Source organism: Pseudomonas sp. CFII68, assembly GCF_000416195.1.
GTDB classification, from domain to species: Bacteria; Pseudomonadota; Gammaproteobacteria; order Pseudomonadales; family Pseudomonadaceae; genus Aquipseudomonas; species Aquipseudomonas kilonensis.
Window position 1 is genome coordinate 1 of sequence record NZ_ATLN01000120.1, and the last position, 57,671, is coordinate 57,671.

Consider the following 57,671-nt stretch of genomic DNA (forward strand, 5'->3'; position numbering starts at 1 on the left):
GGCATTGACCGAGGCGAGGGTTTCGCTGAGGCTGGCCAACGGGCATTGTTTGATAGCGCTTTCAAGGGTGGCGCTATTGCGCGTGTAGGTTTGACATGCATACATTGTAAAATCGGTGGATCTGGAGCCCGCTTCGTTTCACAGAAAAACTAGGTCAGGTAGGTAATTGAGCATGCTATGTGGGACGGGGAAACTAGCGGCATGCCGGCAACAGGGAGCAGCCTTGATCTTCGTGCTATGGGCTGTCGCGGTTCTTGGTTTATTGATGGCCGGTGTGTTGTCGGGCGTTCGTATTGAGAATCGCCAGAGCCATAACGAGTTACAACGAAGCAAGGCCCTGATCGCCGCTGAAGGCGGCATAGCGTTAGCCGTAAAAAATTTGTTAAACGACCCTGCTGCTTTCATCGCCGATGGAAGAGAGCATCGATACGATCTTGATGGGATTCGCCTGACATTCTCGGCTCGCAGCGAACATGGCAAGCTGGATCTGAATTTCTGTCAACTGGAGCACTTTTCCAGCTTGCTTCGATTCATGGGGGCTACGCAGCACGAGGCGGTCTCATTCTCAGATCTGCTGTCTCAGCGCCGAATCGAAGGAAAGCCATTAGGCCATTTGGAAGAGCTTTTAGACGTCACATCGATGAATGTCGATCTGTACCAGCGAATTCTGCCACTCGTTACTTTGTGGAGCGGCAGAGGGGTACCGGACGCCGCATTTGCCGCCGAGCCATTGCTCCAAGCACTGCAAAACAAGATATCCCCAGGCGTGGTGAGCAATTCAGGCTCTGTTATCAGTATTGAGTCTTCTGCCGAACTGAGCAACGGCTTCAAGGCAGGCCTTTTTGCCACGATTGCGCTGGATCGTAGTGCAGACGGAAGCGCGCTTTATAGCGTGTATCGCTGGCAGGAGCGCTAGGTAGGTACTCACATTTGGAGTGGTAGTGAAGCTAGGGGCAAACTGATATCATTCGCGTCTTCTAACGTGCTTTCTCCTCGGGAAGCACCCATGTAATCCCTAGTTCAGTGGCGAAATGGATATCACCGCAAGCCTAGTAGAGCGTCTGCTCCAGCAAGGAAGCTTAAGTGCTGATGGGTTAGAGCACCTGGCTCGTTTGCGCAGTTCCCAGTCCGAAACCCCTGTTCCAGACCTGCTTAGTCGGCTCGGACTGGTATCAGAAGGGGACCTTGCTGCTGCATGGTCCAGCTCGCTAGGTTGGCCACTATACAGTGGGCAGCCTTTGACTGAAATTCCTGAAGATATCCCTGCGCTTCCACTGCGCTTTTTAAAACACTACGCCGTGGTCCCCGTTGGGTTCACCTCGGACAACGCGCTAGAAATTGTTAGCTCAAGGCCATTGAATGACTATCCATTCAAGGCCATTGAGTACGCGACGGGCTTTAGTGTTAGACCGCTGGTGGGCTTGCAAAGCGAGGTCGAGCATTTGATCGAGCACTTATATGGGCAGGGTCGAACGGCAATGGGGTCGTTGACTGATCAGTTTGATCATACGGCGCAACTTGACGACATCGACCATCTCAAAGATCTGGCCTCTGAGGCGCCGGTAATTAAGCTGGTGAACCTGATTCTCCAGCGAGCCGTCGAGATGTTCGCCTCTGACGTACATATCGAACCCTTCGAAAATCGTTTGAATGTCCGCTATCGCGTTGACGGTTTATTGCGAGAGTCCGAATCACCTCCGGTCAGTTCCGCAGCGGCGGTCATTTCCCGCATCAAAATTATGGCCAAGCTGGACATCGCCGAGCGGCGTTTACCACAGGACGGTCGAATCGCTTTCAGGGTTCAAGGACGACAACTCGATTTGCGTGTGTCGACTCTGCCAACCAGTTTTGGTGAGTCGGTGGTCATGCGTCTGTTGGACCGGCAAACCATAGCGTTCGAATTCACAAAATTGGGTTTTGATGGCGAGCGCCTTGACCGGTTTCTCGAGGTTCTGCAGCGTCCGCACGGCATCCTGTTGGTCACGGGCCCTACCGGGTCAGGCAAAACTACAACCCTTTATGCTGCGATTTCTCGACTCAATACGGCGGAACGCAAGATCATTACTGTTGAAGATCCCGTGGAGTATCAACTCGAGGGGATCAATCAAATGCAGGTTAAACCGGCAATAGGTTTGGATTTTGCCGGAGCGCTACGCTCCATCGTTCGTCAGGACCCTGATGTGATCATGATTGGCGAAATCCGCGATTTGGAAACTTGCCGTATCGCGATTCAGTCGGCGCTCACCGGGCACTTGGTTCTGTCGACCCTACATACCAACAGTGCCTGTGCCAGTCTGGCTAGGTTGCTGGATATGGGCGTAGAGAGTTACATGTTGGCCTCCACCATCAATGGAGTTTTGGCTCAACGCCTGGTGCGCAGGCTTGATCCGGCTCAGCTTGAGGCCTTTGACGCGCCTGCTGCAGTGATCGCTGAGCACAAACTTGATCAATACACCAACGAGCGCCCAGTCCGGCTATATCGGCCCAGGTCGGGTGCATCGAATGGTGGGTATCAAGGGCGTGTGGCTATTACTGAATTGCTGGTCATGTCCGACGAGATTCGTACACTGCTGATGGAGAAAGCCGACAGCACTACTATCGAGCAGGCTGCGCGCAGAGGCGGCCTGCGTACGCTTTATGACGACGGTCTGCGCCTTGCTTTGGCTGGTGTCACCAGTTTGGAAGAAGTCTTGCGAGTTACGCGGGACGACGGGGCGGTTGTGTCATGACCTTATTTCGCTACCGAGTGTTGGATCGTGACGGCCTGAGTACACGTGGTCAAGTGCAGGCCAAGACCATTGAGCAAGCAATCAGCAAATTGCAAGAATCAGGATTGCTGATCGTGGACATTCGTCCCGCAGTGACGACATTTTTGTCAGGTGGGCTCTTCCAAAAAAAACAGATTCCTGGTGTCGAAATTGTTCGATTCACGCAGCAACTCGCGACACTCCTTGATGCTGGACAGCCTTTAGAAAGTGCTCTGGCACTACTGGCACGCCAATCAGATAAACGACCCGTTGGCGAACTGATCAGTCGATTACGGGAACAGGTAAAAGGTGGGAGCCTGTTGTCGGCAGCGATGGAGGAAGAAAACGGTACGTTTTCGAATTTTTATCTTAGCCTGATCCGAGCGGGTGAAGCGGCTGGTATGTTGGCTCAAACGCTGGTGCAGTTGTCACATTACCTGGAAAGAACTCAAACCCGAAACCGTGAGTTGGTCAGTGCTTTAATTTATCCGGCTTTCTTAATAGTTGGTGTAGTGGGCTCACTGGCTCTTTTGATGGTGTACGTTGTTCCGCAGTTTGTGCCAATTTTTAGAGATCTAAACATTACACTTCCGCTGCTCACCGAGTTAATTCTTGTATCGGGTGACTTTCTCATGCAGTGGGGGCTCTATCTGATATTGCTGGCGGTGATCGGTGCGTGGTGGTTCAGCCGGCACTTGCGTGACCCAATTCGACGCTTACCTCTAGATGCACGTCTGCTGCGAATGAAGGTTTGGGGAACGTTACTGCAGGGCATTGAGACGGCACGCTTTGCGTTGACTCTGGGCACGCTTTTGGAAAGAAAAGTTTCGTTGCTCTCAGGGATGAGCATCACCCGGCAAGTCGTTAGCAATCTTGCTATTCAAGGTGCTTTGGAGCGAGCAACCCTTCTGACTAAAGAAGGTTGTTCATTGTCTACGGCCTTGGAGCAGACAAAAGTTTTCCCCGAGTTGGCCGTGCAGATGATTCGAGTGGGGGAACAGGCCGGGCAATTGAGCGAGATGTTGCTAAAGTTGGCTGATATTTATGATAAAGAAACGCAAAGTACTTTGAAGCGCTTTATGGCCGCGCTGGTTCCCGTTTTGACATTGATTATGACGCTCTTGGTTGCCATCGTCATGTTGGCGATCATGCTGCCGCTGATGAGTTTGACTAGCAATATCTAAGGAAAGAGAAAACAAAATGCGTCAGATCTATCGTATGAAAAGTTTTAGCAACCGTAATAAAGGTTTCACCCTACTGGAAATGCTCGCCGTCATCGTGCTGTTAGGTATTGTTGCGACTCTTGTCGTGCGCCAGATCGGTGGTGGCGTCGACAAGGGTAAATACGGGGCTGGCAAGGCGCAGTTGGCCAGCCTGAGTATGAAAATCGAAAATTACGCCATGGATGTAGGGAGCGCCCCGGCCAGGTTGGAGGATTTGGTAGTTAAACCCGCAAATGCTCAGTCCTGGCAAGGACCGTACGCAAAAAAAAGTGACCTACTTGATCCGTTCGGTCATGCATTCGATTACCTAAACCCGGGTGAGCATGGAAGCTTTGACTTGGTGTTCCGGGGGCGCGATGGGAAGCTTGGCGGAACGGGGCCGGATCTGGATTTGGGGAGCTGGGAATAATTGCGCCAGAGCGGTTTCACTCTCCTCGAGATGTTGGCGGTTCTAGTACTGATCAGTATTGCGTTCATGCTACTGGCGTCGGGGATTACACGTGGCCTGGCTCATGCGCGTGAACGCCAGAGCATCAATGAGTTGCTGCAGAGTTTAAGGCAAGCGCGAACGCAGGCGATAGTTGAAGGGCGTCCTATGTCCCTGCTATTCGACCTAGATAGCACCTGTTATCGCGTCGAGCAGTTTCCACCCCGTTGTTTGAATGCCGGTACACAATTACGAATAGAAACAGCTGAGGGTCTGGGCAAAGACGTTACGATGATTTTTTATCCGGACGGCAGCTCAAGCGGCGGCAACCTCAGCTTGAAAAATGAGTCCCGTGAAGCACGTATCGATGTGGGTTGGCTTACTGGCAACGTCAGCCTTGTCGAGCGTGTTCAATGAGACGTGCTTATAACCCCCAGTCCGGCTTCACCCTTATAGAAATATTGGCAGCGACAGCCCTATTGGCTGTGGCCCTTGGCATTTTCATGAGTAGCATGGGGCAGTCCATGCAGTTGTACACGAAGGACGAGTTAAAAACGCGGATGGGGTTATTGGCCCGATCTTTGATCGTAGACAGAGCCTCCGGCCGACTGGAACCTGGTGTCACCACTGGTCAACAAAGTGGGATTGACTGGCGGCTTGAGTGTACGGAAGGAGAGGTGCAATCGGGCGTTCAGTTGTTCCAGTTAAAACTGATTTTACGCCACGCGGACACTATTGAGAGCTTCAGTACCTTGCGTGTTCAGCCCTTGAATCAAGGGCGATATCCGTGAGGCGAATGAGCGGCTTCACCCTCCTCGAAGTGATGGTGGCGATCAGTCTTCTAGGCATTCTGTTGATGTTAGTGAGCGGAAGTCTTTTGGCCACCCATCGAACCGTCCAAGGTACCGAACGCTATGCCGTGAGGCTTGACGAGGAGAGAGCGGCTCAACGATTTTTACGTCAGGCATTGCAAGAAACAAGACCTATCGCCTTACCTGAAAAGCGTATTCCACAACATCTGTTTGAGGGGGATCCTCAGAAAGTACGTTTTTTTGCACCAGTACCGTTGGGTGTTGGTGGCAAGTTGAAAATTCACCAACTTGAATCGTTCAAAACGGAAACAGGTGATTTACAGCTGCGTATTACGTTTTTCGAATCTGATGGCGTGCAGCCTTGGGGAAGCCCTCAAGTGTTGATGGGTAAGTTGCGTAAGGTCCACTTCAGCTACCGCGGACTCGATGAAAAAAATTTCAGCACCGGATGGTTGGCGCAATGGCCGTGGCCAGAACGCTTACCACAATTTATCCGAGTCGAGCTTGACGCCGATGGACCAGTGCAATGGCCGTCGATGAGCGTGGCGGTGCGTACAAACCAGCAGTTGGGAGCGGCTCTGTGAAGAGGGGAAATGATGATGATTCCTTTATTTAGCTCACTTCGCTATCACCTGCATGAGCGTTGGGAAGGGTCGCCTATACCAGCATTCTTTAAGTGGTGGTTCAACGAGCTCTTGGCATGCGTGCCATCTACATGGCGCCATCGGTTGAGCGATCGGAATTTAACTCCGATCGTTCACTGGCCATTAAAAACCCCCTTGGATCATGAGACCGATAGAGCGGTTGTCTTGCTGCTGGCTGCCGATCAAGTTTTGTTGTGCCAACTGCAGTTGCCCCCTCAGAGTGCACGCAGTCTCAAATCAGTACTGACCTTCGAACTAGATAAATATACGCCTTTCAAGGCAGAGCAGATCTACTTTGATGCATGGTCCCATGCATCTGAAAACCAAGCTCTACTGCAGATATCTCTGGTGCTTATTGAGCGCAGCCGTCTAGATGTGGCGGTACAGTCGGTCGAAGCACAGGGATCGCGAGTGGTTAATGTGGATGTAATGGATGAGACGGGGCGCCCGTACGGGGTCGACCTGCTGCCAAGGCATCATCGCGACATTCGGGCTACGCGTTTACGGTATACCAAATATGCATTCAGTGCAGGCATTGGGTTTCTGGTCCTGCTACTTATGATGACTTGGGTTGGCAATCGCGAAAAAGAGCTCATTGAGATGCGAGAGCAGGTAGTTTCGCTTCGGACTCGAGCAATGGAAGTCGACAGGATGCGCAAGCAGTTGCAGGAACGCACAGAAATAGAAAAAGCCTTAGTTCTGCAAGATAAGCAAAAGCAAACAAGCGTTGCTTTTCTCAATGAGCTTACTAACTGTGTACCTACAGATACCTGGCTGGAGCAACTAGAGATGCACCTTGACGGAACTGTCACTCTCAGCGGGCTGAGCCGTCAGTCAAACTTGTTACCCGCTGAGCTTGTGCGTTGTGCAGGCCTTGAGAAAGCAACCTTTCAGGGCGGAATTCAACCCGATCGTGAAAGTGGCCTGGAGCGTTTCAATATTGTGGCTCATCGTCGGAAAGCGGGAGTGTAACGCGTGTACAGGACTCGACGCGCACAGCGATTCTACGCGATCACCCTGGTTGTCTTGATGGGTATTCTTTTGTATTGGGCACTTCTGCATTGGTGGTTCATCGCGCCGCTACAGCAGATGACCGAGGAAGAGGAAATTCTGCAGGCGTCGTATCAACGTTTTTCAACGCTGGAAGCACAACGTGGATTTATCCAGGCTCAACTTGAATCAGTAACCCGACGTCCTCTCTCTGACGAAGGGTTGTTAACGGCAGGAGAGCCTGAAGTCGCAACCGCTCAACTTATGCAATTGGTTTCGGAGCGGCTATCACTTGAGCCAGCAACAGGGATCGCTTGTACCGTACTGAGTCGTACCCCTCAAACAGCGACCCCGAATGGTCAGCTTCTACAGATCAAGGTCAACGTCGATATGGAATGCGGTATCGAGTCGTTGGCGGGTACCCTTCATAGGCTCGAGAGTGAACAGCCCTATTTAGTCGTGGACACGCTAAGCATTCAACGTGCACCCAATTCAACGGAGGCACAGGATCAGCAGGGTCGTCTAGCGGTGAAGATGCAGGTGAGTGGACTCCTGAGCGCTATGCAGGTTGCTGGACATGAATGAGCGCCAGTATATCTACAGAACGCTGCTGCCCCTGGCTGGCGTCGCAACCACATTACTGGTTCTCTGGATCGTAATGCTTAATGGTGCGGGGGCGACAGTAGAGTGGCGACCTCACGTTACCGTGCCTGCGAAGTTTTCACCGATGGCTGATCAGTCTGAAGTCACGACCTATCGATCCCAACCGACTCTACAGGAATATCTTCAGGTTTGGTCCGCACCACTGTTTAACTTCGAACGCCAACCCGACGCTACAAACGCTGCGCAACTGATTGAGGCGCCAGCGCCTGCACTGGATAACGTGATACTCACCGGTGTGGTGATTGCCCAAGAGTTGAAGGTTGCATTGCTCAGGATAAACAACGAAGCGCTTGCGCTGAGAGAAGGGCAACCTCTTTCCAATGGTTGGCTGGTCGAGCGTATTAGTGAACGACAGATCGAACTAGTGCATGGACAAACCCGGCAAAGCCTGGAGATCGAAAGCCCCAGGTTACCGATGACTCTCCCCTGAATTCATTATTACTCGTTTTTATCAAGGACAGAATTTCGTGGTCAATCGTTTGGCTCTTTCCTGCGTAGCAACAATGTTGCTGCAAGGCTGCATTAACCCTGCTGCTCAACAAGATGATCGCCTCCTTCGCGAAGGTCTCGCCGGAACCGAGGGTGACAATTCGTCGGTTAGACCGCTGGGTAAAGTTGCTCCAATCGACAATGCACAGGTTTCCCCACAGCCTCCAAGACAGCAAATTATTCGCGGAGGCCAGCACTTTGTCAGCAAAGTGGCGGCTCGCCCAGAGCGTAAGTCTGAAGAAGGCCAGAGCAAGGTAACGTTCAATTTTACCAATCAACCTATTGCTGCTGTGATCAACACCATCCTTGGGGATCTGCTAAATGAGGACTTCAGCATCTCCCAAGGTGTCAGCGGTGATGTTTCATTTTCGACAGCAAAGCCTGTAGACAAAGATCAAGCCTTATCGATCCTTGAAACACTGTTGTCTTGGACCAATAACGCGCTGGTACGACAAGGAAATCGTTACTTAGTGGTTCCCGCCAATCAGGCGGTGGCTGGGCAACTGACACCACAATACCGTATGCCAGCTCCAAGCATTGGGTTGAGTGCCAAGTTATTCACCCTTGACTACATCTCTGCCGTGGAAATGCAAAAGCTGCTCAAGCCATTCGCTCGGGAAAATTCATTTCTCCTGATGGATTCTGCTCGCAATATTTTAGTCATGGCCGGTACGGCCGATGAGCTGAATAATTACCAAGACACAATTGATACCTTCGACCTTAACTGGCTCAAAGGAATGTCCATTGGAGTCTACGGTTTGCAGCGCGCCAATGTCGCCGAGCTGATACCTGAGTTGAACCAACTTTTCGGCCCGCGCAGCGGCACGCCCTTGGCTGGGATGGTGCGTTTTCTGCCAATTGAGCGAACCAATGCGATCGTCGCTATTTCCTCCCAGCCGGAGTATCTGGATGAAGTCGGTCGCTGGATCGATACAATCGATCAGGGCGGGGGATATGAGCCCCAAATGTATGTGTACGACGTGCGTAATATGAAAGCCACGGACTTGGCTCACTATCTGCGGCAGATCTACGTCAGCAACGCGGTGGAACATAAAGAACGTGCTCAGATTGCGCCGGGGTTACGCACAATTACTCTGTCATCGAATAAAGATACGGGAGGCCTTGGTAGTCTGTCTTCTACACCTACGAATAGCGATGAACTAGAGCCGAGGGTAGACTCTTTGGAGTCTGAAGAGTTGCAAGAGCAACAGAGTGAGGAGACCCCTGAAGGTAATTCTGCGACCGTAGGTCAAACCGATAACCCCGTACGTATTACAGCTCAGAAAAGCAGTAATCAACTGTTAGTACGCTGTCGTCCGACACAGTGGCAGGAGATTCAGGCCGCGATTCGCAGATTGGATAATCCTCCTTTGCAAGTACAAATTGAGACTCGGATTCTTGAAGTCAGTCTTACAGATGGTATGAATCTCGGCGTGCAGTGGTATCTGGGCCGGTTAGCCGGTAAGTCAGGAACTCCTGGAATTCAGAATGCTTCAGGCAGTCAAGGAGCTCTGGGGGCAGGCGGCGCTGCACTTAAATCCACGGATACGCTTTTCTACTCTTTTGTCAGTGATAATCTGCAAGTTGCACTGCACGCTTTGGAGAGCAACGGTAATACCCGTGTGCTTTCGGCTCCATCTTTAGTGGTAATGAATAATCAGAATGCGCAGATCCAAGTTGGGGATAATATTCCAATCAACCAAACTACAATAAATTTGGATAATACGTCAGTTAGTACTAGCAGTGTTCAATACATACAGACAGGCGTCATTCTTGACGTCGTGCCTCGGATAAATCCTGGTGGCTTGGTATACATGGATATTCAACAGCAGGTTAGCGATGCTAGCAAGATCGTAGATAGTAACGGTAATCCAAGTATTTCCACTCGTTCCGTATCCACTCAGGTTGCTGTGCAGAGTGGGCAGACAGTTTTGCTTGGAGGGCTTATCAAGCAGGACGAATCTCGGCAAGACCGCCGTGTACCGTATCTTGGAGCCATACCGGGACTAGGCTGGTTGTTCAGCGATAAGCAGAGCAGCCATGGCCGAACTGAATTGATCGTATTAATTACTCCAAAGGTCATATCGGATGGTGACGCAGCAAGGGGAGTGACTACTGAATATAGGCAAAAAATGCAGCTAATTCAACCGCTCTAATCACGAAGCTAAATTTAAAAGGAGAGTTTGTGCAGTGATAAAATTGAAATTTTTCTAGTCTTGCAATGGCTGTCAGTTTTATTAAATGGGATTTGCGGGTCGAATTGAGGGTGCAAAGGAATGATTGATATATTTAGTGGTTTTGTTTTTATTAGGTCGTGGGTAGTGTTTGGTTTATGGGGTATGTTGTTTTTTTCGAATTTGGCACTGGCGATGGGAGTGACGGGGGGAGGAGGGAAAGGTGGGGTCGATTTCTTGCCAGAGTTCGCGGATGTTAATAATGGACCAGAGATTCCCGACTCAGTAGATCCCCGGAGCGGTAATTTATGGATTAAACACAAGGATATGATATTGCCAGGAAATGGAGGGTTGGATATTGTTTTGTGGCGGACTTATAGCATGGCGCGTGTTTCTGCTGCCTTGACTGCGACGTTATCAAACTCATATCGTTCGGCTCAATTAGGTCCGGGCTGGTCCATTGATGTAGCCCCTAAGCTCAGTGTGGAAAATGCATGGAATTATGGGTCGGCGTATAATACATTGTTAACTTTTTATAAGCGCAATCTATTGGTGGATCTATGTGCTACGACAACTTCGCATGCCCAGTTTTCGGCTTTGACTGATAAGCTGTCCAATCAAGGACCTTTGCCTGTTATCGAGTTTCCTGATGGGACTGTTGAAAATATATACAGTATAGGGAATCATGAGGCGCGTACAAAGAACAACTGGCGAATTCGCTGTGATAGTAATATAGTCAAAGTCACTTCTCCTGAGGGTGTGATCTACGATTACGGAAATATTTCTGAGCGGCGAATCGGTCAGCGATATTTAAACGATTTTGACTCTTATCCTGCAGATGAGGGATATACCTTCGTAGCGCCACGTACGCAAACCTATATGGTTGCAAAAACCGCTACTGATGCAAACGGTAACAAACTAACTTTTACATATAAAACGTTCGGAACTCATTTCTCTCTCTGGGCAATGCCCGCAATGGTTGACCTTCCCCCTCATCGGGGCGCGGGGCCTGATTCGAAAGGGGATATATCCTCCGTTGAGAAGCCTGCGACACTATTAACTAAGATCGTTGCTAGCGATGGGCGAATTGTCGATTTTTCTTATGATGATGCATCGGCAAAGTTGACTAAGGTCGCTAGCGGTTCTGGGTTTTCTGTGACTTATGGTTATTTAAAGCCTGATGCTCTTAATTCTCGTGTGCTTAACTCTGTAACATATAGCACTGGTGAAAGCTGGAAGTATAGTTATTATCCGGGTGCTTATAAGCAGTTAGATATCTATAAAAGAGATGTTCCGACGCTGAGCGCAAGAAAAATCAAGTCGATTACCTATCCTGCTGGGGGCGTAGCATCCTACGAGTATACTTATACTGCGCATCGCGTTCGGGCTACCCAAAAGTCGAGCTCTTGGATTTTGGAAAGTATGGGTGAGAAAGTTTTGAGTCGAACTTTGTCTTCGGGTGAGAAGTGGAGCTATAGCTACAAAAAAGGACGGAGCGGGGTGTATGATGTTACTGTGGAGGTTGGCCCAAAAGGCCAGACTACTTTTAAGTACATAGGTGCTTCGTATAAGGTGGCACTAAGCCCCTTGGGCACGGCTCCGGAAGAAACCGTTTGGATGATCGGCAATCTTATGGAAAAGACCGATCCTTTAGGTAATACAGAGGTGTATACTTGGCAACCTCGGACTATTGCTGGGGGTAAAGATGTAGTTGTGGATCTGGGTTATGCAATGGATACAGCGATTCGTGCTGCTGATATGCAGAGTAAAAAAATAGTTATAGGGGGAGCGGTTTATGTTACTCAATACAGCAACTATGATGCATATGGGAACGCACAAAGTAGAGTGGAGACTGGCCCAAATGGTGGCGCTCGTATCACTTCACTTGGCTATTTTAACGATGCTAATAAATGGATTGTTGGGAAGTTAAGGAGCGAGGCTTCCCCAGGCATATCTTTGTCCCGCACCTTCGACACCAATGGTAAGGTCCTGACCGAAACACGTGATGGGGTAACCACAAAGTTTACCTATGACGTTCAAGGCAACATCGCCAGCAAGACGACCCCTGGCGGCGGAGTTTATGCCTACTCAAACTACAAGCGCGGCATTGCACAAACCGAAATTCGCCCCGAGGGTGTCACCCTCACCCGCGTGGTGGACAATGCAGGCAATATTACCTCTGAAACAAATGGTGAAGGTAAAACCACGACTTATACCTATGATGGTCTGAACCGTCGTACATCGTTCACCCCTCCGGTGGGCAACCGCCAAACCATTGCCTACACCTCCACCTCGAAAACCGCCACTCGCGGAGCTTTGGTGGAGAAAACGCTATACGACCCGTTTGGCCGTCCCGCCAGTGTCACGTTGGCAGGTGTCACCAGAACTTTCACTTATGACGGCCTGGGTCGTAGAACCTTTGAGTCCAACCCAGGCGTGGTGACCGGTACGCGCTATCAATATGATGCCTTGGATCGCCTGACTCGCCAGAGCAATGCCGATGGCACTTTCCAATCTCGCAGCTATGGTCCGGCCAATATGTCGGTCGTGGATGAGCGTGGTAAAACCACGACCTACACCTACCGTGCTTATGGTGACCCCGACAAACAGTTGCTGATGGCCATTACCGCTCCCGAAGCGTCCGCTAACGTGAGTATTGAACGCAGCCCTAACGGTCTTATAACGGCGGTCACACAAGGCGGACGAAAGCGCACTTACGGCTATGACGTTCGCAATTACCTGATCAGTGTCACCAACCCTGAAACGGGTGTCACAACTTATGGTCGTGACATCGTCGGCAATATGATTACCAAAAAAGTGGGTGCTTCGGGAATTACAAAGTACACCTATGACGCCTTGGATCGCCTTAAGTCAACCGTCTACCCTGGCGCCACACCTGCGGTTACCAACACCTACAACAAGGACAGCAAACTGGTGACCAGCAATACCAGCGGTGGTAATCGCAGCTTTGCATACGACGCCGCAGGTAACCTGATCCAAGAAAGTCTGGCATTGGACGGCAAAGTGTTCACTGCCAAATATGCTTATAACGGCAATGATCAGTTGAGCAGCATCACCTACCCGCAATCCGGCCGTGTGGTGAGCTATACGCCGGATGCACTGGGACGGCCCACCATGGTTTCAGGCTACGCCACCAATGTGAAGTATTGGCCGTCCGGGTTGATTCAAAGCATCACCTACAGCAACGGTACCGTCTCCACTTATGGCCAGAATGCGCGCCTGTGGCCGACTAGTTTCATCACCCAAAAAAACGCCCCTGCCAGCGTCTACCTCAACAGTAGCTACACCTATGATGGCGTCGGCAACCTAGCCACAATCAGGGACACCGCTGACAGTAGCTTCAACCGCACGCTGGGCTACGACAACATCAACCGCCTGACCAGCGCTGTCGGCTTCTGGGGCCAGGGAAGCATCACCTACGACGGGGGCGGCAATCTCACCAAGCAAACCCTCGGGCAATCCAGTCTTGCCTACGCCTATGACACCAGCAACCGCCTAAGCAGTGTGAGTGGATTGCGAGCCAGTACCTTTGGCTATGATGCCTATGGGAATGTCAGCAGCAGCCTAGGCAACACCTATACCTACAACGACGTGCCAAACCTCACCTGCATCAACTGCTCTGTTCCTGCGAAAAAGGTGGAATACAGCTACGACGGCCTCAATCACCGCAGCGCCGTGACTAAGGCCAGCGGTAAGGTTTACGAGATGCACGATTCCAAAGGTAAACCATTAATCGAGATGAATGCAGGTGTGCTTACCGAATACTTCTATCTGGGTGACAAGCGCATCGCACAGCGGGTCAGCCCATGAGCTGGGATAAAGGAGAGGAACACATGGATGCTCTGAGAACGTTGATCAAGAGACTCGGTGTAGGTCTGCTGGCCTTAATGCTGAACAGCGCTGCTATCGCCGACACTGTCACCTATTTCCACAACGACATTTCCGGCAGTCCGATGGCTGCCACGGATGCTGCGGGCAATCTGCTGTGGAAGGAGAACTACAAGCCCTATGGGGAGAAGCTGAACCGATCAGCACCCAGCAGCAATAACAAGATCGGCTATCACGGTAGGGCCTATGACGATGCCACAGGGTTGTCATACATGGGGGCCAGATATTATGACCCAGTGCTTGGTAGATTTATGGGCGTTGATCCGGTCGACTTCCAAGCAGATAACCTGCATAGCTTCAATCGTTACGCCTATGCTAACAACAACCCCTACAAGTTTGTCGACCCTACCGGTGAGTATGCTGATCTTGCCATCGAAACGATGAGTCTTGCGGCTGGTATGTTTAGTTTCCAACAAAATATACAAAAGGGAAATTATAGTGCAGCGGCTGTTGATGGCGTCGGTATCGCCGCTGACGGCATACTTGCTATGGTTCCTTTAGTACCGGGAGCAGCGGGGCTAGCCATTCAAGGAGCTCGCGGGCTGGAAAAGACCGCGGAGACATCTCTCCAGGTTGAGCGATCTGCGGCTGCCGCACCTGATTTTGTCGTTTCGCCAAACGGTACTACCTTCCCAGTGCCAAAAGGTGCTTCCGGTCCATCACCTGTTATTAACCCCACTGGAAAGACCACGGGCTCTGCTTTCACGAACGGTAAAGGCGGCGATAATCGCCAAGTGAGTACTATGCGCCTTATGCAGCCGACGCCACCGAAGGGTAATAGTCCAGGATATTCTAATGGTTACATTAAGTACGAAAATAAATCAGGCCAGGGTGTCGATCCCTATAGTGGTAAGACGTTACCACAGTCGAAAAGTCATTTTGAAATTAAATAATGGGATTTTTAGTATGAGTATTCTTGAATGTCTTTGTGGAAGCGACGTGCTGCGCACAGTTTGCGATAGTGAATATTTGCAAATTTATTTTTCGAGGGGCGAAATTTTAAATATTTACAACTCCTATTCTCTTGCAGGCGCTAGTTTGGGTTCTCTTGTCGGGAAAAAGCTCCGGAGCGTGACGGAAGATTTAGAAGTGATAGAGCTGAAATTTGATGATTTAGCTGTATTAACCATTGATATGAAACCGGAGGCCTTCAATGGCCCAGAGGCGATGCAATTATTAAGGGACGGGGAAGCTACAGTGATTTGGAGTTAGGTTGGCGAGCTGTGCTAGCGGCAGGCTTGTGCTCATAAAGCACAAGCCTGCCTTGAATGGCACTTACTTAACCTTCTACGGGTGTTCATCCTTCCGTAAGCGCGCCATGAACCCTACATTCAAAGCCACCACCTAACCCCGGATGCCGTACTCCTGATTTCTGGCTGCGAAGCGGCCCCATGGCCACCACCTCGGTGTCAGATGTTTCGAGGGTGCTGGTTTTGGGGCCGCTTCGCAGCCCAGCGGGGATAAATCCCCTCGCCACAAGAGGGGATTTCCTACGAGATTATCGGAAGTGAAATTTCAGGTGTTGTGATCGATATCCAGCACGCTGAACGTCACTTTTCCACCTTCGCTGGTGTAACCGCTGTTGTCCTGCACATACACCCCAGCCTTGAAATACAACGGCTTGTCGCGCCAGGCGGCACCGACGGTGGTGTACCAACTATGACCGGCAGCGGTAATGCCAAGATCGCCCGTACGATCAAGATGAATTCGGTAAGAGAAGGACCGATTGAGCTTCACCCCCGTAGCAACGGTAATCACCCTGCCTTCGCTGTCATCAGGCCGCATGCGGACCTTGGCGACGATGTTCCCGGTGGAGCTGTCTTCCTTGTATTGGTATTCCAGCTTGACCATGGGCTTGCTGCTGTCCTTGGCATGGATCTGTCCGATCACGATCTTGCCGCTGCTGGGCACCTGGTTGACAACGAGGCTTGCCCGTAACTGGTTGTCGGCGTCGGGATAGACCCAGTTGCGCAAGGTGCCGTCCTTGTAGGTCTCACGCAATTCGCTGCGCGGATAGATCGCGTTTTCAGTCTTGGTGCCGGTCACCGGTGACCAGAAATACACCGTGCTGCCTTCGGAGTTGAAATATTTGTCCTGGAACCCATCCACCAGCCGAGGGGTTTCGATGGTTTTCGGCGGACTGCCTTCGGGGATGCTCAGGTTCCAGGTTGCAAGATCGACCATGTTCGGATCCTTTCTGAGAAGAAGAAATGATTTACGCCACAGCCGGAGGCTCTAAGACGCGCTTTTGCTGAGGCCAGAAGGGTGCGCGGACGAGTATTTGGCGCGGTCGTCCGGCGGAGGGTTGGCGTCAACAGTCCGTCAGAGTTGCGTTTGCCGCTTTGGTGCCCGAGACAAACGACCATTGGTCGGCTAGCTCGATTTTTCTCGGAACCATTGGCTAATGGCTATTTGGTTCTTTCGTCGTACACGGGGCAAAAAAAAGGCACCCGGAAACGGATGCCTTCAAAGGTGCGACAGTGGTTAAAGAGTGGTGTGTTTGATTTCCAGCAGGCTGAACGTCACTTTCCCACCTTCGGTGACGTAGCCGGTGTTGTCCTGCACATACACCCCCGCTTTGAAATAGAGCGGTTTGACTTTCCAGCTCGGATCAACGGTGGTCCGCCAGTTGTAGCCCGCCGCAGTAATGCCCAGCGCGCCCTTCGGGCTCAAGTGGATCATGTAGGAGAAGCTGCGGTTGAGGGTCACGCCCGTGGCGATGGTAATGACCTGGCCCGTCGCGTCATCAGGACGAATGCGCACCTTGGCGACGATATTTCCGGTGGAGCTGTAGGCTTTGTATTGGTATTCCAGTTTCACCATCGGACTGGTGCTGTCCTTGGTATGAATCTGGCCGATCACGATCTTGCCGGTGCTGGGCACCTGGTTGACGGTGACGGTCGCGCGCAGGGTGTTGTCCGCCGACGGGTAAAGCCAATTGCGCAAGGTGCCGTCGCTGTTGGTTTCGCGCAGTTCGCTGCGTGGGTAAATAGCATTGGCCGTCGTGGCGCCTGTCACGGGGGCCCAGAAAAACACCGTGCCGGTTTCAGAGTTGAAGTACTGGTTCTTGAAGCCCTGAACCAATTGTGAGGTTTCAATGGTTGCCGGTGGGGCGCCCTCGGGGATGCTCAAATTCCAGGTTGCGAGATCGATCATGTCCAGGTCCTGCGTATCGAGATGTAAAGGTGGATGCCGTAGCGGGAGGCTTTAAACCGCCCTTTTGAAGCGTTTCGGAACGCTGGACAGGGGCTTTTTTTGTTGACCGTTCGGCGGATGTTTGACGTCAATTGTCCGTCGAGGGTGTCAGTGCAGTTTCTGTGCCTGAGGAGGGTGACCGTTAGTCGGCTATTTCGGGCTTTGTCTGGATGATGGCGCGTTGACACCTACTGCTTTTGATAATCCCGGTCTAGAGTGAGGGGACAGTATTTGTCCGCTTTGCTACGTAAAAACGGACGTGGCGCCCGATAAGAGAAGCAGCATGGAATGCGCGCAACCACCGCTCGGCGAAGACAGCTCTGTCCTTTTGATTGTTGATGATTACCCTGAAAACCTGCTCAGCATGCGTGCCTTGCTGCAGCGTCAGGATTGGCGAGTCATGACCGCGTCCTCGGGGGTCGAGGCGCTAAACCTGCTGCTCGAACACGACATCGACCTGGTTCTGCTGGATGTGCAGATGCCCGACATGGACGGTTTCGAAGTGGCGCGCCTGATGCGCGGCAGCCAGCGCACGCGGCTCACGCCGATCATTTTCCTGACGGCCAACGAGCAATCCCAGGATGCGGTCATCAAGGGCTACGCCAGTGGCGCCGTGGATTACCTGTTCAAGCCCTTCGATCCGCAGATCCTCAAGCCCAAGGTCCAGGCGTTGCTCGAGCACCAGCGCAATCGCCGGGCCTTGCAGCGCCTGAGCCAGGATCTCGAAGCGGCCAGGGCCTTCAATGCCTCGGTGCTGGACAACGCCGCCGAGGGCATCCTGGTGGTGGATGAGAATGGCTGTATCCGTTTCGCCAACCCCTCTACCTGCCGTTTGCTCAATGCCACCGCCGAGCAATTGCAGGGCATGCCGTTCCTGGATTTCCTGCAGAAACCGCACATTCCCGAGTGGCTCGATTCCGATATCCACAACGCCTATCGTCGCGGTGAAACCTGGCGATTGCATGACGCGGTCCTGCGCACGGCGCCCGGCCAGCAGGTGTCGGTGGCCTTGTCCTGCGCGCCGTTGCCGTCGGAGCAGAAGGCGATGGTGGTGACGCTCCAGGACATGTCCGTGGTTCGTCATTTGCACCAGCAACTCGAATACCAGGCCGTCACGGACCCGCTGACGGGGTTGCTTAACCGCCGGGGGTTCTACCAGACCGCGGAGAACCTGTTGATGCGCAGCGAGCGCCAGGAAAGCAACTGGGTGTTGCTGTACCTGGACCTCGATGGCTTCAAGCGGGTCAATGACTCGCTGGGGCATGATGCCGGGGATCGGGTGTTGCGCTGGGTGTCGGAACAGTTGAAGGCCTGCCTGCGCCCATTCGATATCCTGGCGCGGTTGGGCGGGGACGAGTTCACGGCGCTGCTGGACCTGGAATTTCCCGAGCAGGCGGCCAAGATCGCCGAGAAACTGATCGAGCGCGTCGCCATCTGCCAGCAGATCGAAGGCATGGACGTGGCCCTTGGGGCCAGCATCGGCATCGCGACGTACCCGGACTGTGGCGCCAATCTCGATGGGTTGCTGCGGGCGTCCGACATCGCCATGTACGAAGCCAAGCGTGCCGGCCGTCAGCAATACCGTTTTTACGATCATGAAATGAACGGTCGAGCCCGTTCACGGCTGATGCTGGAAGAGAGCGTGCGCTCGGCCATCGAGAACCGCGATTTCAATATGGTCTACCAGCCGCAGGTGAGCATCGTCGACGGGCGGATCCGCGGGTTCGAAGCGCTGTTGCGCTGGCAGCACCCCAGCGTCGGTGATGTTCCGCCGGGCCTGTTCCTGCCCTTGCTGGAGGAGGCGCGGTTGATCAGTCGCCTGGGCAGCTGGATTTATCATCGCAGCGCGGCTCAGCGCAAAGTCTGGGAACGCCTGTTCGCTGACGACCTGGTGTTGGGGGTGAGCCTGAGCAGCACCCAGTTCGGCATGCCCAACCTGGTGACCGAGTTGCGCCAGGTCCTGGAGCGCCATGCCTTGAAGCCTCGGCAGCTGGAGGTCGAGGTGACCGAGGATGCGCTGATGCGCAACCCCGATGAAACCCAAAAGCAATTGCGCCTGCTGCGTCACCTCGGGGTGCGGGTTGCATTGGATGACTTCGGTTCGGGGCCCTGTTCGCTGACGCATCTGCGCGACCTTGAGCTCGATACCCTCAAGCTCGACCGGCACTTGATCGCCCGCCTGCCGGGGTCGCCCCGGGATGCCGCGTTGGCCGCCTCGGTGATTGACCTGTGTACGCAACTGGGCTTGCGGGTGATCGCCGAAGGGGTGGAAACCCGCGAGCAATATGAGTGGCTGCAGGCCCATGGCTGTGAGTACGTGCAGGGGTTCCTCGTGGCGCGGCCCTTGATGGCCGAAGACACCAATGCCTTCGCCACGCCGTTCGACTGGAGCGCGGTGCAGGCTTGAATTCGCTACACTGGCGGCCTCTTGTGACTGTGTTGCCCCTTGATGACCGCGCTCAAATACCTCCAGGCCTACCCCGCCGCCCTGCAAGCCCAAGTGCAGCAATTGATCGCCCAGGACCGCCTGGGCGATTACCTGCAGCAGCGCTACCCGGGCCGGCATCCGATCCAGAGCGACAAGGCCCTGTACGGTTATGCGCTGGACCTCAAGCAGCAATACCTGCGTAACGCGCCCGCCATCGACAAGGTGCTGTTCGACAGTCGCCTGGACCTGACCCACCGCGCCCTCGGCCTGCATACCGCGGTGTCGCGGGTCCAGGGCGGCAAGCTCAAGGCCAAGAAGGAAATCCGCATCGCTGCGCTGTTCAAGGACGCGGCGCCCGAGTTCCTGAAGATGATCGTGGTGCACGAACTGGCGCACTTCAAGGAGTCGGACCACAACAAGGCGTTCTACCAACTCTGCGAGCACATGCTGCCGGGGTATCACCAGTTGGAATTCGACCTGCGGGTGTACCTGACCTGGCGGGATCTGCAACCCCACAAGGAATGACCGAATGGATGTCAGCAAGACCAAGACTAGCTTCTACCGTCGCTTGTACGTGGCTTACCTGATCGACAGCGGTGCCGCCAGCAACGTCCCGGCGCTCACCGAAGCCACCGGCATGCCCCGGCGTACGGCCCAGGACACCATTGCCGCGCTGGCTGACCTGGATATCGTGTGTGAGTTCGAGCAAGAGGACGGCGCGCGCAATCATGCCGGGCGTTATCGGATTCGCGATTGGGGGGCGATCGATCGGGGGTGGATCGAGGGGAATTTGCCGCGGATCAAGGCGGTGCTGGAGTATCCGTAGGAGCTGACGAGTGCAACGAGGCTGCGATCTTTTGATCTTGATCTTTCCCCAGACACTTGAATCTCAAACGAAAGATCAAGATCAAAAGATCGCAGCCTGCGGCAGCTCCTACGGCCGATGCATACCAATATGCGCAATCCCATCCTCCATATATTCCACCCCCACCACTTCAAACCCATACCGCCCGTAGTACCCCTGCAAATGCGCCTGGGCCGACAATGAGATCGAGGTACCGGGCCAATGCTTCTCGGCCTGCTTGAGCGCCTGTTCCATCAAGGTGTGGCCCAGCCCCTGGCCGCGTGCGTGGGGCGCGATGACCACGCGCCCGATCACCACGTCACTGTTTTGCGAGTGCGGATCGAGCAGGCGCAGGTAGGCCACCAGGTGGTTGTCCTGCCAGGCCATCAAATGGCAGGTGTCGCCTTCAAGGTCCAGGCCGTCAACATCCGGGTAGGCGCAGTTCTGCTCGACAACAAACACGTCGGCACGCAATTTGAGGATGGCATACAGCTGTTCCTTGCTCAGGTCACTGTGATGTTTGCAGACCCACTCGATATCCATTTTTTTGAATTTCCTGAAGAACCTGATGCCGATATTAAGCGTGCTTGGCCCGGAAGTCTCTTTCTCGGTCGACTGGAAAATCTGCGATAAAGGCCAAAATGCCATCATTCCTCTGTCGCGGCGTTGTCGTCTTTGTGTAATCTTCGTGACAGCGCTGCGCAGCGGTTCCAATGAGCTAATGTTAGGACCGGGTGTCTGAGAATGCCTGTTGAGTGTCGGCTAAAAACAAACCGGGCTTTGAACCCGTCAAGGACGTTTGGCATGCCGCGATTGCATCGAGCTCTTGCATTGATCGGGTTGCTGTTATTGAGCTATGAGGCCTGCGCGCAAAAGCTGCGTCTGGTCGCCGATGGCTGGCCGCCCTTTACCGATTCCACCTTGATCAATGGTGGCCTGGCGACCGATATCGTCAGCACGGCCCTGGCGCGGGCCGGCTATGCCACGGACTTCGAACAAGTGCCCTGGGCCCGGGCGATGCTGGGCATCGGCGAGGGCCGCTATGACGTGCTGGTCAACGCCTGGTACAGCGAGGAGCGCACTCACATCGGCCAGTTCTCGGCTGAGTATTTGCTCAACCGTGTGCGTTTCATCAAGCGCAAGGACGAAGCGATCCAGTTTGACAGCCTGCAACAGCTGCGTGCCTATCCCATCGCCGTGGTTCGCGGCTATGCCTACTCCAAGGACTTCGACGAAGACCTGCTAATGCAGAAAGTCCCTGTGCATAACTTCGCGATGGCAGTGCGCATGCTGGCTGCCGATCGTGTGAAGTTGACCCTGGAAGACGAGTACGTCGCCCGCTATTACCTGGCCCGCGAATCGGCCAAGGTGCGCAACGCCGTGGAATTCATGCCCAAGGCATTGAGTGAAAACAGCCTGCACATCCTGGTCAGCTTGAAGAACCCGGAGCATGAGCGGATCGTGGCGGGGTTTGACCGGGAGATCGCGGCGATGAAGGCGGATGGGAGTTATGCGCGGTTGCTCAAGCAACATGGAATGTGAGCTTATTTAAAGGTTGAGTTGCCTGGACAGGCCTCTTCGCGAGCAAGCCCGCTCCCACATTTGGAATGCGTACTCCTGTGGGAGCGGGCTTGCTCGCGAAGGGGTCGGCCCATTCACCACAACCCTCAAGCCTCGCCAGTGTCCTTGATCAGATGCGCCGCCAAGGTCCGCAACGGACCGAGCTGGCGGCAGATCAACCCCAATTGCGTCTGCACCAACCGCTGTCCTTCGTCGATTTCATCGGGCATCTGCTCAAGCTCATTGGCCAGGGCCTCCTCCTCGTCGCTTTGAACCACTATCGGCGTTTTACTCGCCAGGCCCTGGGCGATTTCGTCGATGCTTGTCGCCAGCTTCACTCCCGCGCCATCGATCAGTTGCTCGCGCACCTGCGCCGGCAGTTCGGTGCCCCGGTGGGCACCCAGGCCTGACAGGTAGCTGAGCAGGGTGTGGGACAACACCAGGAAGCGGAAGCCCACATCGGCCTCCTTCCGGAAATGCCCCGGCTCCATCAGCATGTTCGCCAGCGTGGTGGACAACGCGGCATCGGCGTTGTGGGCGTTGCGTCGGGCCAGGCGATAGGCCAGGTCGTCGCTTTTGCCGGCGGCGTACTGCTGCATGATCTGGCGCAGGTAGATGCTGTTGCAGGTCAGCGTATTGGCCAGCACTTTGTTCAGCCGACGACCTTGCCAGTCAGGCAGGAACAGGAAGACCGCAAGCCCGGCAATCAGGCTCCCGAGCAAGGTATCGAGCAGCCGTGGCAACAGCAGCCCGTAGCCGTCGCCCACCTGGTTGAAGCAGAACAGCACCATGATGGTGATGCCCGCCGTCGCCAGGGTGTAGCGGGTGGTGCGGTTGGTAAAGAACACCACCCCGGCGGCAATGGCGAAGCTCGATTGCACCAGCGGGTTGGGAAACAGATCGAACAATGCCCAGGCCACCGTCAGGCCGATGGCGGTGCCGATGATCCGCTGGCCGAGCTTGCGCCGTGTGGCGCCGTAGTTGGGTTGGCACACGAACAGTGTGGTGAGGATGATCCAATAGCCCTGGGACGGGTGGATCAGATGCACCATGGCGTAGCCGACGCTCAGGGCCAGGGGCAAGCGCAGGGCATGCCGGAACAGCAGCGAGGTGGGCGTGAGCTGGGTGCGCAAGCGCAGCCAGACATCCTTGAGGTTGCGCGGCGAACGGTCGAGCAGGCTGCTGTCGGTGGCGTCGGCCAGGGCGTCGGGGTTGCTCGCGTCGCTGAGCAGGCGGTCCATGGTGGCAAGGTTCACCGACAGTGCCCGCAAGGAACGCAGCAAGCCGCGCCAGGCCGGGTTGCTCTGGATGCGCAGGTGTTCGAGGGACGCGTGCAGGTCGTTGAGGGCTTCGGCAAAGGTGGCGTCGTAGACGAATGGCTGGCGCAGCTGGATTGACTCGGCCAGTGCCTGGCAGGCCTTGCCTTGCTGACGCAGCAGGCGCTGGCAGCGGAACAGCACGTCGCTGTGGAAGAAGGCCTCGGCCAGGGCGTTGTAGGGGTAGTGAGAAGAGCTGGCGCGTTCGTGGATGTCCTGGGCCAGGAAGTACAGCTTCAGGTACCGGCTGACTTTCGAGCCGGGGCGGCCATTGCCCACACGGTGCAGGATGATTTCCTTGGCGCTGTTGAGCGCAGCGACCACCCGGCCGTTTTGCTGGGCCAGTTCCAGGCGGCGGGCTTCGACGTCCAGTTGGCGGATCGGCTCCAGGAGCGACGATTTGAGTTTCAGGTAGCGCCCCAGTTCGCGAAACAGCCGCGCCAGGCTTTGTTGCACCGGTTGGTTGGAAAACAACGCCTGCCACAACACCGACAGCAAGCCGTACCACGCGGCACCGGCGACCAGCAGCAGGGGTTCATGCCAGAAATCGTTGACGGCGCCGCCGCGCTGGTCCACGCCGATCATGGTGTAGACCGACAGAATCAGCGTAGCCGAGGCGATGGCGCCATAGCGCTCACCCAGGGCGCCAAGCATGGTCAGGCCAAAGGCTGCCAGGGCCAGGGCGATGATGAACAGGATGGGGTAGGGGAACAGCAGCTCCACCGACAACGCCGCGACGGTGAAGCACACCAGGGTCACGGCCAGCGCGGTGAGGCGGCCCTGCCAACTGTCGTCGGTCTCGGCCAGGGCACTGGCGATGATGCCCAGGAACAAGGGAATCAGCAGCGCCATTTCATCCAGGTACCAGCACAGCCCCATGCTGCCGGTCAGGGCGATGAAGACCCGCACGCTATAACTGAACTTATCCAACGCCCAAAGGCGACGCAAAGACTGACTAAACGAGTTCGCTGACATGAAGTGCACAGGCCTGACGGGCAATGACGCTAAATTGAGGCAGTAATGACGCCGACGCAATGGCGGCGATCACATCTGACCGCAAAAAGTGTTCCGGCATGCGAAGAGCACCTCCACCTCTGTGGCGAGGGGATTTATCCCCGCTGGGCTGCGCAGCAGCCCTAAAACAGTGAACTCAATCTTACTGACACACTGAGTTGCCTGGTTTGGGGGCCGCTGCGCAGCCCAGCGGGGATAAATCCCCTCGCCACAAAAGCAGGTACAACATGGGGCGGGGTCAGACGTACTGCGCCGCCGCATACCCCGACGCCCACGCCCACTGGAAGTTGAACCCGCCCAGGTGCCCGGTGACGTCGAGCACTTCGCCGATGAAATACAGCCCGGGGCTTTTCAGCGATTCCATGGTCTTGGAAGAGACTTCCCGGGTATCGACGCCGCCCAGGGTGACTTCGGCGGTGCGGTAGCCTTCGGTGCCGGCGGGGACGACGTTCCAGCTCGCCAGTTTCTCGGCGATGTCTGCCAGCTCCGCGTGGGTGTACTGCTTCATGGGTTTGGAGACGAACCAGGTGTCGGCCAGCAGGTTGGCCATTTTCTTGGTGAACAACTCGCCCAGCAACGTCTTGAGTTCGCTATTGGGGCGTTCGGCCTGCTGTTGTTGCAGCCATTGCGGCACGTCGTGGTCGGGCAATAGGTTGATCTGCACCGTGTCCCCCGATTCCCAGAACGAGGAGATCTGCAGGATCGCCGGACCGCTCAGGCCGCGGTGGGTGAACAGGATGTTCTCGCGAAAGCTCTGGTCGTTGCAGCTCACCAGGCAATCCACCGAGGTGCCCGAGAGTTCGGTGCAGAGGGTCTTGAGCTGGTCGGTGATGGTGAACGGCACGAGGCCGGCGCGGGTCGGCAGCAGCTCATGGCCAAACTGTTTTGCCACCTGATAACCGAAGCCGGTTGCCCCCAGGGTCGGGATCGACAGCCCGCCCGTGGCGATCACCAGGGACTGGCAGGCGATGGCGCCGAGGGTGGTTTGCAGCAGGTAGCCGCCGTCGGCTTTTTCGATCTGCGTAATCGAGGTGTCCAGGTGCAGGCTGACGCCGGCCTGGTCGCATTCATCCAAGAGCAGGCCGAGGATGTCGCTGGATTTGTTATCGCAGAACAACTGGCCGAGCTTTTTCTCGTGATAGGGCACGCCGTGCTTGGCCACCAGGGCGATGAAATCCCACTGGGTGTAGCGGGCCAGGGCGGATTTGCAGAAGTGCGGGTTCTGCGAGAGAAAATTGCCTGGCTCGGTGTACATGTTGGTGAAATTGCAGCGCCCACCGCCCGACATGAGGATCTTCTTGCCGGCCTTGTTGGCGTGGTCCAGCAACATTACCTGCCGCCCGCGCGCGGCCGCAGTCAGCGCGCACATCAACCCCGCGGCGCCAGCGCCAATGATCACGACTTCGGTAGAGCGCAAAACGGTGTCCTCTCAGCTTTCCCACATAACTGAATGTGGGAGCGAGCTGTGTGGGAGCAAAGCTTGCTCGCGATCCAGGCGCTGCGGTCCTCAAGAGACCGCGGCGTTTTCATCGCGGGCAAGCCTTGCTCCCACACAGCTCGCTCCCACAGTTTGATCTCTGTTCGTCAGGCGATCGGTTATAGGATCCGCACCCGCAACGACCGGCCCTTGATCTTGCCATCGTTCAGGCGTTGCAGGGCCTGTTTGGCGATGCCGCGTTCCACGGCCACGTAGGCCTGGAAATCGAAGATCGCGATTTTGCCGACCTGGGCGCCAGGGATGCCGGCCTCGCCGGTCAGGGCGCCGAGGATGTCACCGGGGCGGACCTTGTCCTTGCGCCCGGCACCGATGCACAGGGTGCTCATGGCCGGCAACAGCGGGCCGCCGCCCTGGGACTTGAGGTTGTCCAGTTGGTCCCAGCTCAGTGGCGACTTCTGCAGTTGCTCGATGGCCTGGGCGCGGTGGGCTTCGGACGGCGCCACCAGGCTGATGGCGATGCCTTTCTCACCGGCGCGGCCAGTGCGGCCGACGCGGTGGATGTGGATTTCCGAGTCCCGGGCCAGTTCGACGTTGATCACCATGTCCAGGGCATCGATGTCCAGGCCGCGGGCCGCCACGTCAGTGGCGACCAGCACCGAGGTGCTGCGGTTGGCGAACATGGCCAGTACCTGGTCGCGGTCGCGCTGTTCCAGGTCGCCGTGCAGGCCGACGGCCGAGATGCCCTTGGACGTCAGGTGGTCGACGGTTTCCTGGACCTGCTGCTTGGTGAAGCAGAACGCCACGCAGGAGGCCGGGCGGAAATGCGCCAGGACCTTGACCACTGCGTCCATGCGCTCCTCGGGAGAGATCTCGTAGAAGCGCTGCTCGATCTGCGCGTCGGAGTGGAACGCCTCGGCCTTCACTTGCTGCGGGTTACGCATGAACTTGGACGACAGTTGCTTGATGCCCACCGGGTAGGTGGCGGAGAACAGCAGCGTCTGGCGGCGTTCCGGGGTCTGCTGGATGATGTCTTCGATGGCGTCGTAGAAACCCATGTCGAGCATGCGGTCGGCTTCGTCGAGGATCAGCGTGTTGAGGCCGTCCAGGACCAGCGAGCCCTTGCGCAGGTGCTGCTGGATGCGTCCAGGGGTGCCGACGATGATGTGGGCGCCGTGTTCCAGGGAGGCGATCTGCGGGCCGAAGGACACGCCGCCGCACAGGGTCAGGACCTTGATGTTGTCTTCGGCGCGGGCCAGGCGACGGATTTCCTTGGCGACCTGGTCGGCCAGCTCACGGGTCGGGCACATCACCAGCGCCTGGCAGCCGAAGAAGCGTGGGTTGATCGGGTTCAGCAGGCCGATGCCGAAGGCGGCGGTCTTGCCGCTGCCGGTCTTGGCCTGGGCGATCAGGTCCATGCCCTTGAGGATCACCGGCAAGCTTTGCGCCTGGATCGGCGTCATCTGGGCATAACCGAGTGATTCGAGGTTAGCCAGCATGGCGGCGGACAGCGGCAAAGTATTAAAAGCGGTGGCAATGGTGGTCACGGGACTGGCCTGCAAAACAAAATGTCGCGCAGTGTAGCAGCCTCGTGCCACTTTCTTCGAAAGTTCTGGACGAGCTGTGAGGGCAGGGCCTGCCCGGGGGGGGCTGGCAATTCCAGAAGCCTTGGGAACTCTGGAGCTCTGGAGCTGTGGGAGCAAAGCTTGCTCGCGATCCAGGCGATGCATTTTCCCCAGAAACACCGAGTCGCCTGGATCGCGGGCAAGCCTTGCTCCCACAAGTGTCTTGTTCACCACAGAGGCTACGGTCTAATGCTCGATATGCTCATCCGGCCGTTTCACCCGTCGCCCGTCTTCGCGTGACAACTGCGAGAAAATCGTCGCCGCCAGCATCGCCATGATCCCCACCGTCACGAACGTCAGTTGGAACGCCCCCAGTACTGTCTCCACCCCATCGTTACCCACCTGGGCGGTAAAGCCGCCGAGCAGGGCGCCGGCGCAGGCCACGCCGAGGCTCAGGGACAGCTGCGCCACCACCGACAGCAGGCTGTTGCCGCTGCTGGCGCTGGCGTCGTCCAGGTCGATCAGGGTCACGGTGTTCATCGCGGTGAATTGCAGCGAGTTGATCGCGCCCAGCACCGCCAGTTGCGCCAGCAGCAGCCAGTACGGCGTCTGTTCGCTGACCAGGCCCATGCTTGCCAGCATCAGGCCCAGGGCCAGGGTGTTGCTGGTCAACACGGCGCGGTAGCCAAAGCGCTCGATCAGCGGCCGGGCCACGGACTTGGCGACCATGGCCGCCGCCGCCAGGGGCAGCATGCTCATCCCGGCCTGGGACGGTGAATAGCCCAGGGCGACTTGCAGCAGCAACGGCACCAGGAACGGCAGGGCGCCGCTGCCCAGGCGCGCGAACAGGTTGCCAAGAATCCCCACAGCGAAGGTTCGGGTCTTGAACAGTGACGGCGGGAACAGCGCGTTTTCGACATGCCCGGCCCGCAGCCAATAGGCCGCCAGGCAGGCCATGCCGCCGAACAGCAACAACATCACGCGCAGGTGCGGCAGGTGCAGTTCACCCAGGCCTTCCATGGCGATGGTGATCAGCACCATCGCCGCGCCGAACAGCAGGAACCCCAACCCATCGAACCGCGTGCGCTCGCTGCCCCGCAGGTCGGGGATGAACTTCCACACGGCATAACAGCCGATCACGCCCACCGGCAGATTGATGATGAAGATCCAGTGCCAGGTCAGGTACTCGACCATCCAGCCACCCATGGTCGGCCCGATCAGCGGGCCGAGCAGGCCGGGAATGGTGATGAAGCCCATGATCCGCACCAGTTCCGAGCGCGGATAGGCCCGCAGCACCACCAGCCTGCCCACCGGCAGCATCAGCGCACCGCCCAGTCCCTGGACGACCCGAGCGCCGATCAGCATGCTCAACGAACTGGACAAGGCGCACAGCAACGAGCCGAAGCTGAACAGCAGGATCGCCCCGAAGAAAATCTTCTTGGTGCCGAAGCGGTCGGCGATCCAGCCCGAGGCCGGGATCAGCAACGCCACGGTGAGCATGTAGGCAATGATCACGCCCTGCATGCGCAACGGGTTTTCCGCCAGGTCACTGGCCATGGCGGGCAGGGCGGTGTTGAGGATGGTCCCGTCCAGGGACTGCATGAAGAAGGCAATCGCCACCACCCACGGAAGCCAGCGGGCGGTGACGGCGTCGAGCGGTGCGCGGTTGGGCATGGGACCTCTTGTTTGTGTTCGGGTGTCTGTTGGCTTCATCGCGGGCAAGCCTTGCTCCCACATGTACGGCGCACATCCTGTGGGAGCAAGGCTTGCCCGCGATGCTTTTTTACAGCGTCAAGGTCAACCGCTTGACCAGCGCACCCGGCAACAACATCGAGGCCGTGGCCCGCTGGCTGTAGGTGCTGGCCGAGAGCAGCAGTTCCCGCTCTCGGGTCAGGGCTTCGAGTTGCGAGCCGAGCAGGCTGTAGACGCTGTCGTCGAAACGCATGGTGCTGACCGGCGCCACGATCTGGCCGTTCTCGACCCAGAACGTGGCGAAGCGGGTCATGCCGGTCAGGCGGGCGGCCGGTTGGTCCGAGTAGTTCAGGTACCAGAGGTTGCTGATATACAGCCCGGTGCCAAGTTGCTCGAGGATGTATTTCTGCTCCAGTTGTCCGCCCTGCATGTCCAGCGCCGTGGGGTATTCGTAGCTGCTGGCGCCGTTGGCGGCGAGGCCGTATTCGGCGGCGCTGCGGGAGTTGATCAACTGCGCATTGGCCGTGCCTTTGGCGATCAGCGCCAGGTCATCGCGGGGATAACCTTCGTCGGAAAACGCCGGGCTCAAGGAGCCGCTGACCTGCTCGCTCAGCCACACGTTGGGGCTCAGGCTGGCTTCGTTGGCGTAGAACTTCTGCAACGGGCTCTGTTTGCTGGCAATCGCCCGGGCCGAGAACCCGCCCCAACTGAGCATGCCCATGATCTCTTCCAGGGCGGCCGGCGCCAGGTAGGCGCGGTATTCGCCGGGCGGCAATGTGCGCAGCGGGCGGCCGAGAAACGCCAGTTGCTCGCGAGCCTGCTCGAAGCGCCGGGCAAATCCTTCGCTGCTCCACGCATGCCCGGCGTAGCTGGCTTTTACCGCCTGGCCGTTTTCATGGAACAGGCTGAAATCGAAGTTGAAGCTGTTGGCCTGATGCCAGCCGAACGCTCCCGACGAACTGGCGAAACCCCGGCTGATGGGCCCGGCCGCATAGAACCCCACCAGGTCCAGGCCCTCGGCGGCGCGGCTGATTTCAGCCACGGCCTGCTCGGTGTCAGGCAACGGATGGTCCTGCACGTTATGGCTCTGCCAATGGTCGGGGTTGAGCAACAGATACGGATCGCGAGGCAGCAGCGGCAAGGTTTCGCGCAGCTGTTGCAGGCCCTCGGACAGGCGTTGCAGGTCGGTCTCGGTATCGCCGGACAAAGTGATCTGCAGGTCGGCGTGACGCCCGTCGTCGATCAATTTGAAACTGACATTGGCCTGCTGCACCTGCCCGGCCTGGCGCACCTTGGCGTGGTTGAAACGCACGAAAGCCGAGGACTCGGCGGCATAACCCAAGGTGAACTGTTCCTGCTCATGCAGCGCATCGCGCAGCCAGTCGACCAACACCTTGAATGCCTCGGCCTGATTATTGACGGTGCTCATATCAGGCATCCCCCCCAAACACATCAACGTTGCTGAACACACAGGCCGGCGACGCATGGCCGACACGAATGACCTGGTTCGGTTCGCCCTTGCCACAGTTCGGCGTGCCCAGGACCCGGGAGGTACTGGCATCGCCCACGGCGCGCAGGCTCTTCCAGAATTGTGCGGAAATACCCCGGTAGTTGGGGTTCTTCACCACGCCCTTGAGCTCGCCGTTCTCGATCAACTGGCCCCACTCGCAGCCGAACTGGAATTTGTTGCGGGCGTCGTCAATGGACCAGGAGCGGTTGGTGCGCATCAGCACGCCGTGCTCGGTGCCTTGGATCAGCTGTTCCAGGGACTGGTCGCCAGGTTCGATGTTCAGGTTTGCCATGCGGTCGATGGGCGGACGATTCCAGCCGCAGGCGCGGCTGTTGGCGACACCGTCCAGGCCAGCACGGAACTGTGACAGTGCGCCGCCCAGTGGACGCAGCAACAGGCCTTCACGAATCAGGAACTGCTTGCTGGCGGCGCTGCCATCGTCATCATGGCTGTAGCTCGCCAGTTCTTCGGGAATGTCCGGGTCGAAGGTCACGTTCAACAGGCTGGAGCCATATTGCAGGTGGCCGAAATCGCTGGCCTTGACGAAGCTGGTGCCGGCGTAATTGCGCTCGTCCCCGAGGATGCGGTCCAGTTCCAGCGGATGACCGATGGACTCGTGGATCTGCAGCATCATCTGGTCGGGCATCAGCAGCAGGTCGCGGGGGCCTTGTGGTGTGTTTGGCGCCAGCAGCAGTTGCAGGGCCTGGTCGGCGATTTTCCGCCCGGCGCCGATCAGGCCGCTGCGGCTGATTACATCGAAGCCGCCTTGCTGGCCGAAATTTTCCCGGCCCAGGGTGCGGGTCTGGCTGTCGTTGCCGTCGAAGGCGGTGACTTCCAGGGCCGGGTAGATGAAGCGTTGAGCCTGGCGCAGTTCAGCGCCGGCACTGTTGAGGTAGATCTGCTCGACCTGGGTCAGGCCGATGCTGGCTTGCCAGTTCACCAGGCGCTCGTCCTGGGGCACTGCGGCTGACTCGTCGCCGAGCAATTGGTAGCAATCGCTCAGTGGCGGGAAGGCCTGGTCGAAATTTGGCGAGAAGTAATCGGCGCGGTCGCTGGACACCGCTTGCTCGCGCAGGTCCAGCAGGGCATGGGGCTTGAGCCCGCGCGCATGTTGCTCGGCGCGTTCCAGTGCCGCTTGCAGGCCGGCCTGGGACAGGTCGTTGGTAGCGGCATACGCCTCGACCCCGTTGACCCGCACGGTGAGCATCGCCCCTTCATCACGGCCCAGGCTTGGCGGTTCGGCGACATTCTTGCGCACCGACAAGTGCTGGCCGGACTCGCGCACGTAACGCAGGGAAAAGAATTCGGCGCCCGTGCGCAAGGCCGCAAAACGCTGCTTGAGCTGGGGGTGGAAGTCGAACATGGAACCTCCTTGTCTGGAGTGGCGATGCTGCGAGGTGCGGCGTGTTGACGCGGTGGCTCTAGAGTAGGCCTGGGGTGGGGGAGGGATCAAGGCAGATGGGCGTTTGGGGTGTCAGGTTGGACGCCATCGCGAGCAAGCTCGCTCCCACAAGGGATTTTCGCTGATCACAAAGTCTGTGTTCACCACCGGACCCTTGTGGGAGCGGGCTTGCTCGCGAAGACGGCGGCACATTCAATATTGATGCAGGCTGACCCACCGCTTTCGCGAGCAAGCCCGCTCCCACAGTGGATCTCTGGTGGTCACAAAATCTGTGTCCGTCACCAATCCCCTGTGGGAGCGAGCTTGCTCGCGATTGCGGTCCTGAGTCTTACTGGGCGGTAGGCCCCACTTCACGCATTGGCTTGCCGCGCACCGGCGCATCGCCGGCCACGAAGTACGGCGCGGTGCTGCGTGGCAGGGGGTTGCGGCCGCGGATCTTGTCGGCGATTTTCTCGGCAATCATGATCGTCGGCGCGTTCAGGTTGCCGGTGGTGATGATCGGCATGATCGAGGCATCCACCACGCGTAACCCTTGCATGCCGTGCACACGGCCTTCGCCGTCCACCACCGCCATGTCATCGGTGCCCATCTTGCACGAGCAGGACGGGTGGAACGCGGTTTCGGCATGTTCGCGGATGAACTGGTCCAACTGCTCGTCCGTTTGCACCTCGATGCCCGGGCTGATCTCGCGGCCACGGAACGGGTCGAGCGCCGGCTGCTGCATGATCTCGCGGGTCAGGCGGATGCCGTCGCGAAATTCCTGCCAGTCCTGCTCGGTCGCCATGTAGTTGAACAGGATGCTCGGGTACTGGCGTGGGTCCTTGGACTTGGCCTGGATCCGGCCACGGCTTGGCGAGCGCATGGAGCCCATGTGCGCCTGGAAACCGTGTTCCTTCACGCCGTTGCTGCCGTTGTAGTTAATCGCCACCGGCAGGAAGTGATACTGGATGTTCGGCCAATCGAATTCCGGACGGGTGCGGATGAAACCGCCGGCCTCGAACTGGTTGCTGGCGCCGATCCCGGTGCCGTTGAACAGCCACTCGGCACCGATGGCCGGCTGGTTGTACCAGAGCAGCGACGGGTACAGGGAAACCGGTTGGGTGCAGGCGTATTGCAGGTACAGCTCCAGGTGATCTTGCAGGTTTTCACCGACACCTGGCAGGTCGTGGACCACCGGGATGTCGAGGCTTTCCAGCAACTGGGCCGGGCCGACGCCGGAACGCTGGAGGATCTGCGGCGAGGCGATGGCGCCGGAGCACAGCAGCACTTCCTTGCGCGCCCGGGCTTCGACGCGCTCTTCAGCGGCGCCCACCAGGTAACGCACGCCGACTGCACGTTTGCCTTCGAACAGGATCTTGTCGGTCAGGGCGTGGGTGACGATGGTCAGTGTCGAGCGCTTCTTGGCGATGTCCAGGTAACCGCGCGCGGTGCTGGCGCGACGGCCGTTGGGCGTGACGGTCCGGTCCATCGGGCCGAAACCTTCCTGCTGGTAGCCGTTGAGGTCTTCTGTACGCGGGTAACCGGCCTGTACGCCGGCTTCGACCATGGCGTGGAACAGCGGGTTGTTGCCGGCCTTGGGCGTGGTCACGCTGACCGGGCCGTCGCCGCCGTGGTAGTCGTTCGGGCCGATGTCGCGGGTTTCGGCTTTACGGAAATACGGCAGGCAATCGAGGTAGGTCCAGTCCTCCAGGCCCGGCAGCTTGGCCCAGTTGTCATAGTCCAGGGCGTTGCCGCGGATGTAGCACATGCCGTTGATCAGCGAAGAACCACCCAAGCCCTTGCCGCGACCGCATTCCATGCGGCGGCCATCCATGTGTGGCTCCGGGTCGGTCTCGTAGGCCCAGTTGTAGCGTCGGCCTTGCAGCGGGAACGCCAGGGCAGCGGGCATTTGCGTGCGGAAGTCCAGGCGATAGTCCGGGCCGCCGGCTTCGAGCAGCAGGACGGTGACGCCTTCGTCTTCGGTCAGGCGGGTGGCCAGGGTGTTACCGGCCGAACCGGCGCCGATGATGATGTAATCGAATTCTTGGGACATGAAATGCACCCTCTTTTTGAATTGGGTTCAGGTCGCGGTTGCCTTGACGCCGCACAACCTGTGGCGAGGGGATTTATCCCCGTTCGGCTGCGCAGCAGTCGTAAAACCGACGACTGGACTTGTCTGGAGAATGGGGGGCCTTGGGGAGGGGCTGCTACGCAGCCCCACGGGGCGGTGCGACGTTTCGCTAAATCCCCTCGCCACAACGGCGTTCACTCAAGGCCTCATGTCGGCTTAGAACACCGACGTGTAATCGCCCAACTCGACCTGTACCGATTTGATGCGGGTGAAGTTGTTCAACGAGCTGATGCCGTTCTCCCGGCCCACGCCCGATTGCTTGTAGCCACCGACCGGCATTTCAGCCGCCGACTCACCCCAGGCGTTGATCCAGCAGATGCCGGCTTCGAGCTGGTGGATCACGCGGTGGGCACGGTTCAGGTCGCGGGTGACGACGCCGGCGGCCAGGCCGAAGTCGGTGTCGTTGGCGCGGCGGATCACTTCTTCTTCGGTGTCGTAGGTGAGGATGCTCATCACCGGGCCGAAGATTTCTTCACGCACGATGGTCATCTCGTCGGTGCAATCGGTGAACACGGTCGGGGCAACGAACGCGCCCTTGGCCAATTCGCCGTCGGTCAGGCGACTGCCGCCGCACAGCAGGCGCGCGCCTTCGGCTTTGCCTTTCTCGATGTAGCCCAGCACGCTTTCCATGTGGGCGAAGCTCACCAGCGGACCGAAATTGGTGTTTTCGTCCTCAGGATTACCGATGCGGATGCGCGCCACGCGCTCGGCGATCTTGGCTTCGAAGGCCGCCTTGAGGTGGCTCGGTACGAACACGCGGGTGCCGTTGGTGCAGACCTGGCCGGAGCTGTAGAAGTTGGCCATCATCGCGGTGTCGGCGGCACGATCCAGGTCGGCGTCGTCGAAGATGATCAGCGGCGACTTGCCGCCCAGTTCCATGGTCACGTCCTTGAGCGAAGAACTCGAGGCGCTGGCCATGACTTTCTTGCCGGTGTCGGTGCCGCCGGTGAAGGAGATTTTCTCGATGCGCGGGTGCTCGGTCAGCCAGGTGCCGACTTCACGGCCGCTGCCGGTCAGTACGTTGAACACACCCGCTGGAACGCCGGCCTCGGTGTAGATCTCGGCCAGTTTCAGGGTGGTCAGCGAGGTGACTTCGCTCGGTTTGAAGATCATCGCGTTACCGGCCGCCAGGGCCGGGGCGGATTTCCACAGGGCGATCTGGATCGGGTAGTTCCAGGCGCCGATACCGGCCACCACGCCCAGGGGCTCGCGACGGGTGTAGACGAATGAAGTGGCGCGCAGCGGAACCTGCTCGCCTTCGATGGCCGGCACCAGGCCGGCGTAGTATTCCAGCACGTCGGCGCCGGTGACGATGTCGACGTAGCGGGTTTCGGAGTAGGCCTTGCCGGTGTCCAGGGTTTCCAGGGCGGCCAGTTCATCGTTGCGCTCGCGCAGGATGTCCACGGCGCGACGCAGGATGCGCGAACGCTGCATGGCGGTCATGGCGGCCCAGACCTTCTGGCCCTTTTCGGCACTGACCACGGCGCGCTCGACGTCCTCGAACGTCGCACGCTGCACTTGGGCAAGGACTTCACCGTTGGCAGGGTTGATGGCTTCGAAAGTGGCGTCGCCGCTGGCATCGCTGTACGCGCCATCGATGTAGAGTTTTTGCAGTTCGAAACGGGCCATAAAGTCCTCGCAAGTACATAAGTGGTTGGCTGACCACCGGAGCGTGTCGTTTATAGCTGACTACGCGGTTCGGCGGCGGTTCAGGAGTCGAGCGGTTCTGTGTGCTCTGGTGCCCCTGCTTTGGCCAGTTGAAAATCCATGTATTCGTAAGCGATCTGGTGCGCCTGGGCGGTATCGAACGCGTCTCCCGACAGCGCTCCGCGCAGCCACAAACCGTCAATCAGCGCGGCCAGGCCCCGTGCTGCGCTGCGCGCCTGATCGACGGGCAACACGCGGCGGAACTGGCTACACAGGTTGGAATACAGACGGTGATCGTTGATCCGCTGCAACCTGTGCAAAGACGGGTGGTGCATGCTGGTGGCCCAGAAGGCCAGCCAGGTTTTCATTGCCGGGCCATTGACCTGGCTGGCGTCGAAGTTGCCTTCGATGATCACCTTGAGGTGAGCCCGGGGGCTTGTGTCCTCCAGCGCCTGGCGGCGCGCGGTGACGTTCTCGCTCAGGACAGTCATCAGGTACTGGGCCGTGGCCGCGATCAGGCCATTCTTGTCCTGAAAGTAGTGACTGATGATGCCGTTGGAGACACCGGCCAAACGGGCGATCAGCGCAATGCTGGCGTCCCCCATGCCGACCTGATCGACCGCTTGCAGCGTGGCTTCGATCAATTGTTGGCGGCGGATGGGTTGCATACCGACCTTGGGCATCTAGCACATCTCCTTAGGCCATCCGGCGCACGAATGTCGTCTGCCGGAACGAAAGCCAGTCTATTTTGTTTTGATTGAACGTTCAATCAACAAAAAATAAGTTCTATGACAAGTCGTCGCTATTTGCCGGGGCGAGGACTTTTGGGGATGTCTTTATAACACTCGTCGGTTGGCATGTAGGCCAAATGCGCTTGATAGCTGGAATACCGTTCAGAACCACTCAAACAAAAACGCCGCGTTCATCTCGCGGCGTTTTTGCTGGCGTGGGCTTAGCCCAGGTTCTTGCCCAGCAGTGCGTGGTACAGCTCGCTGTCGCCCAGGATCCCGACGACTTGCTGGTTATCGTGAAGCACCAGTTTGTTGCCGGTCTGGTAGCGAATCTGCAGCGCGTCGCGCATGCCGATGTTGGAGTCCACCAGGGTCGGACGCCGGCCCAGGTCTTCCACCGCTTGGCCCGGTACCCAGTTTTGCAGGTCCAGTGCCGCGCCGTTCTGCCGGGCGCCCTTGATGGTGTTGCCTTCGGCCAGGTCGAGCCAGGAGTCGCCGCCCGGGTCCAGACATACCGAACCGTTGATACGCTTGCAGTTGTCCAGGGTGCGCATCAGGCTGCGACCGCACAGGACGTTGAGCGGGTTGGTATGGGCGACGAAGGTGCGCACATATTCGTCCGCCGGGTTCAGCACGATTTGTTCCGGCTTGCTGTACTGGATGATCCGGCCGTCTTTCATGATCGCGATCCGGCTGCCCAGCTTCAGGGCCTCGTCAAGGTCGTGGCTGACGAACACGATGGTCTTGCTCAGTTTGCGTTGCAGCTCCAGCAACTCGTCTTGCAGGCCTTGGCGGATCAACGGGTCGAGGGCCGAGAAGGGTTCGTCCATCAGCAGGATGTCGGCGTCCATTGCCAGGGCGCGGGCCAGGCCGACCCGTTGCTGCATGCCGCCGGACAACTCGTCGGGCTTCTTGTTACGCCATTGGGTCAGGCCCACCAGCTCAAGCTTCTCATCCACCAGCTTCTTGCGTTCTTTTTCCGGACGGCCCTGCATTTCCAGGCCGAAGCTGATGTTCTCGCGCACCGTCAGCCAGGGCATCAGGGCGAATTTCTGGAACACCATGGCGATGCGCTTGGTACGCATCATCTTCAGTTCGGCGGGGGTGCAGGAAGCGATATCGATCTGCCGGCCTTCATGCTCGACGAACAGCTTGCCACGGCTGACGGTGTTCAAGCCGTTGATGCAGCGCAGCAGGCTGGACTTGCCGGAGCCGGACAGGCCCATCAAGACACAGATTTCACCTCTCTCGATGTCCAGGGTGGCTTTTTCCACGCCGACGATTTGCCCGGTTTTCTTCAGGATTTCGTTGCGGGTCATGCCCTGGTCGAGCAGCTTGAGCGCTTCGCGTGGATCCCTGGTGAAGATCACGTCGACGTCTTCAAAACGAATTATGCTCATGCGTCACCCCCTACTTTGGCGTCGGGTTGTTTGCAGATTCGGTCGAGCATGATTGCCAGCAGGACGATCGCCAGGCCGGCTTCGAAGCCCAGGGCGATATCGGCGGTGTTCAGTGCGTTGACCACGGGTTTGCCCAGGCCATCGGCACCCACCAGCGCGGCGATCACCACCATCGACAACGACAGCATGATGCACTGGGTGATACCGGCCGCGATGCTCGGCATCGCATGGGGCAGTTCTATGCGCGACAGGAGCTGGCGACGGGAGCAGCCGAAGGCTTTGCCGGCGTCCATCAGTTCGTCCGGTACGTCGCGGATGCCCAGGTAGGTCAGGCGGATGGGCGCGGCAATCGCGAACACCACCGTGGAGATCAGGCCCGGGACCACACCCAGACCGAAAAGGGTCAGGGTAGGAATGAGGTAGACGAAGGTCGGTACGGTCTGCATCAGATCGAGCACCGGACGCATCATTGTGTAGAACATCGGCTTGTGCGCGGCAACAATGCCCAGCGGCACGCCGATCAATACGCAAACCAGGGTCGCGAACAGCACCTGGGCGAGGGTTTCCATGGTCTCCTGCCAGTAACCCAAATTAAGAATCAGCAGGAAGGACGCGATGACGAATACGGTCAGGCCCCATTTGCGCTGGATGAAGTGCGCCAAGAGCGCAATGAGGCCGATCAGGGCCAGGGGGTTGAACCAGGTCAGCGCAAACGTCACGCCGTGAATCATCGTTTCCAGGAACAGCGCGATTGCGTCGAAGGTGTTGGCGCCGTTTTGCGTCAACCATTCGACAAAGCCCGCGATGTACTGGCCCAAGGGTATTTTCTGATCAATGAGCATGGTAGTGAACGTCCGCATGCAAGGGATAAACAGCCCGGGCGAGCGAACCCGCCCGGCATAACATGAACAGTTATTGCGCGAGCTTGGCTTTCACGGCTTCCAGGCCTGGTTTACCGTCAATGGTGGTCACGCCAGCCAGCCAGGTATCGAGTACCTGTGGGTTTTTCTTCAGCCAGGCCTTGGCGGCGGCCTCAGGCTTCATTTTGTCGTCGAGCACGTTGCCCATCAGTGTGCTTTCCATGTCGACGGTGAACTCCAGGTTTTTCAATAACTGGCCAACGTTGCTGCATTCCTGGCTGTAGCCCTTGCGGGTGTTGGTTGCCACGGTGGCGGCACCGAAGTCGGGACCGAAGAAGTCGTCGCCGCCGGTCAGGTACTGGATTTTGAAGCGGGTGTTCATCGGGTGTGGCGCCCAGCCGAGGAACACCACATCGGTGCCGCGCTTGGCGGCGCGGTCGACCTGCGAGAGCATGCCGGCTTCACTCGACTCGACGACTTTGAAACCCGCGTCCTTCAGGCCGAAGGCGTTCTTTTCGATCATGCTCTGGATCAGGCGGTTGCCGTCGTTGCCGGGCTCGATCCCGTAGATCTTGCCGTCCAGTTCTTTCTTGAATTTGGGGATGTCGGCGAAGTCGTGCAGGCCTTTGTCATACAAACCCTGGGGCACGGCTAGGGTGTACTTGGCGCCCTTGAGGTTGGTGCGCACGGTTTCCACGGTGCCGGCTTCGCGGTACGACTTGATATCGTTTTCCATGGTCGGCATCCAGTTGCCGAGGAACACGTCCATGTTCTTGCCGTCGGCCAGGGACTTGTAGGTCACGGGCACGGAAATCATGGTGGTCTTGGTCTTGTAGCCGAGGGCGTCGAGCACCACGCTGGTGGTGGCGGTGGTCACGGTGATGTCGGTCCAACCGACATCGGAGAAGTTGACGGTGCTGCACTGTTCGGGTTCAGCAGCGTTGGCCAGCATCGGAAGACTCAGCATGGCGGCCAACAACAACGATGTGGAACCTTTCATGGGTGGACTCCTGGTGTTTTATCGGCGGTGTCCGGTCAGGACGCCGCGCTTATGGGATGTTGCGGTTGGTGGCGCGTGGGCACTCTCTGACACGCGGCCTTGCAAACGAGCCGTAACCGATCATGTACCAGTGCAAATCTGACGCCTACAGGGTGGGTCGTATCCAGTACAGGGAGGGTCGCATCCAGTGTTGGTGACGTCGTTTACAGATTTTTTCCGCCCCTGATGGGCCCCTGATACGCAGAAAAACGCCGCAAAACCGGGGGCAGGACGGGGCGGCGCTGCTGGGCATGATTGCGTCGGTGTCAGACGTCGCACGCCATGGCAAAAACCGGATGATGCGGCCATCCCGGCGTTGAGCGTAGCAGCTCCGTCACCGGACGCTCCTGCGCCCGGATGTGCCTGTTCTGGAGGTTCTCGGCAATGGCAATCAGCGTTTTCGACCTGTTCAAAATCGGTATTGGCCCGTCCAGTTCACACACCGTGGGCCCGATGCGGGCCGCCGCATTGTTCGTGCAAGGTTTGCGTGAGCGAGGACTTTTGGAACAAGTCGCGCGGGTGGAAGTTCAGCTCTACGGTTCGCTTTCGGCCACTGGCATCGGCCACGGCAGCGACAACGCCGTGATCATGGGCTTGATGGGCGAGTGGCCGGACGCAATCGACCCGTCGCAGATCGGCCCGCGCATCGAGCGGCTGCGCGAAACCCAGACCCTGCTGCTCGACGGTCGCCTGTCGGTGCCGTTCATCTGGTCCCGGGACATGCGCCTGATCGACGAGAACCTGCCATTCCATCCCAATGCGATGACGCTGGTGGCCGAGGGCGCCGACGGCGAGCTGCACCGTGACACTTATTATTCGGTTGGCGGTGGTTTCGTTGTCGATCAGGCCCAGGCCACCAGCGGTGTAGTGGACCTGGACCGCACCGAACTGCCTTACGATTTTTCCAGCGCCGAAGAGTTGCTCCAGCTGTGCCGCAGCCACAACCTGCGGGTGGCCGAGTTGATGATGGCCAACGAAAAGGTCTGGCGTTCCGAAGAAGAGATCCGCAGCGGCCTGATGAAACTCTGGCGGGCCATGCAGGATTGCGTCGAGCAGGGTCTCAAGCACGAAGGCATCCTGCCGGGCGGTTTGAATGTGCGTCGACGTGCGGCCAAGTTGCATCGCAGCCTGCAAGAGTTGAACAAGCCCAATGTCATCGGCTCGACCCTCAGCGCCATGGAGTGGGTCAACCTGTTCGCCTTGGCGGTCAACGAGGAGAATGCTGCCGGCGGGCGCATGGTCACGGCGCCGACCAATGGCGCGGCGGGGATCATTCCGGCGGTGCTGCATTACTTCATGAAGTTCAGCGAAGCGGTCACCGACGCCAACGTCGTGGATTATTTCCTCGGTGCGGCGGCCGTCGGGATCCTGTGCAAAAAGAACGCATCGATTTCCGGCGCCGAAGTCGGTTGCCAGGGCGAGGTGGGATCGGCTTGCGCCATGGCGGCGGCCGGTCTGGCGGAAATCCTCGGCGCCACGCCGGAACAACTGTGCAACGCGGCGGAAATCGGCCTGGAACACAACCTCGGCCTGACCTGCGACCCGGTGGGCGGCCTGGTGCAGGTGCCGTGCATCGAGCGTAATGCGATCGCCGCGGTCAAGGCCATCAACGCCGCCCAAATGGCCTTGCGCGGGGATGGCCAGCATTTCATCTCCCTGGACCGGGTGATCCGCACCATGCGTGATACCGGTGCCGACATGCATGACAAATATAAGGAAACCTCGCGCGGCGGCTTGGCGGTCAGTGCGGTGGAGTGCTGAAACCTTGTTTGCACAACGCTCTGTGGCAAGAGGGTTTTCTGTGGGAGCAAGGCTTGCCCGCGATAGCGTCAGTAGATTCAACATGGATGTCGACTGGCATACCGCCATCGCGAGCAAGCTTTGCTCCCAGTGGGCGGCCTGGTGCAGGTGCCGTGCATCGAGCGTAATGCGATCGCCGCGGTCAAGGCCATCAACGCCGCCCAAATGGCCTTGCGCGGGGATGGCCAGCATTTCATCTCCCTGGACCGGGTGATCCGCACCATGCGTGATACCGGTGCCGACATGCATGACAAATATAAGGAAACCTCGCGCGGCGGCTTGGCGGTCAGTGCGGTGGAGTGCTGAAACCTTGTTTGCACAACGCTCTGTGGCAAGAGGGTTTTCTGTGGGAGCAAGGCTTGCCCGCGATAGCGTCAGTAGATTCAACATGGATGTCGACTGGCATACCGCCATCGCGAGCAAGCTTTGCTCCCACAGATGATTCCCTTTATCCACAAGAGCGAAAACCGCTCACAAAATGAACACCAATCGGCAAACACGCCACCTTTTAGCGCGTCGCAAACAGACAAGACCCCTGTTGTCGAGCCAGCCGCTGAATCGGCCTCGACCGTCCGTCATCCGCACCTGTGGTGATACTCGTTGCGCAAGCGGCGCAGCCCAGTTCCCACAAGTGCTACCGAACTGCTCACGGCCCGCTGTGACAGGTGCCTGCCGCCCTGGATGGCGCTTATAACCCGTACTCGACACACGCCTTATATAGACAGGCCGCGATGTCGTTTTCAGGATTTATTGAACGCGCATTCAATTTTAGGCATGGCAATTGCTCTATCCCGATAAAGCCCCGTCTCGGCACGAGAACGATGGCAATAACAAGAGCCTCCGCCTGAGGCCATCACCCGCTTTGTGTGAGGAGATACCGCGATGACGACGTCCAACTCCGGGGCCCAACCCCAGAACCGTGCGCCTCAATCCATCGGCTTTTTGCTGCTGGACAATTTCACGCTGATTTCCCTGGCGTCCGCGGTAGAACCGCTACGCATGGCCAACCAATTGTCCGGTCGCGAGCTGTATCGCTGGACCACCCTTACGGTCGATGGCGGCCAGGTCTGGGCCAGCGACGGTTTGCAAATCACTCCTGACGCCTCCATGCACAAGGCGCCGGCCCTGGACACTGTCATCGTCTGTGGCGGTATCGGCATCCAGCGCACCGTGACCCGCGAACACGTGTCTTGGCTGCAAGGCCAGGCCCGCCAATCCCGTCGCCTCGGCGCGGTCTGCACCGGCAGTTGGGCCCTGGCCTGCGCCGGCCTGCTGGACGGCTTCGATTGCAGCGTGCACTGGGAATGCCTGGCGGCAATGCAGGAAGCTTTCCCACGGGTGTCGATGAGCACCCGTTTGTTCACCCTCGACCGCAACCGCTTCACCAGCTCCGGGGGCACCGCGCCGCTGGACATGATGCTGCACCTGATCAGCCGCGATCACGGTCGCGAACTGTCGGCAGCGATCTCGGAAATGTTTGTCTACGAGCGTATCCGCAACGAACAGGATCACCAGCGTGTGCCACTCAAGCACATGCTTGGCACCAACCAGCCGAAGCTGCAGGAAATCGTCGCGCTGATGGAGGCCAACCTCGAAGAACCGATCGACCTGGACGAACTGGCGGTATACGTCGCCGTGTCCCGGCGTCAGCTGGAGCGGTTGTTCCAGAAGTACCTGCACTGCTCGCCGTCGCGCTATTACCTCAAGCTGCGGTTGATCCGTGCGCGGCAACTGCTCAAGCAGACGCCGATGTCGATCATCGAAGTGGCCTCGGTGTGCGGCTTCGTCTCCACCCCGCACTTCTCCAAGTGCTACCGCGAATACTTCGGCATTCCGCCGCGCGACGAACGCGTCGGTTCCAACACCACGCAACAGGTGGCGATGATGCCGCTGCCACAGGCGCTGGTGCTGTCGCCATTGTCCGGCCCGCTGTCGGCGTTGAGCCAGGCGCGTAATGAGTCGACGTTTGCCAGTGTGAGGCTCTGAGACCGTAGCGCCTTTATCGCGAGCAAGCTCGCTCCCACAGTTGGATTGGGGTACGGCTGGAGAGTAGGCCGGCGGTCAGGCCGCCTCGCGAGCAAGCTTTGCTCCCACAGGTCCTGCTCAAACAGATCTGATGGGTGTACGACGGGGAGAACCAGGTCGGCTACTAGGCCGCCTCGCGGTGGACGTTGATCTTGGGGCCCCGTTAACCACGCTGGCCGAACGCAGGCATTGTGGAGTGGGCATCCCGGCATGGATGCCGGGATAGCCGCGCTGGGCCATGGATGGCCCTTCGCGGCGGGCCCACGGAGCAATGCCTTCGTTCGGGCATGCCGAGCCTAGGCGAGGCACCGAGTGGTGGGGCATGAGCGTTTTGCTTACTTTTGCGCTTTTCAAAAGTGAGCCGCCGTCAGGGCGGAACCATTAGCCGCCGTTACCGCAGCAACGGATATGTACTCAGTCAGGCCGCCATCGCGAGCAAGCTCGCTCCCACAGGTTTTGTGAACGACACAAATCCTGTGGGAGCAATTGTGTTCTGTCAGGCGCTATGGTTCTGCTGGTATTGCATCAACGCCGGCAACAGCTGCTTATCGATCGCCTGGCGCACGGCCGGCAGGATGGTGGCGCTGCTGGTGTACATCTCCTTGACCATCCGCCGCAAATCATTGGCACGGACGGTGTCCAGCCCCCGCACGGCGCACTCGCACGCCTGCTCGGCAGTGGAACCACTGGGTATTTGCAGGCCCAGGGCCTTGAGGTGGCCCAGCAGGTCTTCCTGGTCGATCAAATCGGCGTACATCATGACGCTTTTCCTTGTTCAGGGATTGGGGTCGTGTCTCGATTCTGGTAGCCACCCGAAGCGGCGGCAAGGGCAAATGGTCGCAATGTCATGAATGACTATGGAGGCGTCGTTTTCGGCTAACTTGCACGGACCTGGACTGGGCACACTGGCCTCAAGCTGAATCACGATGGTTTGGTCACCCTCGCGCGACAGCTCCTCCAGTAACGCTCCTGCCCCGATCCTGTCACGGCTTGATCGGGGATTTTTTTGCCTGTGAAAATCAGGGAGAAATTGGGTTGATTGATCGGACGCCTTCGCGAGCAAGCCCGCTCCCACATGGGAATGGGGACTCCTGTGGGAGCGGGCTTGCTCGCGAATGGCCGTTACGCGGTCTAGCGCTGCAACACCAGAATCCGCGACAACAACTCATCCCGATCCACATAGCACCCCTGGAAATGCCGGGCCCCGGAAGCCGGGTCGAAGGCATTGCGGGCGTGGAGGGTGCGGCGGTTGTCGAAGCACCAGAGCTGGCCGGGTTCGAGGCGCTGTACCAGACGAAATTGTGGTTCGCGGGTCAGGGCGATGAAGCGGCGGTAGGCGCGATAAAGCCTGGGCATCTGCTCGACCGTGGTGTCGAACGGCCCACGCAGGAAGTTCGCCATGCGGATTTCCGAAACCTGCCCCAGGGTGTCCAGCGCGATGATCGGCGCCAGGCAGCGGTAGTCGCTGCGACGGTCCTTGTTGCGAAACTCCACCGGGATCCGACACAGCACGTCGAAGGCCTCGGGGTCTTCCTGGCGCAGCGCTTGAGCAATGGCAAAACCGTCGACAAAAATGCTCTCGCCACCGTCGGCGTCATTCACCAGGCAATGCAGGAATTGCAGCCCCGGCTGCAATTCCCGGGTCGGCAAATCACTGTGCAACGGCAGGTTGAAAGCGGTGTAGGCGTTGCTGTCGGCATCGGCCTTGGACTGCACGTTGAACAGCACACCGAAGTTGCTCTCGCGAATGAAGGAAATGCGCTGGGCAACCCGTTTCAGCGAACCGGGTTCGGTGGGCACGCCGCACACCTGGGTCAGGCCGATGTCGCGCACCGCCAGCAACCATTGCAACAACGTATCGTCATCGTCCATCAGCGCCGGGTAGTCGAACACTGGCAATTGCAGGTCGCGTCGCCACAGTTGGCGGCAGGGCTTGTTCGCCAGGCGCTCGGCGCGTGATTGGTCATCGTAGGCGTGGGCGCGCAGCCAGCCGGGGTCGAAACGGCTCTGGTGACCGTCCTGCCAGTCCACGCACAGGCAGCCTTCGTCGTCGAGGCGGGTCGCACTGGGAGTCATGTCTTCAGGGACGTCGACGATCTCCAGCACCTGTTCGCGGGTGACGCTGTAGACGCATTGGGCGCACGGGCAGTTGTCCCGCAGCCACGGGTGATGAAAGGGGCTGGTCCGGCCGTCGGCCCACGTCACTTGCACCCGGTCGGTCAACGGCATGGCGGCGGTCAATGGGGAAATCAGGGGGTAACGGCGGAAGTCGGCAAAGGCGGCGGTGTTCATGGCGATCTCCTGTTCGCGGTTTATCGGGGCAGAGGCAGGGCGATGATCCGGCCGATGTACAGCGGCGGCGGCAGGTCGGATTGTTCGTCGAGCAGGGCGCTGAGCCGGCCCAGGGTCTGTTCGGTGAAAGGCGCCGAGCGCGGACCGGTCAGGTCGACGTGCAACAGCATCTGTTCATTGCCGGCCAGCTCTTTATCACCGCCGACCAGGTGCAGGCTGTGGTAGAGGTGCAGGCGCTTGGCGTCGTGGCCGATGATCTGCGTGTGCACTTGCACGTCGGCCCCGAGTTTCACTTCGTGCAGATAATTGAGATGAAGTTCGAGGGTGAACAGCGAGTGGCCGCTGGCTTCGCGGTTCTGGCTGTCCAGGCCGAGCCGGTCCATCAGCGCGTCGGTGGCGTAGCTGAAGATCAGCAGGTAGAAGGCATCGCGCAGGTGGCCGTTGTAATCGACCCATTCGGGGAGGATGCGGGTTTGGTAGGTGGTGAGGGTGGGCATGATGACGATCCAACAGAAGAGTGGGATTCATGTGGGAGCGGGCTTGCTCGCGAAGGCGGTGTATCTACCGCACGATATTTGGCGGATGTACCGGCCTCTTCGCGAGCAAGCCCGCTCCCACAGGGGGTTATTCAGTGAAAGACATACCGTGCTTTTCCTTGGTGGTCTTCACCGCCTCCAGCACCGCCAGCAGACAATCATCACGATAGCGCTCCAGGGCCGAGATGCTGTGGCTGCCCAATTGCGCGCTCGTGCCGTCCACCACATCGTCGATCAGCTTCTCGGTCAGCTCTGGCGCCGGCAGGTAGGTCCATGGCAGTTGCAGCGCCGGGCCGAACTGGGCCATGAAGTGCCGCATCCCGGCATCGCCGCCGGCCAGGGTGTAGGTCAGGAAGGTGCCCATGAACGACCAGCGCAAGCCGGCGCCGAAGCGGATCGCATCGTCGATTTCCCCGGTGGTCGCCACCCCGTCGTTGACCAGGTGCAGGGCTTCGCGCCAGAGCGCTTCGAGCAGGCGGTCGGCGATGAAACCGGGCACTTCCTTGCGCACGTGCAGCGGCCGCATGCCCAGGGATTCGTACACCTGCATCGCCGCCTGCACGGCTTCGGGCGCGGTGTTTTTGCCGCCGACCACTTCCACCAGCGGCAACAGGTAGACCGGGTTGAACGGGTGCCCGACCACGCAGCGCTCCGGATGGGTGGCGCCTTCGTAGAATTCGCTCGGCAGCAGCCCCGAGGTACTGGAACCGATCAACGCGTTTGGCTTGGCGGCGGCGCTGATCTGGCCGTGCAATTCGAGTTTCAACGCCAGGCGCTCGGGGGCGCTTTCCTGAATGAAATCGGCGTCGCGCACGCATTCTTCGATGGTGGTGACAAAGCGCAGCCGATCCTGCGAGGCGCCAGGGGCCAGGCCCTGTTTCTCCAGGGCGCCCCAGGCATTGGCGACACGTTTGCGCAAGGCCGCTTCGGCGCCGGGCGCCGGGTCCCAGGCGACAACGTCGAGGCCATGGGCCAGGGCCCGGCTGACCCAGCCGCTGCCGATTACACCACTGCCCAGGGCGGCGAAGGTCTTGATGTCGGTGATAAAACTCATGGTGATTTCCTGAAAAAATAGTTCGGTGATCTCCTGTGGGAGCAAGGCTTGCCCGCGATGGCGGCAGTAGATTCAACGGGGATGTCGACTGACATACCGTTATCGCGGGCAAGCCTTGCTCCCACAGGTTGTGCCCCCCAATAGGGGAAGGTGGATGTCGGTTTAGCCGCGCTGGGTCAGGCCCATTTTCTTGCGACCTTCAGCCGGGGTGAGCACCCGCGCACCGAGGCGACTGAGGATTTCGCCGGCCCGCTCCACCAGTTGGCCGTTGGTGGCGAGTACGCCTTTGTCCAGCCAGAGGTTGTCTTCCAGGCCGACCCGCACGTTGCCCCCCAGCAGCACCGCCTGGGCGGCCATTGGCATTTGCATGCGGCCGATGCCGAAGCCGGCCCACACCGCGTCCGCCGGCAGGTTGTCGACCATGGCTTTCATCGTGGTGGTGTCGGCCGGTGCGCCCCACGGGATGCCCAGGCAGAGCTGGAACAGCGGGTTGTCCAGCAGGCCTTCCTTGATCAGTTGCTTGGCGAACCACAGGTGACCGGTGTCGAAGATCTCCAGCTCGGCCTTGACCCCCAGTTCGGTGATGCGCTTGGCGCCGGCCCGCAGTTGCGCCGGGGTGGAGACGTAAATGGTGTCGCCGTCGCCGAAGTTCAGGGTGCCGCAATCCAGCGTGCAGATTTCCGGTAACAGCGCTTCGACGTGGGCCAGGCGGGTCAGCGGCCCCACCAGGTCGGTGTTGGGACCGAATTCCATCGGGTTTTCCCCTGCGCCGATCTCCAAGTCGCCGCCCATGCCGGCGGTGAGGTTGACGATGATGTCCACGTCCGCCTCACGGATGCGCTCCATCACTTCGCGGTACAGCGCCACGTCGCGGCTGAACTTGCCGGTCTGCGGGTCGCGGACGTGGCAATGGACCACCGTGGCCCCGGCCTTCGCCGCCTCGACGGCAGCGGCGGCGATCTGTTTCGGGGTGACCGGCACGTGGGGGCTCTTGGCGGTCGTGTCGCCAGCACCGGTGAGTGCGCAGGTGATGATGACGTCGTGGTTCATGGTGCGGCTTCCTTCAGGCGTGGTGAGTCACCGCGCAGCCGTTTGGCGCTGCGCAGATGGATAACGGTTGTTCAGTTATTGGTCAGTTTCAGGTTGTCGGCGGCGGGCTTGCCGTCGAAGGTGGTGACGCCTTCGAGCCAGCGCTGCTTGTCTTGCGGATGATCCTTGAGCCATTGCCGGGCCGATTCGAGCGGGTCCTTGTGATCGAGCAACGGCTGCATCATCCGGCTCTCATCCTCGGCGCTGAACGTCAGGTTGCTCAGCAAGCGACCGACGTTCGGGCATTGTTGGGCGTAGTCCGGCGCGGTGACGGTCCAGACGGTGGCCATGCCTTCGTTCGGGCCGAGGGCGCCGTCGCTGCCGGTGAGGTAGGTCATTTGCACGTTGACGTTCATCGGGTGCGGCGCCCAACCGAAGAACACCACGGCTTCCTTGCGCCGCACGGCGCGGTCCACGGCGGCGAGCATGCCGGCTTCGCTGGACTCCACCAGTTGGAATTTGCCCAGGCCGAACTGGTTCTTGGCGATCATCGCCTTGATCTGGGTGTTGGCGCCGGAGCCAGGCTCAATGCCGTAGATCTTGCCGCCCAGTTCTTTTTCGAATTTGGCGATGTCGGCGAAGGTCTTCAGGCCCTTGTCGGCCAGGTACGCCGGCACGGCCAGGGTGGCGCGGGCGTCCTTGAGGCTGGGCTGTTCCAGCACCTTGATTTGCTTGGCCTCGACGAACGGGGTGATGGTCTGGGTCATCAACGGGTTCCAGTAGCCCAGGAACAGGTCCAGGCGCTGGTCGCGGATGCCGGCGAAGATGATTTGCTGGGAGGCGCTGGTTTGCTTGGTCTTGTAGCCGAGGCCGTCGAGCATCACCTGGGTCAGGGCGCTGGTGGCGATGACGTCGGTCCAGTTGACCACGCCCAGGCGCACGTTCTGGCATGCGGCGGGCTCGGCAGCCATGACGGCGCCATTGAGGAAGGTGGTGCCGCAAAGTGCAAGTACACAGGAGCTGATCAGTCGTTTCATGTCGGGTTCCTCGGCAGCTTATTGTTATGGGTTCCGGCATCTGCGCACCGGTGATGCCAAGTTACGCAGCCCAACGCCTGGCAAAGCGCACAGCGGCGACGTGCTCTTGCACTGCAGCGACTCTTGAACGGGCGTTGCAACTGGCGTATCAAGGTCCGCACGCTACCCGCCAACCGAGTGCGCTCCATGTCCCAGGATTTCTACTTCTTGTTGATGCCGGGTTTTTCGGCCATCGGTTTCATTTCGGCCATCGAGCCCTTGCGGGTCGCCAATCGTTTTCGTGGCGAGCTGTACCGCTGGCATGTGCTGAGTATCGATGGCGGGCCGGTGCTGGCGAGCAATGGCATGTCGGTCAACGCCGATGCCGCACTGGAACCGCTGAAGAAGGGCGCGACCCTCTGGGTGGTGGCCGGGTTCGAACCGCTGAAATTCGCCACCCCGGCACTGGAGCGCTGGCTGCATCGGCTGGATAACGAAGGCGTGACCCTGGGGGGCATCGACACCGGCAGTGTGGTGTTGGCCGAGGCGGGACTGTTGGAAGGGCACCGCGTGACCTTGCATTGGGAAGCGATCGAGGCGTTCAAGGAGTCCTATCCGCAACTCAGCGTGACCCAGGAACTGTTCGAAATCGACCGTCGCCGCATCACCTGCGCGGGCGGCACTGCGTCCATCGACCTGATGCTGGACCTGATCGGCCAGGCGCACGGTTTGGAACTGGCGATCCAGGTCAGCGAGCAGTTCGTGCTCGGCCGCATCCGCCCGCGCAAAGACCACCAGCGCATGGAAATCGCCAACCGCTACGGCATTCGCAACAAGAAGCTGGTGCACGTCATCGGCGAGATGGAAACCCATAGCGAACCGCCACTGAGCACCTTGGCGCTGGCCGAGTCGATCAACGTCACCCGTCGCCAGCTCGAACGGCTGTTCCGCCTGCACCTGAACGACACCCCGAGCAACTTCTACCTGCGCCTGCGCCTGGAAAAGGCCCGGCAATTGCTGCGCCAGACCGACATGAGTGTGCTGGAAGTAAGCATCGCCTGCGGCTTTGAGTCACCGTCGTACTTCACCCGCAGCTATCGGGCACGGTTCGAGCGCTGCCCGCGGGAGGATCGGCGACGGCAGGGGGATGGGCGGGAGTTGGTTTGACAGGCTTTTATACTCAATTATACTCGCGACTATAAATTATACCTTTCGCCATAATTGAGTATAAAACCATGTCCAAGCACCCCGGTTTTGTCTTCCGGCGCCCCGATCTGGCCCGCAATATTGTCGATGGGCTGGCCGGCGCCGGGATTCAGGATTACACCTCAGGCCTGTTCCTGGCCGCGCCAAGGCGTACCGGAAAAAGTACATTCCTGCGCGAAGACTTGATTCCCGAATGCGAGACGCGAGGTTGGCTCGCGGTCTACGTCGACCTTTGGGCCAACAAGGAGAAGGACCCTGCCGACCTGATCGCCTCGGCCATCGCCGGGGCACTGGTGCCTTATGAAAAGGGCATCCGCAAGCTCGCCAAATCCATGGGCATCGACAAACTCAGCTTCTTGCGCACGCTGTCCTGGGATTTCAGCCAGCCGCAACTGCCCGAAGGGGCGACGCTGACCCAGGCGCTGGAGCTGTTGCACCGTGCCGCGGGTAAAACCGTGGTGCTGGTGATCGACGAAGCCCAGCATGCCTTGACCACCGAGGCCGGGGTCAACGCGATGTTCGGCCTCAAGGCTGCCCGCGACCAGCTCAACCAGGGACGTGAGGGGGATGCCAGCGGCCTGCGGCTGGTGTTCACCGGCTCCAATCGCGACAAGCTCGCCCACTTGGTACTCAGCCGCAACCAACCGTTCTACGGGTCCAGCATCACGCCGTTCCCTTTGCTGGGCAAAGCCTTCACCCAGGCCTACACCGCCCATTTGAACGCACACTTGGCTCAAACCAACCAGTTCAACGCCGATGACCTCGACCAGGCGTTTGAGTTGGTGGGGCGCCGTCCCGAGATGTTGCGCAGCGTCATCGGCGAAATTGCCCTGGAGCTGGGTGAGGCGAGCCAGTTGGGTGACTTGCTGCGCAACAGCGCTGAAATGCTGCGCGCCGGCGTCTGGACCGAGTTCGAGAGCGCCTGGAACGCCCTGACGGTGCCGCAACGCGCCGTGCTGCAGGTCATGGCCGAGCGTTCGCAAAACAACGAACCCTTCGCGCCCTTCACCGATTCAACGCTGGAGGCGGTGGGCAAGGCGCTGAGGACTATGGGAAGCGAAGTCGTGCCCGGTACCCAGACCATCCAATCCTGCATCGACGCGCTGCGTGAAAAGGAATTGGTGTGGAAGTCCAACCGCGGGGGTTATGCGCTGGAGGACAAGGCGTTTGCGGAGTGGTTGAAGGGGTATCGTAAGCGACAGAGTCGGTCCTGACCCGATTAGCGGTCGAGCATAGTGACCTGTGTGGAGAGGGGATTTTGTGGGAGCAAAGCTTGCTCGCGAAACAGTCGACTCGGTTTCTGAAGGACCGCATCGCCTCCATCGCGAGCAAGCTTTGCTCCCACAAAAAACGCTACACAGGTGCCCGTTCGGCTGGGAAAGGTCTATTTCTTCACCAACGCCGAACACGCCGCCTTGTACGCCTCATGCTGATACTTGTTCAGCGTCGCCGGCAGGGCGAAGTCATGTTTCTTGCTCTGCGCATTGATGGTCTGCGGCGACAGCAGCGTCACCTCACAACCGTCCAGCAACTGGAAGACCCCTTCGATCTTGAACGTGGTCGGGCCACCGGCGAACTCGCCTTTCTTGCTGCGCTTCTTGATGGCGATGCGTTCGATACCGTTGTCCGTCACGAACGCCCGCACCTGGGCAGCGAAAGCCTTGACGTTGGCGGCTTCGTCATCGTCGTCCAGGGCGATTTTCTTGGTGTTCAGCGCAACGTGACTCAGCGCCTGTTGATCCAGCGAGGCAACGGCGATGATCGCTTCGCTGCCTTTGATTTCGATGCCGCACGTTTTCATGTGAATCCCTTTACCAATGATGCAAGCAGCTTACCGCGCTAAACGGCTTCTGAAGCATCACTCCTGCCCAATCGACTCCAAAAACTCCGACCGATCATCGCTCACCTGGGCCATGCAGTCGTTTTCGGCGATTTTGTAGGCTTCGCTGCCGGGTTTGGCCGGGAAGGCGGCGATGGCGCAGTCGGCCTCGCGCTGTTTTTGCCACAGTTGCTGGGCGGCCTTGATCTTGGTGGTGATGTCGTTGAGCTGGGCCTTGTCGCTGGCGTAGCGGGTTTGCAGGCGCTCGTTGAGGCTTTGCAGGTTTTCGCCCAGCAATTGTTCGGCGGCGGTTTTGCCGTAGGCCGAGCAGGCCAGGGTCTGGACGTCGTTTTCAACTTCGTCGCAGGGATTGGGTTCGGTGTCTTCGGTCGCATGCGCGACGGTGCTGATCAGTGCCAAAGCCAGGAAGAGTGATTTCATTGCGTTGCCGCTCAAGTCCAGTGAAAACCAGTGATGCGGCGGATTCTGGCGCAAGCGTCGGGTAAAGAACAGACGGGTAGGGTGGGCCTGGTGTACCCCTTTGTCGTGGATTGACGCTTTCGGCAATTCCCCTGTCGTTTTTGCACCGGGTCGTCGCGGCCCTCAGGCATATGCTGGCCCCAAAGCGCCGGCACACGATTCGGCGCATGAATCGCTGATAAAAGGGGACTGCCTGATGAGCCCAGCCGAATTGCACGCCGACAGCATCGTTATCGACGGGCTGATCATTGCCAAGTGGAACCGCGACCTGTTCGAAGACATGCGCAAGGGCGGCCTGACCGCAGCCAACTGCACCGTGTCGGTGTGGGAAGGCTTCCAGGCCACCATCAACAATATCGCCGCCAGCCAGAAACTGATCCGCGAGAACAGCGACCTGGTGATCCCGGTGAAAACCACCGCCGACATCCGCCGCGCCAAGGAACAGGGCAAGACCGGCATCATCTTCGGTTTCCAGAACGCCCATGCCTTCGAAGACCAGCTCGGCTACGTCGAGATCTTCAAGCAGCTGGGCGTGGGTGTGGTGCAGATGTGCTACAACACCCAGAACCTGGTCGGCACCGGTTGCTACGAGCGTGACGGCGGCCTGTCGGGCTTCGGTCGCGAAATCGTCGCCGAGATGAACCGGGTCGGCATCATGTGCGACCTGTCCCACGTCGGTTCCAAGACTTCCGAAGAGGTCATCCTCGAATCGAAGAAGCCAGTGTGCTATTCCCACTGCCTGCCGTCCGGCCTGAAAGAACACCCGCGCAACAAGTCCGATGAAGAACTGAAGTTCATCGCCGACCACGGCGGTTTCGTCGGCGTGACCATGTTCGCGCCGTTCCTGGCCAAGGGCATCGATTCGACCATCGACGACTACGCCGAGGCCATTGAATACACCATGAACATCGTCGGTGAAGACGCCATCGGCATCGGCACCGACTTCACCCAGGGCCACGGCCAGGACTTCTTCGAAATGCTGACCCACGACAAGGGCTACGCCCGTCGTCTGACCAGCTTCGGCAAGATCATCAACCCCCTGGGCATCCGCACCGTGGGCGAGTTCCCGAACCTCACCGAAACGCTGCTCAAGCGCGGCCATCCTGAGCGGGTAGTGCGCAAGATCATGGGCGAGAACTGGGTGAACGTCCTCAAGGACGTCTGGGGCGAGTAAACCCCGCTGCATCACTGAATCCTTACCTGCGGCCACTCGCGCCGCAGGCACATCACGAATTTCCGGAGTCAAGTTTTCATGGCCAAGATCGCCCCGCAACTGCCTATCGAAGTCGACAGCGAAACCGGTGTCTGGACCTCCGACGCCCTGCCGATGCTGTACGTGCCACGGCACTTTTTCGTCAACAACCACATGGGCATCGAAGAAGTGCTGGGCGCCGACGCCTACGCCGAGATTCTCTACAAGGCCGGCTACAAATCCGCCTGGCACTGGTGTGAAAAAGAAGCCGAATGCCATGGCCTGGAAGGCGTCGCGGTGTTCGAGCACTACATGAAGCGCCTGTCGCAGCGTGGCTGGGGCCTGTTCAAGATCCAGGACATCGACCTGGACAAAGGCACCGCCAGCGTCAAGCTCGAACACTCGGCGTTCGTCTATGTGTACGGCAAGGTCGGGCGCAAGGTCGACTACATGTTCACTGGCTGGTTCGCCGGCGCCATGGACCAGATCCTCGCCGCTCGCGGCAGCCAGATCCGCACCGTGGCCGAGCAGGTCTACGGCGGTTCCGAAGAAGGCCACGACGACGGCCTGTTCATCGTCAAGCCGTTGTAAGTCGAGGATCGCGCCATGGCTTTTGAAGCAATGTTCCAGCCGATCCAGATCGGCAAGCTGACCATCCGCAACCGCGTGCTCAGCACCGCGCACGCCGAGGTCTACGCCACCGACGGCGGCATGACCACCGACCGGTACGTGAAGTATTACGAAGAGAAGGCCAAGGGCGGCATCGGCCTGGCGATCTGCGGTGGCTCGTCCGTGGTCGCCATCGACAGCCCGCAGGAGTGGTGGAGTTCGGTGAACCTGTCCACCGACCGTATCATTCCGCACTTCCAGAACCTGGCCGACGCCATGCACAAGCATGGCGCCAAGATCATGATCCAGATTACCCACATGGGCCGTCGCTCGCGTTGGGACGGTTTCAACTGGCCGACCCTGATGTCGCCGTCCGGCGTACGTGAGCCGGTGCACCGCGCCACCTGCAAGACCATCGAGCCGGAAGAAATCTGGCGGGTGATCGGCAACTACGCCAGCGCCGCTAAACGCGCCAAGGCCGGTGGCCTGGACGGCGTCGAACTGTCCGCCGTGCACCAGCACATGATCGACCAGTTCTGGAGCCCGCGGGTCAACAAGCGTACCGACGAATGGGGCGGCACCTTCGAAGGCCGCATGAAGTTCGGCCTGGAAGTGTTGAAAGCCGTGCGCGCCGAAGTGGGCGACGATTTCTGCGTGGGCATGCGCCTGTGCGGTGACGAATTCCACCCGGACGGCTTGTCCCACGAGGACATGAAGCAGATCGCCAAGTACTACGATGACACCGGCATGCTGGATTTCATCGGTGTGGTGGGCTCGGGTTGCGACACCCACAACACCCTGGCCAACGTCATCCCGAACATGAGTTATCCACCGGAGCCGTTCCTGCACCTGGCCGCCGGTATCAAGGAAGTGGTCAAGGTTCCGGTTTTGCACGCGCAGAACATCAAGGACCCGAACCAGGCCACGCGGATCCTGGAAGGCGGTTACGTCGACATGGTCGGCATGACCCGCGCCCACATCGCCGACCCGCACCTGATCGCCAAGATCAAGATGGGCCAGATCGACCAGATCAAGCAGTGCGTCGGCGCCAACTACTGCATCGACCGCCAGTACCAGGGCCTGGACGTGCTGTGCATCCAGAACGCCGCGACGTCCCGTGAATACATGGGCGTGCCGCACATCATCGAGAAGTCCACCGGGCCGAAACGCAAGGTGGTGGTCGTGGGTGCCGGCCCGGCCGGGATGGAAGCGGCGCGCGTGGCCGCCGAACGTGGGCACGACGTGACCCTGTTCGAGAAGAAGGAATTCATCGGCGGGCAGATCACCACCGCCTCGAAAGCCCCGCAACGGGACCAGATCGCCGGTATCACCCGCTGGTTCCAACTGGAGCTGGCGCGGTTGAAAGTCGACCTGCGCCTGGGCGTGGCGGCTGATGCGGCAACCATCATGGACTTGCGTCCGGATGTGGTGGTGTTGGCCGTCGGCGGCCATCCGTTCCTGGAGCAGAACGAGCACTGGGGTGCCGCCGAAGGGCTGGTGGTCAGCAGCTGGGACGTGCTCGACGGCAAGGTTGCACCGGGCAAGAACGTATTGGTCTACGACACCATTTGCGAGTTCACCGGCATGTCGGTGGCCGACTTCCTCGCTGACAAGGGCAGCCAGGTCGAGATCGTCACCGACGACATCAAGCCGGGCGTGGCCATTGGCGGGACGTCGTTCCCCACCTACTACCGCAGCATGTACCCCAAGGAAGTGATCATGACCGGGGACATGATGCTGGAGAAGGTCTACCGCGAAGGCGACAAGCTGGTGGCGGTGCTGGAGAACGAATACACCGGCGCCAAGGAAGAACGCGTGGTGGACCAGGTGGTGGTGGAAAACGGCGTGCGGCCGGACGAGGAAATCTACTACGCGCTCAAGGAAGGTTCGCGCAACAAGGGCCAGATCGACGTTGAAGCCCTGTTCGCGATCAAGCCCCAGCCGTGCCTGGAGCAGAGTGGCGATGGCTACCTGCTGTTCCGCATCGGCGACTGTGTGGCCCAGCGTAATACCCACGCGGCCATCTACGACGCCCTGCGGTTGTGCAAGGATTTCTAACGGCTTGTGGATAACCCTGTGGGAGCAAGGCTTGCCCGCGATAAATGCGACACGGAGCATCTGACGGACCGAGTCGATCGCATCGCGGGCAAGCCTTGCTCCCACAGGAATCGGGCAAGGCATCCAGTTAGTTTGGCCTGCAAGACCTGAGGTCTTTGGGAGCAACACCTATGTTGAACACCCTTCTTCCCATCCTGCTGTTTGCTGCCCTGGGCCTCGCGGTCCTTGGCGCCTTGCGGCGGGTGAACATGTGGCGTCGCGGACGACCGGCCAAGGTCGACCTGATCGGCGGTCTCTTCGCCATGCCCAAGCGCTATATGGTGGATTTGCACCATGTGGTGGCGCGGGACAAATACATTGCCAATACCCACGTCGCCACGGCCGGTGGTGCGGTGGCGTCGATTGTGTTGGCGATTTTGGTACACGGTTTTGGCCTGCACAACCGCATCCTCGGCTACGCCTTGCTGCTGATGTCGGCGGTGATGTTCGTTGGCGCGATCTTTATGTACTTGCGTCGGCGCAATCCGCCGGCCCGTTTGTCCAAGGGTCCCTGGATGCGCCTGCCGAAAAGCCTGTTGGCTTTCTCGGCGTCGTTCTTCCTGGTGACCCTGCCGGTGGCGGGCATCCTCCCGGAAAACTTCGGCGGTTGGCTGGTGGCGGCGATCCTGGGTGTCGGTGTGCTGTGGGGTGTGTCGGAATTGTTTTTCGGCATGACCTGGGGCGGGCCGA

The 57,671-nt window shown here is 58.9% G+C and carries 49 protein-coding genes and 1 pseudogene (1 of these 50 running past the window's edge); 27 read left to right on the forward strand and 23 right to left on the reverse strand.

Annotated features, from left to right (window positions below; all coding sequences use genetic code 11):
- Positions 1 to 232: 232 nt before the first annotated feature.
- From CFII68_RS05020 to CFII68_RS04965, 14 genes are all read left to right on the forward strand, one after another.
- Positions 233 to 916: a type II secretion system protein GspK gene (locus tag CFII68_RS05020; RefSeq protein WP_256211746.1), complete on the forward strand. Its 684-nt coding sequence runs from the start codon at positions 233 to 235 to the stop codon at positions 914 to 916.
- Between the two features lie 115 nt (positions 917 to 1,031).
- Positions 1,032 to 2,729, forward strand: coding sequence for a type II secretion system ATPase GspE (gene gspE / locus CFII68_RS05015; protein WP_033062865.1), 1,698 nt, complete (start codon positions 1,032 to 1,034; stop codon positions 2,727 to 2,729).
- On the forward strand, positions 2,726 to 3,931 hold the full coding sequence (locus CFII68_RS05010; protein ID WP_018612301.1) for a type II secretion system F family protein: 1,206 nt from the start codon (positions 2,726 to 2,728) through the stop codon (positions 3,929 to 3,931). Before gspE ends, CFII68_RS05010 begins: the two co-directional genes overlap by 4 nt.
- A gap of 16 nt (positions 3,932 to 3,947) precedes the next feature.
- Positions 3,948 to 4,379, forward strand: coding sequence for a type II secretion system major pseudopilin GspG (gspG, locus tag CFII68_RS05005; RefSeq protein WP_018612302.1), 432 nt, complete (start codon positions 3,948 to 3,950; stop codon positions 4,377 to 4,379).
- Positions 4,380 to 4,814, forward strand: a complete 435-nt coding sequence (locus tag CFII68_RS05000; protein ID WP_018612304.1) for a GspH/FimT family pseudopilin — start codon at positions 4,380 to 4,382, stop codon at positions 4,812 to 4,814. It abuts the gene before it with no gap.
- Complete coding sequence (locus tag CFII68_RS04995) at positions 4,811 to 5,188, forward strand: prepilin-type N-terminal cleavage/methylation domain-containing protein (RefSeq protein WP_018612306.1); 378 nt, start codon at positions 4,811 to 4,813, stop codon at positions 5,186 to 5,188. The genes CFII68_RS05000 and CFII68_RS04995 overlap by 4 nt, the downstream gene beginning before the upstream one ends.
- A 5-nt stretch (positions 5,189 to 5,193) precedes the next feature.
- Positions 5,194 to 5,793, forward strand: coding sequence for a prepilin-type N-terminal cleavage/methylation domain-containing protein (locus CFII68_RS04990; protein WP_018612307.1), 600 nt, complete (start codon positions 5,194 to 5,196; stop codon positions 5,791 to 5,793).
- 9 nt (positions 5,794 to 5,802) lie between these two features.
- Positions 5,803 to 6,825, forward strand: a complete 1,023-nt coding sequence (locus CFII68_RS04985) for a type II secretion system protein GspL (protein ID WP_077506636.1) — start codon at positions 5,803 to 5,805, stop codon at positions 6,823 to 6,825.
- A gap of 3 nt (positions 6,826 to 6,828) precedes the next feature.
- Positions 6,829 to 7,428 carry a type II secretion system protein GspM gene (gspM, locus tag CFII68_RS04980; RefSeq protein WP_018612309.1) on the forward strand — a complete coding sequence of 200 codons (600 nt, stop codon included), beginning with the start codon at positions 6,829 to 6,831 and terminating at the stop codon, positions 7,426 to 7,428.
- Positions 7,421 to 7,936: a hypothetical protein gene (locus CFII68_RS26345; RefSeq protein WP_018612310.1), complete on the forward strand. Its 516-nt coding sequence runs from the start codon at positions 7,421 to 7,423 to the stop codon at positions 7,934 to 7,936. The genes gspM and CFII68_RS26345 overlap by 8 nt, the downstream gene beginning before the upstream one ends.
- Positions 7,937 to 8,009: 73 nt before the next feature.
- The gene (gene gspD / locus CFII68_RS04975; protein WP_139353154.1) at positions 8,010 to 10,151 is read left to right on the forward strand and encodes a type II secretion system secretin GspD; all 2,142 of its coding nucleotides are present in this window, start codon (positions 8,010 to 8,012) and stop codon (positions 10,149 to 10,151) included.
- 120 nt (positions 10,152 to 10,271) lie between these two features.
- Positions 10,272 to 14,000, forward strand: a complete 3,729-nt coding sequence (locus CFII68_RS28015; RefSeq protein ID WP_256211741.1) for a hypothetical protein — start codon at positions 10,272 to 10,274, stop codon at positions 13,998 to 14,000.
- Between the two features lie 23 nt (positions 14,001 to 14,023).
- Positions 14,024 to 14,971 carry an RHS repeat domain-containing protein gene (locus CFII68_RS04970; protein WP_018612313.1) on the forward strand — a complete coding sequence of 316 codons (948 nt, stop codon included), beginning with the start codon at positions 14,024 to 14,026 and terminating at the stop codon, positions 14,969 to 14,971.
- Positions 14,972 to 14,984: 13 nt separating this feature from the next.
- Complete coding sequence (locus CFII68_RS04965) at positions 14,985 to 15,290, forward strand: hypothetical protein (RefSeq protein WP_018612314.1); 306 nt, start codon at positions 14,985 to 14,987, stop codon at positions 15,288 to 15,290.
- A 303-nt stretch (positions 15,291 to 15,593) separates the two neighbouring features.
- Here CFII68_RS04965 and CFII68_RS04960 read toward each other — a convergent pair whose 3' ends face one another.
- Positions 15,594 to 16,262, reverse strand: coding sequence for a polysaccharide lyase family 7 protein (locus CFII68_RS04960; protein ID WP_018612315.1), 669 nt, complete (start codon positions 16,260 to 16,262; stop codon positions 15,594 to 15,596).
- Positions 16,263 to 16,562: 300 nt separating this feature from the next.
- Entirely contained in the window at positions 16,563 to 17,234 is a 672-nt protein-coding gene (locus CFII68_RS04955) for a polysaccharide lyase family 7 protein (RefSeq protein ID WP_018612317.1), read from the reverse strand.
- Positions 17,235 to 17,556: 322 nt separating this feature from the next.
- Between CFII68_RS04955 and CFII68_RS04950 the strand changes: the two genes are divergently transcribed.
- The 3 genes from CFII68_RS04950 to CFII68_RS04940 are packed head-to-tail and all read left to right on the forward strand — an operon-like array spanning position 17,557 to position 20,527.
- Entirely contained in the window at positions 17,557 to 19,680 is a 2,124-nt protein-coding gene (locus tag CFII68_RS04950; RefSeq protein WP_018612320.1) for a bifunctional diguanylate cyclase/phosphodiesterase, read from the forward strand.
- A 42-nt stretch (positions 19,681 to 19,722) separates the two neighbouring features.
- Positions 19,723 to 20,226 carry a M48 family metallopeptidase gene (locus CFII68_RS04945; protein WP_003206376.1) on the forward strand — a complete coding sequence of 168 codons (504 nt, stop codon included), beginning with the start codon at positions 19,723 to 19,725 and terminating at the stop codon, positions 20,224 to 20,226.
- Positions 20,227 to 20,230: 4 nt separating this feature from the next.
- A complete protein-coding gene (locus CFII68_RS04940; protein WP_018612322.1) occupies positions 20,231 to 20,527 on the forward strand; it encodes a helix-turn-helix domain-containing protein in 297 nt (98 codons plus the stop codon).
- A 108-nt stretch (positions 20,528 to 20,635) separates the two neighbouring features.
- Here the strand turns inward: CFII68_RS04940 and CFII68_RS04935 are convergent, their stop codons facing one another.
- The gene (locus CFII68_RS04935) at positions 20,636 to 21,088 is read right to left on the reverse strand and encodes a GNAT family N-acetyltransferase (RefSeq protein ID WP_018612323.1); all 453 of its coding nucleotides are present in this window, start codon (positions 21,086 to 21,088) and stop codon (positions 20,636 to 20,638) included.
- Positions 21,089 to 21,349: 261 nt separating this feature from the next.
- Here CFII68_RS04935 and CFII68_RS04930 point away from each other — a divergent pair, with 261 nt between their 5' ends.
- The gene (locus CFII68_RS04930) at positions 21,350 to 22,087 is read left to right on the forward strand and encodes an ABC transporter substrate-binding protein (protein WP_018612326.1); all 738 of its coding nucleotides are present in this window, start codon (positions 21,350 to 21,352) and stop codon (positions 22,085 to 22,087) included.
- 125 nt (positions 22,088 to 22,212) lie between these two features.
- On the opposite strand, the gene yccS is transcribed toward CFII68_RS04930, so the two are convergent.
- The 12 genes from yccS to CFII68_RS04870 form a co-directional block, all read right to left on the reverse strand.
- Positions 22,213 to 24,396, reverse strand: a complete 2,184-nt coding sequence (gene yccS / locus CFII68_RS04925) for a YccS family putative transporter (protein ID WP_018612329.1) — start codon at positions 24,394 to 24,396, stop codon at positions 22,213 to 22,215.
- Positions 24,397 to 24,673: 277 nt separating this feature from the next.
- Positions 24,674 to 25,852: an NAD(P)/FAD-dependent oxidoreductase gene (locus tag CFII68_RS04920; protein ID WP_018612331.1), complete on the reverse strand. Its 1,179-nt coding sequence runs from the start codon at positions 25,850 to 25,852 to the stop codon at positions 24,674 to 24,676.
- A gap of 179 nt (positions 25,853 to 26,031) precedes the next feature.
- Positions 26,032 to 27,369, reverse strand: coding sequence for an ATP-dependent RNA helicase DbpA (dbpA, locus tag CFII68_RS04915; RefSeq protein WP_232199893.1), 1,338 nt, complete (start codon positions 27,367 to 27,369; stop codon positions 26,032 to 26,034).
- A 312-nt stretch (positions 27,370 to 27,681) separates the two neighbouring features.
- Positions 27,682 to 29,148: a multidrug transporter subunit MdtD gene (gene mdtD / locus CFII68_RS04910; RefSeq protein ID WP_074849757.1), complete on the reverse strand. Its 1,467-nt coding sequence runs from the start codon at positions 29,146 to 29,148 to the stop codon at positions 27,682 to 27,684.
- A 70-nt stretch (positions 29,149 to 29,218) separates the two neighbouring features.
- Positions 29,219 to 30,556: a TldD/PmbA family protein gene (locus tag CFII68_RS04905; RefSeq protein WP_018612336.1), complete on the reverse strand. Its 1,338-nt coding sequence runs from the start codon at positions 30,554 to 30,556 to the stop codon at positions 29,219 to 29,221.
- Position 30,557: 1 nt separating this feature from the next.
- A complete protein-coding gene (locus tag CFII68_RS04900) occupies positions 30,558 to 32,000 on the reverse strand; it encodes a TldD/PmbA family protein (RefSeq protein ID WP_018612338.1) in 1,443 nt (480 codons plus the stop codon).
- Positions 32,001 to 32,367: 367 nt separating this feature from the next.
- Entirely contained in the window at positions 32,368 to 34,071 is a 1,704-nt protein-coding gene (gene betA / locus CFII68_RS04895; protein ID WP_018612340.1) for a choline dehydrogenase, read from the reverse strand.
- Positions 34,072 to 34,305: 234 nt separating this feature from the next.
- The gene (betB, locus tag CFII68_RS04890; protein ID WP_018612342.1) at positions 34,306 to 35,778 is read right to left on the reverse strand and encodes a betaine-aldehyde dehydrogenase; all 1,473 of its coding nucleotides are present in this window, start codon (positions 35,776 to 35,778) and stop codon (positions 34,306 to 34,308) included.
- Between the two features lie 80 nt (positions 35,779 to 35,858).
- On the reverse strand, positions 35,859 to 36,479 hold the full coding sequence (betI, locus tag CFII68_RS04885) for a transcriptional regulator BetI (RefSeq protein ID WP_003206359.1): 621 nt from the start codon (positions 36,477 to 36,479) through the stop codon (positions 35,859 to 35,861).
- Positions 36,480 to 36,748: 269 nt separating this feature from the next.
- Entirely contained in the window at positions 36,749 to 37,927 is a 1,179-nt protein-coding gene (choV, locus tag CFII68_RS04880; RefSeq protein WP_018612345.1) for a choline ABC transporter ATP-binding protein, read from the reverse strand.
- Entirely contained in the window at positions 37,924 to 38,769 is an 846-nt protein-coding gene (gene choW / locus CFII68_RS04875) for a choline ABC transporter permease subunit (RefSeq protein WP_014340605.1), read from the reverse strand. The genes choV and choW overlap by 4 nt, the downstream gene beginning before the upstream one ends.
- Before the next feature lie 70 nt (positions 38,770 to 38,839).
- A complete protein-coding gene (locus tag CFII68_RS04870) occupies positions 38,840 to 39,787 on the reverse strand; it encodes a choline ABC transporter substrate-binding protein (protein ID WP_018612347.1) in 948 nt (315 codons plus the stop codon).
- Positions 39,788 to 40,210: 423 nt separating this feature from the next.
- On the opposite strand from CFII68_RS04870, the gene CFII68_RS04865 reads away from it, so the two are divergent.
- From CFII68_RS04865 to CFII68_RS04855, 3 genes and pseudogenes are all read left to right on the forward strand, one after another.
- The gene (locus CFII68_RS04865) at positions 40,211 to 41,587 is read left to right on the forward strand and encodes an L-serine ammonia-lyase (RefSeq protein WP_018612349.1); all 1,377 of its coding nucleotides are present in this window, start codon (positions 40,211 to 40,213) and stop codon (positions 41,585 to 41,587) included.
- 126 nt (positions 41,588 to 41,713) lie between these two features.
- Positions 41,714 to 41,932, forward strand: a pseudogene (locus CFII68_RS04860) (L-serine ammonia-lyase, iron-sulfur-dependent, subunit alpha); the annotation flags it as partial.
- A 576-nt stretch (positions 41,933 to 42,508) separates the two neighbouring features.
- Positions 42,509 to 43,612: a GlxA family transcriptional regulator gene (locus tag CFII68_RS04855; RefSeq protein WP_013694424.1), complete on the forward strand. Its 1,104-nt coding sequence runs from the start codon at positions 42,509 to 42,511 to the stop codon at positions 43,610 to 43,612.
- Between the two features lie 535 nt (positions 43,613 to 44,147).
- Here the strand turns inward: CFII68_RS04855 and CFII68_RS04850 are convergent.
- The 6 genes from CFII68_RS04850 to CFII68_RS04825 all read right to left on the reverse strand — a co-directional run bounded on the left by CFII68_RS04850 (position 44,148) and on the right by CFII68_RS04825 (position 49,599).
- Positions 44,148 to 44,411, reverse strand: a complete 264-nt coding sequence (locus CFII68_RS04850) for a hypothetical protein (protein WP_018612353.1) — start codon at positions 44,409 to 44,411, stop codon at positions 44,148 to 44,150.
- A 371-nt stretch (positions 44,412 to 44,782) separates the two neighbouring features.
- Positions 44,783 to 45,943 carry a gamma-butyrobetaine dioxygenase gene (locus CFII68_RS04845; protein WP_018612356.1) on the reverse strand — a complete coding sequence of 387 codons (1,161 nt, stop codon included), beginning with the start codon at positions 45,941 to 45,943 and terminating at the stop codon, positions 44,783 to 44,785.
- A gap of 20 nt (positions 45,944 to 45,963) precedes the next feature.
- Positions 45,964 to 46,440, reverse strand: a complete 477-nt coding sequence (locus CFII68_RS04840; protein WP_018612357.1) for a thioesterase family protein — start codon at positions 46,438 to 46,440, stop codon at positions 45,964 to 45,966.
- 127 nt (positions 46,441 to 46,567) lie between these two features.
- Positions 46,568 to 47,533 carry an L-carnitine dehydrogenase gene (locus tag CFII68_RS04835; RefSeq protein ID WP_018612359.1) on the reverse strand — a complete coding sequence of 322 codons (966 nt, stop codon included), beginning with the start codon at positions 47,531 to 47,533 and terminating at the stop codon, positions 46,568 to 46,570.
- A 162-nt stretch (positions 47,534 to 47,695) separates the two neighbouring features.
- On the reverse strand, positions 47,696 to 48,583 hold the full coding sequence (locus tag CFII68_RS04830; protein WP_018612361.1) for a 3-keto-5-aminohexanoate cleavage protein: 888 nt from the start codon (positions 48,581 to 48,583) through the stop codon (positions 47,696 to 47,698).
- Between the two features lie 71 nt (positions 48,584 to 48,654).
- The gene (locus CFII68_RS04825) at positions 48,655 to 49,599 is read right to left on the reverse strand and encodes a choline ABC transporter substrate-binding protein (protein WP_018612365.1); all 945 of its coding nucleotides are present in this window, start codon (positions 49,597 to 49,599) and stop codon (positions 48,655 to 48,657) included.
- A gap of 186 nt (positions 49,600 to 49,785) precedes the next feature.
- On the opposite strand from CFII68_RS04825, the gene CFII68_RS04820 reads away from it, so the two are divergent.
- Together CFII68_RS04820 and CFII68_RS04815 are read left to right on the forward strand one after the other, a co-directional pair.
- Complete coding sequence (locus tag CFII68_RS04820) at positions 49,786 to 50,745, forward strand: GlxA family transcriptional regulator (RefSeq protein WP_018612366.1); 960 nt, start codon at positions 49,786 to 49,788, stop codon at positions 50,743 to 50,745.
- A 68-nt stretch (positions 50,746 to 50,813) separates the two neighbouring features.
- A complete protein-coding gene (locus tag CFII68_RS04815; protein ID WP_018612368.1) occupies positions 50,814 to 51,998 on the forward strand; it encodes a hypothetical protein in 1,185 nt (394 codons plus the stop codon).
- Between the two features lie 170 nt (positions 51,999 to 52,168).
- On the opposite strand, the gene CFII68_RS04810 is transcribed toward CFII68_RS04815, so the two are convergent.
- Together CFII68_RS04810 and CFII68_RS04805 are read right to left on the reverse strand one after the other, a co-directional pair.
- Entirely contained in the window at positions 52,169 to 52,585 is a 417-nt protein-coding gene (locus tag CFII68_RS04810) for a DUF3010 family protein (protein WP_018612370.1), read from the reverse strand.
- Between the two features lie 57 nt (positions 52,586 to 52,642).
- Positions 52,643 to 53,044 (reverse strand): lysozyme inhibitor LprI family protein, encoded by a 402-nt coding sequence (locus tag CFII68_RS04805; RefSeq protein ID WP_018612372.1) that lies wholly within the window; start codon positions 53,042 to 53,044, stop codon positions 52,643 to 52,645.
- 235 nt (positions 53,045 to 53,279) lie between these two features.
- Here CFII68_RS04805 and CFII68_RS04800 point away from each other — a divergent pair, with 235 nt between their 5' ends.
- The 4 genes from CFII68_RS04800 to dgcB form a co-directional block, all read left to right on the forward strand.
- Positions 53,280 to 54,257 carry a dipeptidase gene (locus CFII68_RS04800; protein WP_014340593.1) on the forward strand — a complete coding sequence of 326 codons (978 nt, stop codon included), beginning with the start codon at positions 53,280 to 53,282 and terminating at the stop codon, positions 54,255 to 54,257.
- 78 nt (positions 54,258 to 54,335) lie between these two features.
- Positions 54,336 to 54,866: a DUF5943 domain-containing protein gene (locus CFII68_RS04795; RefSeq protein WP_018612374.1), complete on the forward strand. Its 531-nt coding sequence runs from the start codon at positions 54,336 to 54,338 to the stop codon at positions 54,864 to 54,866.
- 15 nt (positions 54,867 to 54,881) lie between these two features.
- Complete coding sequence (dgcA, locus tag CFII68_RS04790; RefSeq protein WP_014340592.1) at positions 54,882 to 56,942, forward strand: dimethylglycine demethylation protein DgcA; 2,061 nt, start codon at positions 54,882 to 54,884, stop codon at positions 56,940 to 56,942.
- A gap of 170 nt (positions 56,943 to 57,112) precedes the next feature.
- Positions 57,113 to 57,671: the 5' portion of a dimethylglycine demethylation protein DgcB gene (dgcB, locus tag CFII68_RS04785; protein WP_018612381.1), read on the forward strand. The gene runs 1,394 nt beyond the window's last position; 559 of the gene's 1,953 nt are visible here — the first part of the coding sequence; its start codon is at positions 57,113 to 57,115; the stop codon falls past the right edge of the window.

What these genes read in the sequence shown, in the direction of transcription:
- betA (WP_018612340.1), bottom strand. Translation starts at nt 34,071, where the DNA reads ATGTCCCAAGAATTCGATTACATCATCATCGGCGCCGGTTCGGCCGGT.
- choW (WP_014340605.1), bottom strand. Translation starts at nt 38,769, where the DNA reads ATGCTCATTGATCAGAAAATACCCTTGGGCCAGTACATCGCGGGCTTT.
- mdtD (WP_074849757.1), bottom strand. Translation starts at nt 29,148, where the DNA reads ATGAAGCCAACAGACACCCGAACACAAACAAGAGGTCCCATGCCCAAC.
- CFII68_RS04960 (WP_018612315.1), bottom strand. Translation starts at nt 16,262, where the DNA reads ATGGTCGATCTTGCAACCTGGAACCTGAGCATCCCCGAAGGCAGTCCG.
- dbpA (WP_232199893.1), bottom strand. Translation starts at nt 27,369, where the DNA reads ATGCTGGCTAACCTCGAATCACTCGGTTATGCCCAGATGACGCCGATC.
- CFII68_RS04835 (WP_018612359.1), bottom strand. Translation starts at nt 47,533, where the DNA reads ATGAGTTTTATCACCGACATCAAGACCTTCGCCGCCCTGGGCAGTGGT.
- gspG (WP_018612302.1), top strand. Translation starts at nt 3,948, where the DNA reads ATGCGTCAGATCTATCGTATGAAAAGTTTTAGCAACCGTAATAAAGGT.
- gspE (WP_033062865.1), top strand. Translation starts at nt 1,032, where the DNA reads ATGGATATCACCGCAAGCCTAGTAGAGCGTCTGCTCCAGCAAGGAAGC.
- CFII68_RS04845 (WP_018612356.1), bottom strand. Translation starts at nt 45,943, where the DNA reads ATGAACACCGCCGCCTTTGCCGACTTCCGCCGTTACCCCCTGATTTCC.
- CFII68_RS04935 (WP_018612323.1), bottom strand. Translation starts at nt 21,088, where the DNA reads ATGGATATCGAGTGGGTCTGCAAACATCACAGTGACCTGAGCAAGGAA.
- CFII68_RS04905 (WP_018612336.1), bottom strand. Translation starts at nt 30,556, where the DNA reads ATGAGCACCGTCAATAATCAGGCCGAGGCATTCAAGGTGTTGGTCGAC.
- CFII68_RS04970 (WP_018612313.1), top strand. Translation starts at nt 14,024, where the DNA reads ATGGATGCTCTGAGAACGTTGATCAAGAGACTCGGTGTAGGTCTGCTG.
- CFII68_RS04955 (WP_018612317.1), bottom strand. Translation starts at nt 17,234, where the DNA reads ATGATCGATCTCGCAACCTGGAATTTGAGCATCCCCGAGGGCGCCCCA.
- betI (WP_003206359.1), bottom strand. Translation starts at nt 36,479, where the DNA reads ATGCCCAAGGTCGGTATGCAACCCATCCGCCGCCAACAATTGATCGAA.
- CFII68_RS04930 (WP_018612326.1), top strand. Translation starts at nt 21,350, where the DNA reads ATGCCGCGATTGCATCGAGCTCTTGCATTGATCGGGTTGCTGTTATTG.
- choV (WP_018612345.1), bottom strand. Translation starts at nt 37,927, where the DNA reads ATGAGCATAATTCGTTTTGAAGACGTCGACGTGATCTTCACCAGGGAT.
- CFII68_RS04815 (WP_018612368.1), top strand. Translation starts at nt 50,814, where the DNA reads ATGTCCAAGCACCCCGGTTTTGTCTTCCGGCGCCCCGATCTGGCCCGC.
- CFII68_RS05010 (WP_018612301.1), top strand. Translation starts at nt 2,726, where the DNA reads ATGACCTTATTTCGCTACCGAGTGTTGGATCGTGACGGCCTGAGTACA.
- CFII68_RS04830 (WP_018612361.1), bottom strand. Translation starts at nt 48,583, where the DNA reads ATGAACCACGACGTCATCATCACCTGCGCACTCACCGGTGCTGGCGAC.
- CFII68_RS04870 (WP_018612347.1), bottom strand. Translation starts at nt 39,787, where the DNA reads ATGAAAGGTTCCACATCGTTGTTGTTGGCCGCCATGCTGAGTCTTCCG.
- CFII68_RS28015 (WP_256211741.1), top strand. Translation starts at nt 10,272, where the DNA reads ATGATTGATATATTTAGTGGTTTTGTTTTTATTAGGTCGTGGGTAGTG.
- betB (WP_018612342.1), bottom strand. Translation starts at nt 35,778, where the DNA reads ATGGCCCGTTTCGAACTGCAAAAACTCTACATCGATGGCGCGTACAGC.
- CFII68_RS04950 (WP_018612320.1), top strand. Translation starts at nt 17,557, where the DNA reads ATGGAATGCGCGCAACCACCGCTCGGCGAAGACAGCTCTGTCCTTTTG.
- CFII68_RS04940 (WP_018612322.1), top strand. Translation starts at nt 20,231, where the DNA reads ATGGATGTCAGCAAGACCAAGACTAGCTTCTACCGTCGCTTGTACGTG.
- dgcA (WP_014340592.1), top strand. Translation starts at nt 54,882, where the DNA reads ATGGCTTTTGAAGCAATGTTCCAGCCGATCCAGATCGGCAAGCTGACC.
- CFII68_RS04855 (WP_013694424.1), top strand. Translation starts at nt 42,509, where the DNA reads ATGACGACGTCCAACTCCGGGGCCCAACCCCAGAACCGTGCGCCTCAA.
- CFII68_RS04990 (WP_018612307.1), top strand. Translation starts at nt 5,194, where the DNA reads ATGAGCGGCTTCACCCTCCTCGAAGTGATGGTGGCGATCAGTCTTCTA.
- CFII68_RS04900 (WP_018612338.1), bottom strand. Translation starts at nt 32,000, where the DNA reads ATGTTCGACTTCCACCCCCAGCTCAAGCAGCGTTTTGCGGCCTTGCGC.
- CFII68_RS04795 (WP_018612374.1), top strand. Translation starts at nt 54,336, where the DNA reads ATGGCCAAGATCGCCCCGCAACTGCCTATCGAAGTCGACAGCGAAACC.
- CFII68_RS04865 (WP_018612349.1), top strand. Translation starts at nt 40,211, where the DNA reads ATGGCAATCAGCGTTTTCGACCTGTTCAAAATCGGTATTGGCCCGTCC.
- CFII68_RS04810 (WP_018612370.1), bottom strand. Translation starts at nt 52,585, where the DNA reads ATGAAAACGTGCGGCATCGAAATCAAAGGCAGCGAAGCGATCATCGCC.
- CFII68_RS04800 (WP_014340593.1), top strand. Translation starts at nt 53,280, where the DNA reads ATGAGCCCAGCCGAATTGCACGCCGACAGCATCGTTATCGACGGGCTG.
- CFII68_RS04995 (WP_018612306.1), top strand. Translation starts at nt 4,811, where the DNA reads ATGAGACGTGCTTATAACCCCCAGTCCGGCTTCACCCTTATAGAAATA.
- CFII68_RS04850 (WP_018612353.1), bottom strand. Translation starts at nt 44,411, where the DNA reads ATGATGTACGCCGATTTGATCGACCAGGAAGACCTGCTGGGCCACCTC.
- gspD (WP_139353154.1), top strand. Translation starts at nt 8,010, where the DNA reads ATGTTGCTGCAAGGCTGCATTAACCCTGCTGCTCAACAAGATGATCGC.
- CFII68_RS26345 (WP_018612310.1), top strand. Translation starts at nt 7,421, where the DNA reads ATGAATGAGCGCCAGTATATCTACAGAACGCTGCTGCCCCTGGCTGGC.
- CFII68_RS04840 (WP_018612357.1), bottom strand. Translation starts at nt 46,440, where the DNA reads ATGCCCACCCTCACCACCTACCAAACCCGCATCCTCCCCGAATGGGTC.
- yccS (WP_018612329.1), bottom strand. Translation starts at nt 24,396, where the DNA reads ATGTCAGCGAACTCGTTTAGTCAGTCTTTGCGTCGCCTTTGGGCGTTG.
- CFII68_RS04825 (WP_018612365.1), bottom strand. Translation starts at nt 49,599, where the DNA reads ATGAAACGACTGATCAGCTCCTGTGTACTTGCACTTTGCGGCACCACC.
- CFII68_RS04945 (WP_003206376.1), top strand. Translation starts at nt 19,723, where the DNA reads ATGACCGCGCTCAAATACCTCCAGGCCTACCCCGCCGCCCTGCAAGCC.
- CFII68_RS04985 (WP_077506636.1), top strand. Translation starts at nt 5,803, where the DNA reads ATGATGATGATTCCTTTATTTAGCTCACTTCGCTATCACCTGCATGAG.
- CFII68_RS04820 (WP_018612366.1), top strand. Translation starts at nt 49,786, where the DNA reads ATGTCCCAGGATTTCTACTTCTTGTTGATGCCGGGTTTTTCGGCCATC.
- CFII68_RS04805 (WP_018612372.1), bottom strand. Translation starts at nt 53,044, where the DNA reads ATGAAATCACTCTTCCTGGCTTTGGCACTGATCAGCACCGTCGCGCAT.
- CFII68_RS04965 (WP_018612314.1), top strand. Translation starts at nt 14,985, where the DNA reads ATGAGTATTCTTGAATGTCTTTGTGGAAGCGACGTGCTGCGCACAGTT.